Source organism: Roseovarius sp. MMSF_3359 (assembly GCF_030733385.1).
In the GTDB taxonomy this organism is placed as follows: Bacteria; Pseudomonadota; Alphaproteobacteria; order Rhodobacterales; family Rhodobacteraceae; genus Roseovarius.
On sequence record NZ_JASHJC010000001.1, the window covers coordinates 389,013 to 445,650 of the forward strand.

53 protein-coding genes and 1 tRNA gene (1 of these 54 running past the window's edge) are annotated in these 56,638 nt (G+C 61.0%); 32 read left to right on the forward strand and 22 right to left on the reverse strand.

The window, feature by feature from the left end:
- From RBB29_RS02005 to RBB29_RS02030, 6 genes are all read left to right on the forward strand, one after another.
- Positions 1-1,285: the 3' portion of a replication-associated recombination protein A gene (locus RBB29_RS02005; protein WP_306113475.1), read on the forward strand. 26 nt of this gene lie to the left of the window's left edge; 1,285 of the gene's 1,311 nt are visible here — the last part of the coding sequence; its start codon lies beyond the left edge, outside the window; its stop codon occupies positions 1,283-1,285.
- Between the two features lie 347 nt (positions 1,286-1,632).
- Positions 1,633-3,243 (forward strand): ABC transporter substrate-binding protein, encoded by a 1,611-nt coding sequence (locus RBB29_RS02010; RefSeq protein WP_306113476.1) that lies wholly within the window; start codon positions 1,633-1,635, stop codon positions 3,241-3,243.
- Positions 3,244-3,269: 26 nt separating this feature from the next.
- On the forward strand, positions 3,270-4,877 hold the full coding sequence (locus tag RBB29_RS02015) for an ABC transporter substrate-binding protein (protein WP_306113477.1): 1,608 nt from the start codon (positions 3,270-3,272) through the stop codon (positions 4,875-4,877).
- Positions 4,878-5,077: 200 nt separating this feature from the next.
- Entirely contained in the window at positions 5,078-6,034 is a 957-nt protein-coding gene (locus RBB29_RS02020; RefSeq protein WP_306113478.1) for an ABC transporter permease, read from the forward strand.
- 12 nt (positions 6,035-6,046) lie between these two features.
- On the forward strand, positions 6,047-7,270 hold the full coding sequence (locus tag RBB29_RS02025) for an ABC transporter permease (RefSeq protein ID WP_306113479.1): 1,224 nt from the start codon (positions 6,047-6,049) through the stop codon (positions 7,268-7,270).
- Between the two features lie 2 nt (positions 7,271-7,272).
- Positions 7,273-8,955 (forward strand): ABC transporter ATP-binding protein, encoded by a 1,683-nt coding sequence (locus RBB29_RS02030; RefSeq protein ID WP_306113480.1) that lies wholly within the window; start codon positions 7,273-7,275, stop codon positions 8,953-8,955.
- A gap of 546 nt (positions 8,956-9,501) precedes the next feature.
- On the opposite strand, the gene RBB29_RS02035 is transcribed toward RBB29_RS02030, so the two are convergent.
- Positions 9,502-9,777, reverse strand: a complete 276-nt coding sequence (locus RBB29_RS02035) for a hypothetical protein (RefSeq protein WP_306113481.1) — start codon at positions 9,775-9,777, stop codon at positions 9,502-9,504.
- A gap of 97 nt (positions 9,778-9,874) precedes the next feature.
- Between RBB29_RS02035 and RBB29_RS02040 the strand changes: the two genes are divergently transcribed.
- A complete protein-coding gene (locus RBB29_RS02040) occupies positions 9,875-10,351 on the forward strand; it encodes a hypothetical protein (RefSeq protein WP_306113482.1) in 477 nt (158 codons plus the stop codon).
- A 65-nt stretch (positions 10,352-10,416) separates the two neighbouring features.
- Here RBB29_RS02040 and RBB29_RS02045 read toward each other — a convergent pair.
- Both RBB29_RS02045 and carB read right to left on the reverse strand, forming a co-directional pair.
- Positions 10,417-10,490 (reverse strand) — tRNA-Gly (locus RBB29_RS02045).
- Positions 10,491-10,539: 49 nt separating this feature from the next.
- Positions 10,540-13,839, reverse strand: coding sequence for a carbamoyl-phosphate synthase large subunit (gene carB / locus RBB29_RS02050; protein ID WP_306113483.1), 3,300 nt, complete (start codon positions 13,837-13,839; stop codon positions 10,540-10,542).
- A 209-nt stretch (positions 13,840-14,048) separates the two neighbouring features.
- Between carB and RBB29_RS02055 the strand changes: the two genes are divergently transcribed.
- The 6 genes from RBB29_RS02055 (at position 14,049) to RBB29_RS02080 (ending at position 21,147) form a co-directional block, all read left to right on the forward strand.
- Positions 14,049-15,173, forward strand: a complete 1,125-nt coding sequence (locus RBB29_RS02055) for an aminodeoxychorismate synthase component I (protein ID WP_306113484.1) — start codon at positions 14,049-14,051, stop codon at positions 15,171-15,173.
- The gene (locus RBB29_RS02060; RefSeq protein WP_306113485.1) at positions 15,128-15,772 is read left to right on the forward strand and encodes an aminotransferase class IV family protein; all 645 of its coding nucleotides are present in this window, start codon (positions 15,128-15,130) and stop codon (positions 15,770-15,772) included. The genes RBB29_RS02055 and RBB29_RS02060 overlap by 46 nt, the downstream gene beginning before the upstream one ends.
- A 99-nt stretch (positions 15,773-15,871) precedes the next feature.
- Positions 15,872-17,647, forward strand: a complete 1,776-nt coding sequence (aspS, locus tag RBB29_RS02065) for an aspartate--tRNA ligase (RefSeq protein ID WP_306113535.1) — start codon at positions 15,872-15,874, stop codon at positions 17,645-17,647.
- A 94-nt stretch (positions 17,648-17,741) separates the two neighbouring features.
- A complete protein-coding gene (locus tag RBB29_RS02070; RefSeq protein WP_306113486.1) occupies positions 17,742-19,127 on the forward strand; it encodes a DUF1800 family protein in 1,386 nt (461 codons plus the stop codon).
- 13 nt (positions 19,128-19,140) lie between these two features.
- Positions 19,141-20,367, forward strand: a complete 1,227-nt coding sequence (locus tag RBB29_RS02075) for a DUF1501 domain-containing protein (protein WP_306113487.1) — start codon at positions 19,141-19,143, stop codon at positions 20,365-20,367.
- A 63-nt stretch (positions 20,368-20,430) separates the two neighbouring features.
- A complete protein-coding gene (locus RBB29_RS02080; RefSeq protein WP_306113488.1) occupies positions 20,431-21,147 on the forward strand; it encodes a GNAT family N-acetyltransferase in 717 nt (238 codons plus the stop codon).
- A 62-nt stretch (positions 21,148-21,209) separates the two neighbouring features.
- On the opposite strand, the gene RBB29_RS02085 is transcribed toward RBB29_RS02080, so the two are convergent.
- The gene (locus RBB29_RS02085) at positions 21,210-21,926 is read right to left on the reverse strand and encodes a response regulator (protein WP_306113489.1); all 717 of its coding nucleotides are present in this window, start codon (positions 21,924-21,926) and stop codon (positions 21,210-21,212) included.
- 151 nt (positions 21,927-22,077) lie between these two features.
- Between RBB29_RS02085 and mce the strand changes: the two genes are divergently transcribed.
- Together mce and RBB29_RS02095 are read left to right on the forward strand one after the other, a co-directional pair.
- Positions 22,078-22,482, forward strand: a complete 405-nt coding sequence (gene mce / locus RBB29_RS02090) for a methylmalonyl-CoA epimerase (protein ID WP_306113490.1) — start codon at positions 22,078-22,080, stop codon at positions 22,480-22,482.
- On the forward strand, positions 22,482-22,754 hold the full coding sequence (locus tag RBB29_RS02095; protein WP_306113491.1) for a DUF1467 family protein: 273 nt from the start codon (positions 22,482-22,484) through the stop codon (positions 22,752-22,754). The genes mce and RBB29_RS02095 overlap by 1 nt, the downstream gene beginning before the upstream one ends.
- Before the next feature lie 398 nt (positions 22,755-23,152).
- Here RBB29_RS02095 and RBB29_RS02100 read toward each other — a convergent pair whose 3' ends face one another.
- From RBB29_RS02100 to RBB29_RS02110, 3 genes are all read right to left on the reverse strand, one after another.
- Complete coding sequence (locus tag RBB29_RS02100; protein ID WP_306113492.1) at positions 23,153-23,863, reverse strand: EI24 domain-containing protein; 711 nt, start codon at positions 23,861-23,863, stop codon at positions 23,153-23,155.
- Positions 23,860-24,438 carry a nitroreductase gene (locus RBB29_RS02105; protein WP_306113493.1) on the reverse strand — a complete coding sequence of 193 codons (579 nt, stop codon included), beginning with the start codon at positions 24,436-24,438 and terminating at the stop codon, positions 23,860-23,862. The genes RBB29_RS02100 and RBB29_RS02105 overlap by 4 nt, the downstream gene beginning before the upstream one ends.
- Positions 24,439-24,628: 190 nt before the next feature.
- Positions 24,629-24,868: a hypothetical protein gene (locus tag RBB29_RS02110; RefSeq protein ID WP_306113494.1), complete on the reverse strand. Its 240-nt coding sequence runs from the start codon at positions 24,866-24,868 to the stop codon at positions 24,629-24,631.
- 120 nt (positions 24,869-24,988) lie between these two features.
- Between RBB29_RS02110 and RBB29_RS02115 the strand changes: the two genes are divergently transcribed.
- From RBB29_RS02115 to RBB29_RS02125, 3 genes are all read left to right on the forward strand, one after another.
- Complete coding sequence (locus tag RBB29_RS02115; protein WP_306113495.1) at positions 24,989-25,699, forward strand: M48 family metallopeptidase; 711 nt, start codon at positions 24,989-24,991, stop codon at positions 25,697-25,699.
- Positions 25,699-26,052 (forward strand): YigZ family protein, encoded by a 354-nt coding sequence (locus RBB29_RS02120; RefSeq protein ID WP_306113496.1) that lies wholly within the window; start codon positions 25,699-25,701, stop codon positions 26,050-26,052. The genes RBB29_RS02115 and RBB29_RS02120 overlap by 1 nt, the downstream gene beginning before the upstream one ends.
- A gap of 107 nt (positions 26,053-26,159) precedes the next feature.
- Complete coding sequence (locus RBB29_RS02125; RefSeq protein WP_306113497.1) at positions 26,160-26,426, forward strand: DUF6455 family protein; 267 nt, start codon at positions 26,160-26,162, stop codon at positions 26,424-26,426.
- 21 nt (positions 26,427-26,447) lie between these two features.
- Here RBB29_RS02125 and RBB29_RS02130 read toward each other — a convergent pair whose 3' ends face one another.
- From RBB29_RS02130 to rimO, 3 genes are all read right to left on the reverse strand, one after another.
- Positions 26,448-27,089, reverse strand: coding sequence for a hemolysin III family protein (locus RBB29_RS02130; RefSeq protein WP_306113498.1), 642 nt, complete (start codon positions 27,087-27,089; stop codon positions 26,448-26,450).
- A gap of 279 nt (positions 27,090-27,368) precedes the next feature.
- Positions 27,369-28,127, reverse strand: a complete 759-nt coding sequence (locus RBB29_RS02135) for a DUF1444 family protein (protein WP_306121096.1) — start codon at positions 28,125-28,127, stop codon at positions 27,369-27,371.
- A 98-nt stretch (positions 28,128-28,225) separates the two neighbouring features.
- Complete coding sequence (gene rimO, locus RBB29_RS02140; protein WP_306113500.1) at positions 28,226-29,596, reverse strand: 30S ribosomal protein S12 methylthiotransferase RimO; 1,371 nt, start codon at positions 29,594-29,596, stop codon at positions 28,226-28,228.
- Positions 29,597-29,701: 105 nt separating this feature from the next.
- Here rimO and RBB29_RS02145 point away from each other — a divergent pair, with 105 nt between their 5' ends.
- Both RBB29_RS02145 and RBB29_RS02150 read left to right on the forward strand, forming a co-directional pair.
- On the forward strand, positions 29,702-31,675 hold the full coding sequence (locus RBB29_RS02145; protein ID WP_306113501.1) for an AsmA family protein: 1,974 nt from the start codon (positions 29,702-29,704) through the stop codon (positions 31,673-31,675).
- A 105-nt stretch (positions 31,676-31,780) separates the two neighbouring features.
- Positions 31,781-32,557: an isocitrate lyase/phosphoenolpyruvate mutase family protein gene (locus RBB29_RS02150; protein WP_306113502.1), complete on the forward strand. Its 777-nt coding sequence runs from the start codon at positions 31,781-31,783 to the stop codon at positions 32,555-32,557.
- Positions 32,558-32,947: 390 nt separating this feature from the next.
- On the opposite strand, the gene RBB29_RS02155 is transcribed toward RBB29_RS02150, so the two are convergent.
- Positions 32,948-33,514 carry a GcrA family cell cycle regulator gene (locus RBB29_RS02155; RefSeq protein ID WP_306113503.1) on the reverse strand — a complete coding sequence of 189 codons (567 nt, stop codon included), beginning with the start codon at positions 33,512-33,514 and terminating at the stop codon, positions 32,948-32,950.
- A 128-nt stretch (positions 33,515-33,642) separates the two neighbouring features.
- On the opposite strand from RBB29_RS02155, the gene RBB29_RS02160 reads away from it, so the two are divergent.
- Complete coding sequence (locus RBB29_RS02160) at positions 33,643-34,446, forward strand: ABC transporter permease (RefSeq protein WP_306113504.1); 804 nt, start codon at positions 33,643-33,645, stop codon at positions 34,444-34,446.
- Here the strand turns inward: RBB29_RS02160 and RBB29_RS02165 are convergent.
- Both RBB29_RS02165 and RBB29_RS02170 read right to left on the reverse strand, forming a co-directional pair.
- On the reverse strand, positions 34,428-35,330 hold the full coding sequence (locus tag RBB29_RS02165; protein WP_306113505.1) for a DMT family transporter: 903 nt from the start codon (positions 35,328-35,330) through the stop codon (positions 34,428-34,430). The genes RBB29_RS02160 and RBB29_RS02165 overlap by 19 nt on opposite strands.
- Positions 35,331-35,412: 82 nt before the next feature.
- Positions 35,413-35,826: an NYN domain-containing protein gene (locus tag RBB29_RS02170; RefSeq protein WP_306113506.1), complete on the reverse strand. Its 414-nt coding sequence runs from the start codon at positions 35,824-35,826 to the stop codon at positions 35,413-35,415.
- 375 nt (positions 35,827-36,201) lie between these two features.
- Between RBB29_RS02170 and RBB29_RS02175 the strand changes: the two genes are divergently transcribed.
- Both RBB29_RS02175 and argF read left to right on the forward strand, forming a co-directional pair.
- Complete coding sequence (locus tag RBB29_RS02175; protein WP_306113507.1) at positions 36,202-37,392, forward strand: aspartate aminotransferase family protein; 1,191 nt, start codon at positions 36,202-36,204, stop codon at positions 37,390-37,392.
- A gap of 100 nt (positions 37,393-37,492) precedes the next feature.
- The gene (gene argF, locus RBB29_RS02180) at positions 37,493-38,419 is read left to right on the forward strand and encodes an ornithine carbamoyltransferase (RefSeq protein WP_306113508.1); all 927 of its coding nucleotides are present in this window, start codon (positions 37,493-37,495) and stop codon (positions 38,417-38,419) included.
- Positions 38,420-38,425: 6 nt separating this feature from the next.
- Here argF and RBB29_RS02185 read toward each other — a convergent pair whose 3' ends face one another.
- On the reverse strand, positions 38,426-39,358 hold the full coding sequence (locus RBB29_RS02185) for an EamA family transporter (RefSeq protein WP_306113509.1): 933 nt from the start codon (positions 39,356-39,358) through the stop codon (positions 38,426-38,428).
- Between the two features lie 247 nt (positions 39,359-39,605).
- On the opposite strand from RBB29_RS02185, the gene gndA reads away from it, so the two are divergent.
- Together gndA and rpmB are read left to right on the forward strand one after the other, a co-directional pair.
- Entirely contained in the window at positions 39,606-41,006 is a 1,401-nt protein-coding gene (gene gndA / locus RBB29_RS02190; protein ID WP_306113510.1) for an NADP-dependent phosphogluconate dehydrogenase, read from the forward strand.
- Positions 41,007-41,294: 288 nt separating this feature from the next.
- Positions 41,295-41,585 (forward strand): 50S ribosomal protein L28, encoded by a 291-nt coding sequence (rpmB, locus tag RBB29_RS02195; protein ID WP_306113511.1) that lies wholly within the window; start codon positions 41,295-41,297, stop codon positions 41,583-41,585.
- A 53-nt stretch (positions 41,586-41,638) separates the two neighbouring features.
- Here the strand turns inward: rpmB and RBB29_RS02200 are convergent, their stop codons facing one another.
- The gene (locus tag RBB29_RS02200) at positions 41,639-42,337 is read right to left on the reverse strand and encodes an NAD-dependent deacylase (RefSeq protein ID WP_306113512.1); all 699 of its coding nucleotides are present in this window, start codon (positions 42,335-42,337) and stop codon (positions 41,639-41,641) included.
- Positions 42,338-42,378: 41 nt separating this feature from the next.
- Here RBB29_RS02200 and RBB29_RS02205 point away from each other — a divergent pair, with 41 nt between their 5' ends.
- Together RBB29_RS02205 and hisD are read left to right on the forward strand one after the other, a co-directional pair.
- Positions 42,379-42,816 (forward strand): low molecular weight protein-tyrosine-phosphatase, encoded by a 438-nt coding sequence (locus RBB29_RS02205; protein WP_306113513.1) that lies wholly within the window; start codon positions 42,379-42,381, stop codon positions 42,814-42,816.
- Between the two features lie 121 nt (positions 42,817-42,937).
- A complete protein-coding gene (hisD, locus tag RBB29_RS02210) occupies positions 42,938-44,242 on the forward strand; it encodes a histidinol dehydrogenase (protein ID WP_306113514.1) in 1,305 nt (434 codons plus the stop codon).
- Positions 44,243-44,487: 245 nt separating this feature from the next.
- Here the strand turns inward: hisD and RBB29_RS02215 are convergent, their stop codons facing one another.
- Both RBB29_RS02215 and rpsU read right to left on the reverse strand, forming a co-directional pair.
- The gene (locus tag RBB29_RS02215; RefSeq protein ID WP_306113515.1) at positions 44,488-45,324 is read right to left on the reverse strand and encodes a hypothetical protein; all 837 of its coding nucleotides are present in this window, start codon (positions 45,322-45,324) and stop codon (positions 44,488-44,490) included.
- A gap of 427 nt (positions 45,325-45,751) precedes the next feature.
- On the reverse strand, positions 45,752-45,958 hold the full coding sequence (gene rpsU, locus RBB29_RS02220) for a 30S ribosomal protein S21 (protein ID WP_005614280.1): 207 nt from the start codon (positions 45,956-45,958) through the stop codon (positions 45,752-45,754).
- 108 nt (positions 45,959-46,066) lie between these two features.
- Here rpsU and RBB29_RS02225 point away from each other — a divergent pair, with 108 nt between their 5' ends.
- The 4 genes from RBB29_RS02225 to RBB29_RS02240 are packed head-to-tail and all read left to right on the forward strand — an operon-like array spanning position 46,067 to position 49,419.
- Complete coding sequence (locus RBB29_RS02225; RefSeq protein WP_306113516.1) at positions 46,067-46,756, forward strand: COQ9 family protein; 690 nt, start codon at positions 46,067-46,069, stop codon at positions 46,754-46,756.
- Positions 46,757-46,770: 14 nt separating this feature from the next.
- Entirely contained in the window at positions 46,771-47,754 is a 984-nt protein-coding gene (locus RBB29_RS02230; RefSeq protein ID WP_306113517.1) for an NAD(P)H-quinone oxidoreductase, read from the forward strand.
- Positions 47,755-47,758: 4 nt separating this feature from the next.
- Positions 47,759-48,871, forward strand: a complete 1,113-nt coding sequence (locus RBB29_RS02235; RefSeq protein ID WP_306113518.1) for an exo-alpha-sialidase — start codon at positions 47,759-47,761, stop codon at positions 48,869-48,871.
- Positions 48,868-49,419, forward strand: a complete 552-nt coding sequence (locus RBB29_RS02240; RefSeq protein WP_306113519.1) for a hypothetical protein — start codon at positions 48,868-48,870, stop codon at positions 49,417-49,419. The genes RBB29_RS02235 and RBB29_RS02240 overlap by 4 nt, the downstream gene beginning before the upstream one ends.
- Positions 49,420-49,421: 2 nt before the next feature.
- Here the strand turns inward: RBB29_RS02240 and RBB29_RS02245 are convergent, their stop codons facing one another.
- From RBB29_RS02245 to RBB29_RS02265, 5 genes are all read right to left on the reverse strand, one after another.
- The gene (locus tag RBB29_RS02245; RefSeq protein ID WP_306113520.1) at positions 49,422-49,871 is read right to left on the reverse strand and encodes an Lrp/AsnC family transcriptional regulator; all 450 of its coding nucleotides are present in this window, start codon (positions 49,869-49,871) and stop codon (positions 49,422-49,424) included.
- Between the two features lie 307 nt (positions 49,872-50,178).
- On the reverse strand, positions 50,179-51,372 hold the full coding sequence (locus RBB29_RS02250; RefSeq protein WP_306121097.1) for a diaminopropionate ammonia-lyase: 1,194 nt from the start codon (positions 51,370-51,372) through the stop codon (positions 50,179-50,181).
- A gap of 4 nt (positions 51,373-51,376) precedes the next feature.
- Entirely contained in the window at positions 51,377-52,522 is a 1,146-nt protein-coding gene (locus RBB29_RS02255) for an amidohydrolase (protein ID WP_306116112.1), read from the reverse strand.
- Between the two features lie 141 nt (positions 52,523-52,663).
- A complete protein-coding gene (locus RBB29_RS02260; protein ID WP_306116113.1) occupies positions 52,664-53,155 on the reverse strand; it encodes a type VI secretion system tube protein Hcp in 492 nt (163 codons plus the stop codon).
- Positions 53,156-53,472: 317 nt separating this feature from the next.
- Positions 53,473-54,624, reverse strand: a complete 1,152-nt coding sequence (locus RBB29_RS02265; RefSeq protein WP_306116114.1) for a hypothetical protein — start codon at positions 54,622-54,624, stop codon at positions 53,473-53,475.
- A 97-nt stretch (positions 54,625-54,721) separates the two neighbouring features.
- Between RBB29_RS02265 and lepA the strand changes: the two genes are divergently transcribed.
- Positions 54,722-56,521 carry a translation elongation factor 4 gene (gene lepA / locus RBB29_RS02270; protein WP_306116115.1) on the forward strand — a complete coding sequence of 600 codons (1,800 nt, stop codon included), beginning with the start codon at positions 54,722-54,724 and terminating at the stop codon, positions 56,519-56,521.
- The last annotated feature ends 117 nt before the right edge of the window (positions 56,522-56,638 follow it).

The window sequence follows — 56,638 nt, forward strand, 5'->3', positions numbered from 1 at the left end:
GGGGGCTGTCCCCGACACCGCGCCGCGTCCGTTGGCGGACCGGTTGCGTCCCCGCGCCCTTTCCGAGGTGATCGGGCAGGAGCAGGTGCTGGGTCCCGAGGCGCCGCTTGGCGTGATGCTGGCCTCCGGTTCGCTCACGTCGCTGGTGTTCTGGGGACCGCCCGGCGTCGGCAAGACCACGATCGCGCGGCTTCTGGCGGATGAAACCGACCTGCATTTCGTACAGATCAGCGCGATTTTCACCGGCGTGCCGGAATTGCGCAAAGTGTTCGAAGCCGCCAAGCATCGGCGCGCGAACGGGCAGGGGACGCTCCTCTTCGTCGACGAGATCCATCGCTTCAACAAGGCGCAGCAAGATGGGTTCCTGCCGCATATGGAGGATGGGACGATCCTTCTGGTGGGGGCCACGACCGAAAACCCCAGTTTCGAGTTGAACGCGGCGCTCTTGAGCCGGGCGCAGGTCCTGGTGCTGGAGCGGCTTGATCTTGCGGATCTCGAACGGCTGACACAACGCGCCGAAAGAGAACTCGACCGGGTCTTGCCGCTTGATGGGGCCGCGCGCGAGGCGCTCCTGGAGATGGCTGATGGCGACGGCCGCGCGCTTCTCAACCTGATCGAGCAGGTGGCGGCGTGGAAGACCGATACCAAGCTCGACACCGATGCCCTGACCACGCGGCTGATGAAACGCGCGGCCAAGTATGACAAGGGCGGGGATGAGCATTACAACCTCATTTCGGCGCTGCACAAATCGGTGCGCGGCTCGGACCCCGATGCGGCGCTTTACTGGTTTGCGCGGATGCTGACCGGGGGCGAAGACCCGCGATACCTGGCGCGGCGGATCACCCGGATGGCGGTGGAGGATATCGGTCTGGCCGATCCGCAGGCGCAGGGGATTTGCGTACAAGCCTGGGAGACTTATGAACGCCTGGGCAGCCCCGAGGGGGAACTGGCCCTGGCGCAGGCGGTGACCTACCTCGCGCTCGCCCCGAAATCCAACGCCGGCTATGTCGCCTACAAGGCCGCGATGAAGGAGGCCAAACGCACCGGGTCGGAGCCGCCACCCAAGCATATTCTCAACGCACCAACCGCGTTGATGAAGGATCAGGGGTATGGCGACGGATACGCCTATGACCACGATGCCGAGGACGGGTTCTCAGGTCAGAACTACTTCCCCGAAGGGATCAAACGGCCGGTTCTCTATCAGCCCGTTGAACGCGGTTTTGAGCGCGAATTGAAGCGGCGGCTGGACTATTTCGCGAAGCTGCGGGCGCGGCGGGCGGATTAGATCCGAAAGATGGTTTCTGAAGGTAGTCGAAAACCGACCGAAGATGGGGTTTGGCCGCGGGAAAGGAATGTCGTTTTTTGACCATTCGGTTAACCGCCCTGACCGCAGGCGCTGGACCCCACAATTTGGCCCAAGTCCATATATTACTTCAGGAATTCTGAATCACACATAAGATTTATGATAATTTGACCCTGCGGGGTAGATGCGTTTGAATTTTCGTGCTTTGGTGTGAAAATGTCGCAAACGGACTGCCGTTCGACGCTGGGGACCGAGAAAATCAAGGTATCTGGCCGGACCATCGGCAGTTCTAAACGACGATAAGACTGAAAAAGTCACAGGGAGAGACTATGACTAGTATTAAAGATCAGATGATGATTGACCGCCTGGCCGATGCGGCGCGCGAAGGGAAGATCTCGCGCCGTTCGTTCATGAACTACTCGGTGGCGGCCGGCATGACAGCAAGTGCGGCGACGGGGCTCTGGGGAACCTCGGCCAAAGCTGAACCCAAACGCGGTGGTAAATTCCGCGTCGCGCAACATGACGGTAACACCAGTGACAGCCACGACCCCGGTTCGTATCTGTCCTATGCGATGATTTCGCTGGCGCACACGCATCGCGCGTTCCTGACGATGATCAACACTGATCAGACGCTTGGGCCGGACGTTGCGACCGAATGGTCGGCGACACCGGATGCGAAAGAGTGGACCTTCAAACTGAACCCCAACGCAACATTCCATTCCGGGGCCAAGGTAACGGCCGCGGATGTGATTGCATCCATGAACCACCACCGTGGCGAAGATTCCGCCTCGGCGGCAAAAGCGCTCCTAGGCTCCGTCGCCGAGATCGTCGACAATGGCGATCATTCGGTCACGTTCAAGCTGAGCGCGCCGAATGCTGACCTGCCATGGATCATGCCGGACTATCACTTGCCGATTTGTCCTGCGAATGCGGATGGAACCCTGAACTGGCAGTCCGCCGATGGCTGTGGCCCCTACAAGCTGGTCGAACATGAATTCGGTGTTGGCTCGCGCCTGGTGCGTCATGACGAGTGGCACGGCGAAGGCGCGTATTTCGACGAGGTGGAGTATATCGTCATCAATGACCCGAACGCGCGTCAGACCGCGCTGGTCACGGGCGACGTGGACGCCGTTACGCTGCTTGAGAACAAGACCATGTCGCTTCTCGAGCGGGATCCCAATGTCGAGGTCGACAATGTGCCGTCTGCGCAATGCATCACAATGCCGATGCACTGCAATAAGGCACCTTTCGACAATGTCGATGTACGGATGGCGCTGAAACTGGCGATCAATCGCGAAGATATCGTCGACAAGATCACCTTCGGCGCTGCGACGATCGGCAACGACTTCCACCACTCGCCCGCGATGCCTTATTGGCCGGACGATATTCCGCAGCGCGAATATGACCCGGACAAGGCGGCCTCGCTCTGGAAGAAGGCGGGCATGGAAGGTCAGACGATCAACCTCAGCACGGCTGAATCGATCACGACCGGTGCGGTCGACCTCTGCGTCCTCTACGCGGCGCACGCCAAGGAAGCAGGCATCAACATCAACGTGGTGCGTGAACCCAATGACGGCTACTGGTCGGATGTGTGGCTGACCAAGCCTTGGTGTGTTGTGTCCTGGGGCGCGCGTCCGACACCTGACGTGATGTACACGTTGGGGTATAAGGATGATGCAGCCTGGAACGAATCCTATTGGCAGAACGCGCGGTTCAACGAATTGCTGCTGATGGCCAAGGCCGAGCTGGACGATACCAAACGTGCCGAAATGTACCGTGAGATGGGTATGATTTCGCGCGATGATGGTGGCTCGGTCATTCCGTACTTCCCGAACTTCGTGTTTGGACGACGCAAAAACGTCAAGCACACGGGACAACTTGCGGCCAGCTGGTCATTGGACGGTGCACGTGGTGCGCATCGCTGGTGGTTCGAAACCTAAGACCAAAACCCAACAGGGAGAGAAAGATGAAGAAAGTCAAAGATCAGATGATGATCGACCGACTTGCAGATGCGGCCCGCGAGGGCCGCATTTCGCGTAGGTCCTTCATGAATTATTCGGTGGCCGCGGGGATGACAGCGTCCGCCGCAACAGGGTTGTGGGGCACATCAGCCAAAGCTGCCCCGTCGAAGGGGGGAAATTTCCGGCTCGGTGCGCATGACGGCAACACGTCCGACACCCATGACCCCGGAACTTACGTAACCTTCTCGATGATCCAGGTTGCGCATACGTTCCGCGCCTACCTGACCCTCATCGAGCCCGACGGAACGCTTGGGCCGGATGTCGCCAGCGAATGGAGCGCGACGCCGGACGCCAAGGAATGGACCTTCAAGATCAACGAAAACGCGACATTCCACAGCGGCGCAAAAGTCACCGCGAATGACGTGATTGCGTCGATGAACCATCACCGCGGCGAAGAATCCACCTCGGCGGCCAAGGCGCTGCTGGCGGATGTGGTCGATCTTGTCGATAACGGCGACAACTCGGTCACTTTCAAACTGGGATCGGCCAATGCGGACCTGCCATGGCTGATGACCGACTATCACCTGCCGATCATTCCTGCCAATGACGATGGCACGGCAAACTGGCAGTCGGGCGACGGCTGCGGCCCCTACAAGCTGACCTCAGCCGAATTCGGCGTGAACTACACGTTCGAACGGCATGATGGCTGGCATCTGGAAGGGGCCTATTTCGATGCGGTTGAGGTGATCGTTCTGAACGACCCGAACGCCCGTCAGACCGCCCTTGTGACCGGCGACGTGGACGCGGTGACGCAGCTAGAGCTGAAAACGCTGGCGCTGCTGCAACGGGATCCGAACCTGCTGATCGACAATGTGCCCTCGGCCGCGGCGATCACGATGCCGATGCTGGTGGATACGGCACCCTTCGACAATGTTGATGTGCGTAACGCCCTGAAGCTGTCGGTGAACCGTGAAGAGTTGATCGAGAAGATCGCCTTTGGCGCGGCATCGGTGGGCAATGACTTCCATCATTCGCCGGCGATGCCTTATTGGCCCGATATCGAACAGCGCCAATATGATCCGGATCAGGCGAAGTCCTTGCTCAAGAAAGCAGGGGCCGAAGGTCTCGAAGTCAATCTCAGCGTTGCGGATTCGGTTTATTCCGGGGCGGTCGATATGTGTGTTCTCTACTCCGAACACGCCAAGGCCGCAGGGATCAAGATCAACGTCGTGCGCGAGCCGAACGATGGCTACTATTCCGATGTCTGGCTCAAGAAGCCGTGGTGTGCGGTCCAGTGGGGCGCGCGCCCCACGCCGGATGTCATGTATTCGCTCGCCTACAAGGACGATGCCGCCTGGAACGAAAGCCGCTGGAAGAACCCGCGCTTCAACGAGTTGCTGCGTCAGGCAAAGGCCGAACTCGACGATGCCAAGCGCGCCGAGATGTATCGCGAGATGGCGACGCTGGCCCGCGACGACGGTGGCACGGTCATTCCGTTCTTCCCGAACTTCGTCTATGCGCGCCGCAAAAACGTCGGCCATGGCGAAAATCTTGCGGCCAGTTGGCCGTGCGACGGCGCCCGCGCCGCGAGCCGCTGGTGGTTCGAGGGCTGACACCCAAAACGACGAACCCGGCGCCTTTTGCGCCGGGTTTTTACTTTTCGGAACCCGAAAAATGTGTAGGGTTTCTAAACAAACTGCCGAATGGCGATAATTCCTGACGAGTTTTCGGACATTTACGGCCAAAAAATATACGCCACGGCTTTGCATACGTCTTTTTGTGCAAGGCTTAGGTACCAACACAGGAGGGACAGATGGGAGACATTCTTGGGCTCGTTGGAAAACGGCTCGGTCTCGGATTGGTGATTCTACTCGTAATCTCAATCATAATTTTCTTCATGGTCGAACTTCTGCCGGGCGATATCGCCCAGGCGGTTCTGGGCCAGGGGGCGACCGAGGATAACCTTGCTGCTTTGCGCAAGGAAATGGGGTTGGATAAGCCTGCAATCGTCAGATATCTCGGATGGCTTTCGGGCGCCGTGACATTTGACTTCGGCGCATCCGTCGTGACCAAAGAGCCGGTGATCTCCCTGATTGGCGAGCGGTTCATGAACACGCTCTTCCTCGCGGCCTACGCCGCGGTCATCGCGGTTCCGGTTGCCATCATCCTGGGCATCCTAGTCGCACTTCTGCGCAACTCGATCTTCGACCGGGTGGCAAACGTGGCAACGCTGACCTCGATCTCCTCTCCCGAATTCTTCCTCGGCTACATCCTGATCCTCTACTTCTCGGTCAAATGGGGCATGTTCCCCGCGATTTCGAGCCTGAGTGAAGGCATGACGCTGGGTGAGTTGCTGCAACGCACCTTCCTGCCGGCGCTGACGCTGGTTCTGGTCGTCGTGGCCCACATGATGCGGATGACACGTGCCGCGATCATCAACCTGCTGGCCAGCCCCTATATCGAGATGGCGCGGCTCAAGGGCACACCGCCCTGGAAGGTGATCGTGAAGCACGCGCTGCCCAATGCCTGGGCGCCGATCATCAACGTGGTCGCGCTGAACCTCGCCTACCTCATCACCGGTGTTGTTCTGGTCGAGGTGGTGTTCGTTTATCCGGGCATCGGACAGGCGCTTGTGGACGCGGTGTCCAAACGCGACTTCCCCGTGGTGCAGGCCTGCTGCCTGATCTTCGCGGCGACCTTCATCCTGCTCAACCTTGCAGCGGACGTTGGCGCCATCCTGACAAACCCGCGTCTGCGGCATCCGAAGTAAGGGGGTAGAGAGATGAGTCTATTCGTAATCGGCTACTACACCCTGCTTCTGGTGGTGTCCTGCCTCGCGGCCTATTTCAACAAGCGGCAGGTCTTCCTGCTCGCCTTCTCGCTGACGCTGGTCTCCTTCATCCTGGGGATCGTCGGCGGCACGGGCGCGCTCAAGGCGGTGGCCATCTGCGCGGGTCTTCTGGGCCTCACGGCGATGGTGTCCTACGCCTTCCGCGAGTTCCTGATCCAGATGGCGGAAAGCAACGTGGGCATGTCCTTCTCGAACAACCCGCCGGTGATGTATGTCTGCCTGATCGCACCGATCATCTACTGCATCCTGGCCTGGCTGCTCGGGTGGCGCTTCGGTGAGTTTGCCTTCGCGCTCATCATCATCGTGATCCTCCTGATCGCGATGAAGACGGAAACCGCCAAGGAACTGCGCACTGCGCCTCTGACGGCGGCGTTCGGGATGTTTGTCATCTTCACCTACGCGATCGCGGGCATCTTCGCGCCCTACATCGCGCCTCATGGTGAGGCCGAGGTGATCTCCTCCGCCTTCGCACCCGCGGATGCGGAGATGCTTCTGGGCGCGGACCAGTTGGGTCGTGATATGTTCAGCCGGATCGTCTTCGGCGCACGTAACTCGGTCGGGCTCGCCTTGACCGCCACTGTCGCGGCCTTCGTGCTTGGTGCCGGTGCCGGTCTTCTGGCGGCCACCAAGGGCGGCTGGTTCGATCAGTTCATGGGCCGGGTGGCGGACGTCATCATGTCGATCCCGTCGCTGATCTTCGCGCTTCTGATGCTGTCGATCTTCGGCCCCTCGACGCCGGTCATCATCTGTGCCGTCGCGATCATCTACGCGCCGCGCGTCTTCCGCCTGACAAGGGCGGTCGCGGGCAACGTGGTGGTGATGGACTATATCGAAGCGGCCAAGCTGCGCGGTGAAGGTACAGGCTACCTGATCCGCCGCGAGATCCTGCCCAACTCGACCGCCCCGCTGGTGGCCGAATTCGGTCTGGAATTCTGCTTCGTGTTCCTGCTCGTCGCGGGTCTGTCGTTCCTGGGTCTGGGCATCCAGCCTCCGACGGCGGACTGGGGATCCATGGTGCGTGAAAACGCGACCCTGATCTCGTTCGGCGACATCACACCGCTTATCCCGGCGGCGGCCATTGCGCTGCTGACGGTTGCGGTCAACTTCGTGGTTGACTGGATGCTGTTCCGGTCCTCCGGTCTGAAGGAGCAATAATTATGTCGAAGAAAAAAGAAGTTCTTCTGAAGATCCGGGACCTGAAGATTCAGGGCTACTCGGATGAAACCTGGGTCGACATCATCAAGGGTGTCGACCTGACCCTCCACCGCGGCGAGGTGATGGGCCTGATCGGGGAATCCGGCGCGGGCAAATCCACCATCGGCGCGGCGGCGATGGGCTATGCACGGGACGGGACGCGCATCACCGAAGGCTCCAAGATCGAGTTCGACGGGATGGAGCTGACCACCGCCACCGAAGGTGAGAAACGCGCGTTGCGCGGCTCTCGTATCGCTTATGTGGCGCAATCGGCGGCGGCGTCCTTCAACCCGGCGCATAAGATCATCGACCAGCACACCGAGGCGCCGTTGCACTATCGCATCCAGAAGCGCATGGAAGCGCAGGAAGACGCGATGGACCTCTACGAGCGGCTGCGGCTGCCGAACCCGAAGGAAATCGGTTTCCGGTATCCGCACCAGGTCTCGGGGGGGCAGTTGCAGCGGGCGATGACCGCGATGGCCATGTCCTGCCGGCCGGACCTCATCATCTTTGATGAGCCGACAACCGCGCTTGACGTGACCACGCAGATCGAGGTTCTGGCCGCGATCCGTGATATCGTGGATCAGTTCAACACGGCGGCGCTCTACATCACTCATGACCTCGCGGTCGTGGCGCAGATGGCCGACACGATCAAGGTGCTGCTCAAGGGCAACGAGGTCGAAGAAGCCTCGACCGAGGAGATGCTGAACAACCCCAAGGAGGATTACACCAAATCCCTCTGGGCGGTGCGCAGCTTCGAAAGCCCGCAGCGGCAACGGCCCAAGGACACGGTGCCGCTCATCTCGGTCAAGAATGTGGATGCGGCCTATACCGGTGGCCCCAAGATCCTCGACGACGTCTCCTTCGACATCTACGAGGGGATGACCGTCGCGGTGGTGGGCGAATCCGGCTCGGGCAAATCGACGACTGCACGGGTCATCACCGGCCTCCTGCCGCCCTCCAAGGGGGAGGTGCTGTTCAAGGGCGAGCCATTCCCGCACGATTACCGAAATCGCGACCGCGATCAGCTCAGGCAATGTCAGATGATTTATCAGATGGCCGATACCGCGCTGAACCCCAAGGTCAAGATTTCCGAGATCATCGGACGACCGGCGCAGTTCTATTCCGGCCTGCACGGGGCGGACCTCAAGAACCGGGTGGACGAGCTACTGGACCTGATCGAACTTGATCCGTCCAAGTTCTACAACCGCTATCCGCCGGAGCTTTCCGGGGGGCAGAAACAGCGGATCGGGATTGCCCGGGCGCTGGCGGCGAACCCGACCTTCATCGTCTGTGACGAGGTCACATCGGCGCTGGACCAACTGGTCGCCGAAGGCATCCTGCGGCTTCTGGACAGGCTCCAGAACGAGCTGAACCTGGCCTACATGTTCATCACCCATGACCTTGCGACCGTGCGGTCGATTGCCGATGAGGTGATCGTGATGCAGCAGGGCAGGGTGGTCGAACAGGGGCCAAAGGACGATATGTTCACGCCGCCGCACCATCCCTATACCGACCTGTTGCTCAGCTCGGTTCCGGAGATGGATCCCAACTGGTTGACCACGCTGCTCGAAGAGCGCGGCATCGACAACCTCGGGGACGCCGCGGCTGCGCAGATCGACCCAAACGATCCCAAGGTCCAGTGAGCGCATAGCGCACCGGAGATCAGAAACGATGGAACGGCGGGTGGCAGGACCACTGGCCGTTTCTTTGTTCAGAGAATGGCCATCGCCGACAGGACCATCGTGCCCACGATCAGCGCGTAGACAACCACCACAGCCTGCCAAGTGGCACTGTGCATCCTGAGTTCGCGGATGAGTTCGTCACGGTTCATGGTGTACCTCCGTTTCATCGGAAGGGAACGCCCTGTCACGGTTCCTGTTGAGAAAAGCAAGCGCCGCATGGCATGTCCACCATCGGCGCTTTGTCGTTTATTGCTTGTCCTCTGGGCCTGTCGGCCCCAAGTGGATCAGACGATTGCCATCGCCGAGACAACGAATGTCCCAAAGAGCGTGGCATATACGATGAACACAGCCGGAAAAGTGGCGCTGTGCATGCGAAGTTCGCGGTTCAGTTCGTCGCGGGTCATGAAGGCCTCCTAAAGCTGACGTTATCGGTTTCACAGGACACCCTGTGTTCTCCTCCCAGATAGGCAAAAAATTCTGTTACGCAATACAAAAATGCTTAAAAACCTATGTTGATTTTGCATGGGAGCCGGTCGCATTGTGCATAACTTGTAAATGCTCTTTAAGGCATTGAAAGTAAATGAAAATAATTAGCGGAATTTTGCATATCACCTGTTCGTAAGAATTGTTTACAGGGTGGAAACAGCCGGTTCTGCCCGGATGTGGCCATTTTGCACCGTTTTCTACCCTGCCATGGCGGTCCGGGGGGCATGGTGGAGCAATCAGAGTCGCCTGGCAGACACCGGTGTAATCGCTGAATCCTGCAAGTTTTTCGGTTGACATGTTGATCCCCTGTCAACCTATGGGGGCTAGGACCTCACGGGGAAAAACCGCCTTCCTTGAAAGCGGCCTCTGACGGCAGAAAAGGAAATACCACGAAATGAAAACCTCCCTGATACTCTTCGCACCGGTGCTGCTCCTGCTTGCCGCCTGCGGGACAACCGCTACCCAAGACGCCAAGATACCGCGACTGCCCGAAGACGCTCCCAAGGCCGCCTTCACCTATCAGACGGAGAGCCTGCTGCGCGGTGTCCGCGGGTCCTACAACACCGTGCCAAGCGGGCGGGCGGCGGCCATCCTGCGTGTAACCTACACGCTGGAATGCCTGAAAGGTGGTAAACCGAGTGCCGCGCAACATTATGCTGCCGCCAAGAAAATCATCGACGATACGTTCAAGGTCGCCCCGATCTATTTTGACAACCCGCGGGAGCGCGGCGCCTGGAACCGGAGCGCCAAACGCGCGGTGATCGCCAAGACCGGCTGCCAGGTCACCGGCGTTCGGGACGAGGTGAAGACCAAGGATGCCCGTCAGGTCCTGCTCTTTATCCTGCAAAACAAGGTATTGCCACCAAAGTAACCGGCCATGTCGCCCGCCACGAGAGGTGTGGTCGTCGCGCAAATCCGCCGGAATGTGCGAGGCCGTGGAGCGGGTAGCGGGAATCGAACCCGCAATAACAGCTTGGGAAGCTGCTGTGATACCTTTTCACCATACCCGCCGCGTCGTTTGGGATATCACCGCGCGGCGCTGCAGTTCAAGCAGTTTCCTCAGGCAGCAGAGCCTTGCAGAGGCATGACTTTGATCTCCCCCTCCTGGCGCGCCTGCATGGCCTGGGCGGCGGCGTGGGCGGCGGCGGCGGTGGTGTAGTAGGGGATCTTGTCATAGAGCGCGACGGAGCGGATTTCGCGGCTGTCCTGCACGGCTTGCGCGCCCTCGGTCGTGTTCATCACGAGGCTGATCTGCCCGTCTTTGAGCATATCCACCACATCCGGGCGACCCTCGTAGACCTTGTTCACCACCTCGCAGGCGATCTCTTGCCCCTCAAGGAAGGCCGCAGTGCCCCGCGTGGCGACAATGGCAAAGCCGAGATCGACCAGCATCCGCGCGGTTTCGACCAGTTGCGGTGTCTTGTCGTCATCCTTGATCGAAAAGAACACCTTGCCACCCTCGGGAAGCTGCGTGCCCGCGCCAAGCTGCGCCTTGAGGAAGGCACGGGGGAAGCTGACATCCCAGCCCATCACCTCGCCGGTCGAGCGCATTTCGGGCCCGAGGATGGTATCGACGCCAGGGAAGCGGGCGAAGGGCATGACCGCCTCCTTGACGGAGAACCACGGCATGTTCGGGTCGGCCAGCGTCATCTGATCGGCCATTGGCAGGGTGCCGGGTTTGGCATCGGCAGGGTAGGCACCACGGAACTTGAAATCGCTCAGTTTTTCACCGGCCATGAGGCGTGCGGCGATGGAGGCGATGGCACTGTCAGTGGCCTTCGCCACGAAGGGCACGGTGCGCGAGGCGCGTGGGTTGACTTCGATCAGGTAGATTACATCGTCCTTGACCGCGAATTGGACATTCATCAGGCCGACCACGTTCAACGCCCGTGCGAGGGCTTCGGTCTGGCGGTTGATTTCGGCGATCACGTCTTTCGACAGCGAATAGGGCGGGATCGAGCAGGCGCTGTCGCCGGAATGCACACCCGCCTCTTCGATATGCTGCATGATGCCGGTGATGTGGACGTTTTCGCCGTCGCAGAGCGCATCCACATCGCATTCGATTGCGCCCGAGAGGTAGCCATCGAGCAGCACCGGGCTGTCGCCCGAGACCACCACGGCCTCGGCGATATAGCGTTCAAGCTGCGCCATGTCGCGGACGATTTCCATCGCGCGACCACCCAGCACGTAGGAGGGGCGGATGACCAGCGGGAAGCCAATTTCCTCGGCGATGGCCAGCGCCTGCGCATCGGTGGAAGCGATGCCGTTATTGGGCTGTTTCAGCTCCAGTTGGTTCACAAGCGCCTGGAATCGCTCGCGGTCTTCGGCTAGGTCGATCGCGTCAGGCGACGTGCCCAGGATCGGGATGCCTTCGCCTTCGAGCGCATTGGCGAGTTTCAGCGGCGTCTGCCCGCCGAATTGTACAATCACGCCGTGGAGCGTGCCGTTTTCCTGCTCGACCCGCAGGATTTCCATCACATGTTCAAAGCTGAGCGGTTCGAAGTAAAGCCGGTCGGAGGTGTCATAATCGGTGCTGACCGTTTCCGGGTTGCAGTTGATCATGATGGTCTCATAACCCGCCTTGGTCAGCGCATAGCAGGCGTGACAGCAGCAATAATCGAACTCGATCCCCTGGCCGATCCGGTTCGGACCACCGCCCAGGATGACAACCTTCTTGCGATCCGAAGGCCGCGCCTCGCATTCCACTTCGCCCATCATCGGGGCCTCATAAGTCGAATACATGTACGGCGTCTGCGCCTCGAACTCGGCGGCGCAGGTGTCGATGCGTTTGAAGACGGCGGTCACGCCCTGTGCGTGGCGGGCGCGGCGCACATCGGCCTCGGTAAACCCGGTGAGTTTCGCCAGACGCGCATCGGTAAAGCCCAGCATCTTGAGCGCGCGCAGGCCCGCCTCATCGGTAGGCAACCCGTTGGTGCGCACATCCTCCTCGGCGGTGACGATCTCGCGGATACGGGCCAGGAACCACGGGTCAAAAGCGGTGGCGGCCTGGATTTCATCGTCGGTAAGACCGTGGCGCATCGCCTGGGCAATCACCCGGATACGATCCGGGGTCTGACGGCTGAGCGCCTTGACAACGGCGGCCTTGTCCGGCGCGCCGTCAATCGTGATTTCGTCAAACCCGGTGAGGCCGGTTTCCATCGAGGCCAGCGCCTTTTGCAGCGACTCGTGGATCGTGCGGCCAATCGCCATCGCCTCGCCCACGGATTTCATCGCGGTGGTCAGATAGGGCTCGGAGCCCGGGAATTTCTCGAAGGCGAAACGCGGGATCTTGGTGACCACATAGTCAATCGTCGGCTCGAACGACGCGGGTGTCACCTTGGTGATGTCATTGTCGAGCTCATCGAGCGTATAGCCGACGGCCAGCTTGGCGGCGATCTTGGCAATCGGGAAACCCGTGGCCTTGGACGCGAGCGCCGAGGAACGCGAAACCCGCGGGTTCATCTCGATCACCACCATGCGGCCATCTTCGGGGTTGATCGCCCATTGCACGTTTGATCCGCCGGTCTCGACCCCGATCTCGCGCAGCACGGCAATCGAGCCGTTGCGCATGATCTGGTATTCCTTGTCGGTCAGCGTCAGGGCAGGGGCCACGGTGATCGAGTCGCCCGTATGCACGCCCATCGGATCGACGTTTTCGATGGCGCAGACGATGATCGCATTGTCCGCTTTGTCGCGGACAACCTCCATCTCGTATTCTTTCCAGCCCAAGAGGCTCTCGTCGATCAAGATCTGTGTGACGGGTGAGGCATCAAGGCCCGACTTGCAGAAATGCTCGTAATCGTCGCGGTTATAGGCCACGCCGCCACCGGTGCCACCGAGGGTAAACGCAGGCCGGATGATCGCGGGCAGGCCGATTTCATCGAGGGCCGCCATGCATTCTTCCATCGTGTTGGCGATGGTGGCCTTGGGATTTTCGATGTTGAGCCGATTCATCGCCTCGCGGAAAAGCTTGCGGTCTTCGGCCATTTCGATGGCCTCACGGTTGGCGCCGATAAGCTCCACGCCGAACTTCTCCAGCACGCCCATATCCGCCACCGCCAGCGCGGTGTTCAGTCCCGTCTGCCCGCCCATGGTCGGCAGAAGCGCATCGGGGCGTTCCTTTTCGATGATGCGGGCGACGACCTCGGGCGTGATCGGCTCGATATAGGTCGCATCGGCCAGTTCCGGGTCGGTCATGATCGTGGCCGGGTTGGAGTTGACCAGAATGACGCGGTAGCCCTCTTCGCGCAGCGCCTTGCAGGCCTGTGCGCCGGAGTAGTCGAACTCGCATGCCTGGCCGATAACAATGGGTCCCGCCCCGATTATCATGATGGACGAGATGTCAGTTCTTTTCGGCATGGTGATCCCCAGAGCAACGGCAGCTAGATCGGCGTATGCCAAGGCCCGCATACGCAAATTGTTGGGGGTTATAGCCATGATCCGGCGCGGCGCAAGGGGGGCTTCGGGGCCGATCGCAAATCCGGCCAAAAAGGACGCTTTTTAGGGTGTCATTCCGGGCGTTGGGGGCTAGATACGAAGGCCAGACCAGCGGCAGAGGACCCCGCCCCGTGCAGATTCGTTTCGATCATGGCCCCGATGGCGCCGCGTGCAGCTTCGCGCGGGCAGAGCGGTTGATCGTCGCTGAGACGCCGGAAGAGGTGCCCGCGGCATTGGCGGCACTGGATGAGGCGCGCGCCGACGGGCGGTGGGTTGCGGGGTATGCGACCTATGAGCTTGGCTACGTGCTGGAGCCGAAGCTGGCCCCGCTCCTGCCGCCGGATCGCCGGCTGCCGCTCTTGCAATTCGGGGTCTATGACTGGCCCTCGATTGCCGATGCGTTGCAGCCGGGGGATGTGGCATTGGACGGATTTGCGCCGGGATGGGACGCGGCGAGGTATGCTTCTGGGTTCCAGGCTGTGCACGATTACATCTGCGCCGGTGATATCTACCAGGCCAACCTCACCTTTCCGATTGCGCTTGAGGCGCGCGGGACGCCTGCCGCGCTCTATCATGCGCTTGACCGTATACAGCCCGTGCGTTTCGGCGCGATGATCGAACAGGACGGGCAGCCCGCGATCCTGTCGCGTTCGCCTGAATTGTTTTTCCGCACCGATACGCGGGGGCGGATCGAAACCCGCCCGATGAAGGGCACGATGCCGCGCAGCGAGGACACCGCCGAGGATGCCCGCCACCGGTTTTTCCTGCAAACCGACGAGAAGAACCGGGCCGAGAACCTGATGATCGTCGATCTTTTGCGCAACGACCTGTCGCGGATCAGCGAGCCGGGCAGTGTCGAGGTGCCGGAGCTGTTTTCCGTCGAAACCTACGAGACGGTGCACCAGATGACCTCGCTCATTACCGGGCAGATGGTCGACGGGACCGGGCTCGGCGACATCTTCCGCGCGCTCTTCCCCTGTGGATCGATCACCGGTGCGCCGAAAGTACGCGCCATGGAGATCTTGCGCGAGCTGGAACCCGATCCGCGTGAGATCTATTGCGGCACCATCGGCTGGGCCGCGCCCGACGGCCGGTCGGAATTCAACGTGGCCATTCGCACCCTGATGGTCGAGGATGGCCGCGCCACGCTCAACGTCGGTGGCGGACTGGTCTATGACAGCACGGCCGAAGCCGAATACGAGGAGGCCCTGTGGAAAGCCCGCTTCGCCCGCCGCCTGACCCCGGATTTCGCCTGATCGAAACCTTCCGGTGGGAGCCGGGCAAGGGGATCATCCGCCGGAACAAGCATCTGGCGCGGCTGACGCGCAGCGCAGCGGCATTTGGAATTGACCTCCAAGGGGTTAATGCGGCCCTGGACCGCCTGTCCGGGTCAACGCCTCTGCGGGTCCGCCTGACGGTCGATGCCGCGGGCAGGGCGGAGGTCACCACCGCAGCTTTTGCGCCGCTGCCGGAAGGCACGGTCTGGCGCATTGCCATCGCGCCGGAGCGGCTTGCCGCTGGCGACCCCTGGTTGCGGGTCAAGACCACGCAGAGGCATCTTTACGACACGGCGCGTGCCAGTTTGCCGGAAGGTGTGGACGAGTTCATCTTTCTCAACGAACGTGCGGAACTCTGCGATGGGACCATCACCAACCTCTTTGCCCGGATTGGTCCGGACCTCATGACGCCACCGGTGTCCTGCGGGCTTTTGCCGGGCGTGTTGCGTGAAGTGTTGCTGTCAGAGGGCCGTGCGATCGAACGCACGCTCACCACCGATGACCTGTCCAATGCCACCGCGCTTTATGTGGGCAATTCCCTGCGCGGGTTGATTCCGGCGCGACTTGTCCATCTCTGACCGGTTATCCGGCGCGCGGCCCCTTGACTTTGCCCCATAGGCAAGGTGTATCGGCGCAACCCAATGCCAGCGGTCCCCGAGGGGCCAGATGAGGACGTCATGCACAGCTATCGCAGCCATACCTGCGCCGAACTGAACAAATCCAATGTGGGCGAGACCGTGCGCCTGTCGGGCTGGGTGCACCGCATCCGCGACCATGGCGGCGTTCTCTTTGTCGATCTGCGCGACCATTACGGGATGACGCAGGTTCTGTGCGACCCCGATAGCCCGGTATTTGCCGAGGTCGAGAAGCTGCGCAGCGAATGGTGTGTGCGCATCGATGGTGAGGTCAAGGCGCGGGACGAAAGCCTTGTGAACGCCAAGATTCCCACCGGCGAGATCGAAGTCTTCATCCGCGATATGGAGGTGCTGGGCAGCGCCGGGGAATTGCCGTTGATCGTCTTTGGCGATCAGGAATACCCCGAGGAAACCCGCCTGCGCTATCGTTACCTCGACCTGCGCCGTGAGGCGATGCAGGAGAACATGAAACTGCGCTCCGACGTGGTGGCCTCGATCCGTCGCCGGATGTGGGATACCGGTTTCCGCGAGTACCAGACGCCGATCATCACCGCGTCCTCGCCCGAAGGCGCACGCGACTTCCTGGTGCCGTCGCGGCTCCATCCCGGCAAGTTCTATGCGCTGCCGCAGGCACCGCAGCTTTTCAAGCAGCTTATCATGGTCTCGGGCTTCGACCGCTATTTCCAGATCGCGCCCTGTTTCCGCGACGAGGACCCCCGCGCCGACCGGTCGCCCACGGATTTCTATCAGCTCGACATGGAGATGTCGTTCGTCGAGCAGCAGGACGTGTTCGACACGATCCAGCCGGTGATCTCGGGCATTTTCGAAGAGTTCGGCGGGGGCCGGAAAGTCGATGCCGAGTGGCCGCAGATCTCCTACGCCGATGCCGCCATGTGGTATGGCACCGACAAGCCCGACCTGCGCAACCCGATCAAGATGCAGGATGTCAGTGAGCATTTCCGCGGGTCCGGCTTCGCGATCTTCGCCAAACTGCTGGAGCAGGACGGCACGCAGATCCGCGCCATCCCTGCGCCGACGGGCGGCAGCCGCAAATTCTGCGACCGGATGAATGCGTTTGCGCAGAAAGAGGGCCTGCCGGGGATGGGGTATATCTTCTGGCGCGATCAGGGCGAGGGGATGGAGGCCGCAGGGCCGCTGGCCAAGAATATCGGGCCTGAGCGGACCGAGGCGATCCGCCAGCAATTGGGCCTCGACGTGGGCGACGCAGCGTTCTTCCTAGGCGGCAAACCCGCCGCGTTCGAGACCGTTGCGGGCAAGGCGCGGACCGTGATCGGCGAGGAGTTGAACCTGACCGACAAGGATCGCTTCGCCTTCGCCTGGATCGTCGATTTCCCGATGTACGAGGCGGACGAGGAAACAGGCAAAGTCGATTTCAGCCACAACCCGTTTTCCATGCCCCAAGGGGGTCTCGACGCGCTCAGTGGCGAGCCGCTGAACGTGCTGGGCTATCAATATGACCTCGCCTGCAACGGCTACGAACTGGTCTCGGGCGCGATCCGGAACCACAAGCTCGACATCATGATCAAGGCGTTCGAACTGGCGGGGTACGGCGAGGACGAGGTGCACAAGCGTTTCGGCGGGCTGGTCAATGCCTTCCAATACGGCGCCCCGCCCCACGGAGGGTGTGCCGCGGGGATCGACCGGATCGTGATGCTGCTGGCGGATGAGGCCAATATCCGCGAGGTCATCATGTTCCCGATGAACCAGCGCGCCGAAGACCTGATGATGAACGCGCCGAGCGACCCCACAAGCGATCAGTTGATGGAACTGAGCCTGCGCGTGATCCCGCAGGATTGACCCGAGGCGCCTTTTTGCCCGGCCAACCGACGGAATATGCACTTTGCTGCGTATGATGGTATGGTTGGCGGGTAGAAAGTGATGGTGCCTCAGGATGTTTGATCCCGAACATGCGGAAATCCGGTTTGGTTGTGGCCTGTCCCCGCGCATCGCCCCGGTGGCGTCGGTGCCGGATATGCTGGCGCGGCTCAAAGGGCCCGACACCGCCGCCCGGCGTTTCGACATTCCGAGCCTTGAGGCGTTCCGCCCCGAGGCCCTCAAATTCAAGGCATTGCAGGACGCTTTCTACTTTACCAAGAACCCGGCCGAAAAGGCCGAGGCCAAGAAGGCGTTCCAGGCCGGCTCGAAGGTAATGCGCCATCAGGCTTATCGCTGGTTCGGCCAGATGATCCTGCGCCGGGCGCTGGGCGAGGACGGGATGCGCGAGCGGCTGATGGCTTTCTGGGCCGATCACTTTACCGCGCAGGGGCGCGATATCATCTCGCGCACCGTGCAGATCATCTATGTCGAAGAGGCGATCCGCCCGCATGTGTCGGGCCGGTTTGCCGATATGCTGAAGGCGGCGATCACCCATCCCCTGATGCTGATCTATCTCGATCAGCACCGCTCCATCGGCCCCAACAGCCGGGCCGCCAAGCGAAAGCCCGAGAAGAAACGCGGGCTGAACGAGAATCTCGCGCGGGAGCTTCTGGAGCTGCACACGCTTGGCGTCGGCGGGCCGTATACGCAGGATGATGTCCGGCAACTGGCCGAATTGCTGACCGGCCTGCGGTTCACCGTCGAGGACGGGTTTGTCTTTGTCCCCGCCCGGGCGGAGCCGGGGGCCGAGACCATCCTGGGCAAGAGTTATGGCGGGGACACACCGGCGCTGTCGGACATTCATGCCGTGCTGGAGGATCTGGCGGCGCATCCGGCCACGGCCAGACACCTCGTGCAGAAACTTGCGGTGCATTTTGTCTCCGACACGCCCGATCCGGCCTTGGTTGATGCCATGACCGCGCGCTACCGCGACACCGGCGGCGATCTGCACGAGGTCTATGCCGAGATGCTCAACCACCCCGCCGCATGGGATTTTACGCGCCGAAATGTCAAGCAACCGATTGATTTCATGGGGTCATCCCTGCGCGCGCTGGATATCTCCCCGCGCCATGTTCAAAGGGTGCGGCCGGGCAAGATCCTGGTCAACCTGGTGACGCCGCTGACGCTGATGGGGCAGCAATGGGCGCGGGCGCCGGGGCCGGATGGCTGGCCCGAGGAAGACGCCCAATGGATCACGCCGCAACGTCTGGCAGCGCGTCTGCAATGGGCGATGGACGTCCCGTTCCGGCTGCGCCGGGTGTTGCCGGATCCACGGGATTTCGTGGGGACGGCGCTGGGCCGTGATGCACCCGAGGCGGTACGTTTTGCCGCCAGTGCCGCCGAGAACCGGGCCGAGGGGGTGGGGCTTGTCCTCGCCTCGCCCGCGTTTCAGCGGATGTGAGGAGGGTTTGAGCATGAAATCGCGATCCCGGCGCAACTTCCTATCCAACGGGCTGGCGCTTGGCTGTTCCCTCGCCGCAAGCCCGCTCTTCACCCCGATGACATTCGCCAGCGCCCCGTGGGAAAACCGGCTGGTGGTTATCATCCTGCGCGGCGGGATGGATGGGCTGGACGTGGTTCGCCCGGTCGGCGCGCCCGAGTTTGCTGACCTGCGCGCCCATGCCCTTGATGATGGCGGGCATGACCTTGACGGCTTCTTTGCCCTGCATCCGGCCTTGGGGGGGCTCATGCCGCTCTGGCAGGAGGGTGATCTGGGCTTTGTCCATGCGGTCTCGACCCCTTATCGCGACAAACGCAGCCATTTCGACGGGCAGGACATTCTTGAGGCCGGGTCCGGCGAAGCGTCCGCAGGCCGTATTCGCGATGGCTGGCTCAACCGCCTGCTGCAAAACGTGCCGGGCGCCCATGCCGAGACCGCCTATGCGATTGGCCGGGCCGACATGTTGCTGACCCGCGGCGCGGCGCGGATTGCCGATTGGTCGCCCGATGCCGCCCTGTCGCTCAGCCCGCAGGCAGAGCGACTACTTGAGACCGTCATGCATGACGATCCGCTGTTTCGCGATGCGGTCACCGAGGCACTGACGCTGTCCGCGGCCGATGTTGCGGAAGCCAATGGCCAGGATGAGAGTGACGATGGCGACACGATGGGCGGCATGCAGAACATGATGCAAAAGGCGCGGTCGGGCGCGCGGCCGGAAACCATTGCCAGTTTCGCGGCGAAGCGCCTGAGAGGGGATACCCGGATCGCGGCCTTCTCCCTCAACGGGTTTGATACCCATGCCCGGCAGCGGGCCGGGCTGCCTCGCGCCCTGGACCAACTCCAGAAGGCCATTCTGACGTTAAAACAAGAGCTTGGCCCGGTCTGGGGAAAAACCGCCGTGGTCGCGATGACGGAGTTTGGCCGAACGGCTCGGGTCAATGGATCCGGGGGGACAGACCATGGCACGGCGGGGGCCATGGTGCTTGCCGGCGGCGCCGTGCGTGGTGGCCGGGTGGTCAGCGATTGGCCGGGTCTGGACGAGGCCGCGCTCTATAACCGTCGTGACCTGCTGCCGACACGGGATCTGCGGGCGCATACAGGCTGGATGCTGCGCGGGCTTTTCGGCGTCGAGGCGCAGTTGTTGGAAAGCACCGTTTTCCCCGGTCTCGACCTTGGGGGGAACCCCGGCCTGATCCTCTGAAAACGCTTGGCGACGGGCGGAAACCCGGTCTAGGTTGCGGCGCGCAAACATGCCGGAGGCCGCATGACCGAAACAAGCCGACCCGTAGGCCCGATCGTCGAGAACTGGCAGGTGCCGCCCGTGCCTTCTGGCCTGACGCTCGAGGGACGATATGCCCGGCTGGAGCCGCTTTCCGCCGACATCCATGCCGCCCTTCTTTTCAAGGCCTTTGACGGCCATGATTGGGTTTGGGATTACATGCCGTCGGGGCCTTTTGCCTCCTCGGCTCAGTTCCATCGCTGGATGCGCGAGGCGACCGCCGGGGAGGATATCGTCTTTCACGCCATCTATGACCGGGAGCGGCAGGCCTATGGCGGGTTTGCCTCTTACCTCAGGATCAAGCCTGCGGCGGGGTCGATCGAGGTGGGCTTTATCGCCATGTCTCCGCAATTGCAGCGTACCCGTGCCGCGACGGAGGCGATGTTCCTGATGATGAAATGGGCTTTCGAGTCGGGTTACAGGCGTTATGAATGGAAATGTGACGCCTTGAACCGGCCGTCCCGGCGGGCGGCGCAGCGGTTGGGTTTCAGCTATGAGGGGATCTTCCGGCAGGCGACCATCGTCAAGGGACGAAACCGCGACACCGCCTGGTTCGGCATCATCGACAGCGAGTGGCGGGCTTTGGAAGAGGCGTTTCAGCTCTGGCTGGCGCCGTCGAATTTCGATGAGGAGGGCCAGCAACGCGAATCATTGAGCGATCTGACCCGGCTTGTTCGCAAGGCTGACGATCCGGCGCTCTGACCGGCACCCGGAACATTTCGACGTCAAAAAAGAACGGTCGCCCCGGTCTCAAACGCGAAAGGCTAGATGGCGATACGGTCGTTCAGGCGGTCTTGCACGAGCCCGGCCAGCCGGGCGATCTTGTCCGTCCGCGCGGTTTTGTCCGAGAGGCTGCCCTCCAGGTCACTGGTGGCTTCGACCAAGGGACGATCTTCGGCACTGCGTGCCACGCCGCTCAGGAACTGGACTACGTAATCCAGAACCGGCCCCTCCTGATGATCGTCGAGAAGGTTCGCCACATGGCTCATATCGTCGCGATAGGCCATCGGATCAGGGTCGATCACATCCTCGCTCAGAACGCGCGGACCTGACGGGCGCCGGTCAATCGGCAGCTTCTCCAAGATGGCCTGCTGGAATTCGCCCACCGAACTCAGCGGCTTGGAAAGAAATCCGTCCGCCCCTGCGGCCATGGCACTGTCCTTGAGGCTGTCGTCGCCGCTCGTCGCCATGATGACCCCAACCCGGGGATTCGCACTGTTGAGGTCTTCGATCAGATCGGTGCCGGACCCGTCCGGCAGGCCGAGATCGACAATGGCGATGGACGGGCGATAGACCCTGAGGTGTCGCCGCGCCGAGCGCAGGCAATCCGCACGCCGGATCCGTGCACCGCTGCGCAAACACATCAGGCGCAGCGCCTCGCAGGTGAAACGGCTGTCTTCAACGACCAGAACCGTCATCCCCAAAAGGGGGCGATTGCTGGTCGGCGTGCGCATCGGTGGCAGGTCGCTCAATTCATCCATCTTTCAGCTCCTCAGGCGGCTTCGGCCCCAAAAGAATTACGCAAACATGCCTAACGGATGGTTAATCGGCGGATTGCGTCCCTCTGTCGCTTGTCAGGCGCGCCCGGCACCCCCATAACGTCTGCCAAACGCTCTGCAGAAGGAAGTCATCATGATCGGACGCCTCAATCACGTTGCCATCGCCGTTCCGGATCTCGACGCGGCCGCGGCCCAGTATCGCAATGCCCTGGGCGCCAATGTCGGCGCGCCGCAGGACGAACCGGACCACGGCGTCACGGTCATTTTCATCGAATTGCCCAACACCAAGATCGAGCTTCTCTATCCTCTGGGTGATGACAGCCCGATCAATGGTTTCCTGGAAAAGAACCCTGCGGGCGGTATTCACCATGTCTGCTACGAGGTCGAAGACATCATCGCTGCGCGCGATCACCTGCAGGAAACCGGTGCCCGTGTTCTGGGCAGTGGTGAACCCAAGATCGGCGCGCATGGCAAGCCGGTTCTCTTTCTGCACCCGAAGGATTTCAACGGTTGCCTGGTTGAGTTGGAGCAGGTCTGATGGGTATCGCGTCGGGAATTGTCCTCTACCTGGTTTTTTGGTTCATGACCTTCCTTGTGGCGCTGCCGATCCGTATCCAAACCCAGGGCGAGGCCGGAGAGATTGTCCCCGGGACCCATGACGGATCACCGCAGAAACACCACCTGAAGAAAAAGGCGGTGATCACCACCATCGTGGCGGGCGTTTTCTGGGCGATTGCGGCTTACATCATCATCACCGGTACAATCACGGTCCGCGACATCGACATGTTTAACCGCATGGGCGGGTCGTAGGGCCGGTCGTCTAGTTGTGACCTGTGCCAGGACTGCTTTGTGGACTAACCGGACATCCGATAACGAGCCGTGCGATGGCCAGATCGCGGGACGGCGATCAACAGTTGTCAGATGCACCTTATCTTTGCCAAGTCCGAAAAACCAAAATTCGTTGCGCAACCACTCCAAATCGCCAGCCCTTGCGGGCGGTCTGGCGATCGCGCGGCGGCCTGCGGCCTCGATTCCGCGCGGGGATCGAACTCGAACGTCCACAATAGGCTGCAACGGACCCATCTAAAGTCTGCCCTCCACCTTCTTGCCCGAGATGCTTTGGCTGTCAGGGGCGGATCCCTCGACCGGCCAGCGTACGCAGCGCGGCGAACCATAGAAAGTATGCGCTCGAAGTAACCTTGGGCTTCTCAGATGCCCGGAGACCTTCGACCCTTCGCCGCGATCGCATGATAGATATGCGTGAAGGTCGCGGCGCCCAGAATGGGGATGATCAGGTTGACCAGCGGGAGAGAGAGCGGCATCGCCATCAGGATACCCGCCATCCAGATCGTGCCGCGGTTTTCCTTGCGCAGCGCGGTGGCTTTCGTCCGCCCCAAGCGCCGCATCGCGGCTAGTTGAAAATACTCCATGCCCAGCAGATAGCCGTTCAACCCCCAGAAAATGAAGATCGCGGCGGGCGGGATGAGCAGGTAGACAACGATTGCCAGGATGTTGGCCGCAATCAGGATACCAAGAAAGTTCACTGTATCGCGCAGCCCGTCCCAGAACGAGACCTTTGGGGCAGGGGGGAGTTGCGGATAGTGCTTGTCCTCGACCGCCTTTGCTACCTCGTCAAGGAAAAGCGAGGTGATTGCCGAGGCGACAGGTACCATCAGGAACACCGACAGGATCAGCATCAAAAAGAAACTGCTCCAGCCGAGGAGGTCATCGAGCCAGGTGACCGTCCCGATCAGCGGCAATTCGGCGCCGTCACCAACCGCCCATTGCAGGAAACCGAGAAAGGCGGCGTAGACGGCGACCAGCAATGCCAGCGTCAGGCCCACGCCCAGCAGCAGAACCTTGCGAAATCGCGGATCGCCGATCTGCGACAGCGCCTTGAAAAATGCACTGAATATCATGTGTTTATCCAGGAAATGACCTGATCGGCGTCGGGGCGCGGGCGCTCCGGTGGTGGCGAGGTCTCGGTCCCGATATGAATGAAACCTGCGATCCGCTCGTTGGCGGCAAGCGACAGGGCCTGCTTGGCAAAGGTCCGGTCATGACTGGCCCAACCGCTCAGCCAGTTCGCGCCCCAGCCACTGGCGAGTGCCGCGTTGAGCAGGGCGAGGCATACGGCCCCTGCCGAGTAGCTTTGTTCGATAGCGGGGATCTTGGGCGAGGGTTTTTGCACCTCGATCACCGCCACGGCAAGGTCTGCGTTTCCGAACTGGCCCTGCGCCTTGGTGATCTCTTCCGGGGCCCTTCCGAGCCGTGCGCCGGTCTCCGGGATCAGCGCGGCCAATCGTTGCAACGCGGCGCTTTCAAGCACGATGAGCCGCCAGGGTTCGAGCTTGCCGTGATCGGGGCTGCGCAGGGCGGCCTGCAGGATCGGTTTAAGCTCGTCGCGTGTTGGCACCGGGCCGGTCAGGGTCTTTGCCGGTCGCGAGCGGCGGGTCAGGAGAAAGTCCAGCGCGGCGGGGTTGGGATCGGGCATGGTGTCCTCGGGATGGTATGCGTTGCGCTACATGTCGGGGGTCGCACCGCGGACGTCAAGAGCGATTGGCGGCGGGGTCCGTGGCGCCCATGCCGGCGATCTCCCACCGTCGCCCTTCGTCGATAAGAAAGTGGCGGTGTGGTCTCGGGTCGGAACGTTCCATAAATCCGAGAAATGCCCGCTTGCAGGGCTATTTCTTGTTCTGTGCCAGAGAGTAAACCCCCTCCGGCAGGTTCAGCGCCGCCCCAAGATCGCGGAGCTGCGCCATCGACAGGGTGATCTTGTGGGTCTTGTCGTCGCGCGGGTCATATTGCTCGATTGTCACGCATTCCTCGAACGCATTGACGATCACATCCTCTTGCAACGGGGCCGCGCCGTCATCGACAAGCGTCACCACCGTGGCGTCAAATTCATGCTCGATTGAAAACATACCGACACCCTGCCGCGCTCGGCCAGTCTTTGCAAGCGTCGTGACTTTGCAGCAATCGGGGTGGCACCGGCGGCAATCCCTGCTAAACATAGGGGGTCAGTTTGTTGTGAGGATCTCCAGATGCGTTGGATCGCCCTAGCATGCGCCGTTGCCCTGTCGGGCTGTGTTGCAACCACCCAAGCACCGCAACCCACCAAACCCACGCCGACCCGGCAAGCGGCCAAGAAACCCACCGTGCCGAACAAGTCGCAAATGGCGTCCTTCTCGCGCGTTGTCCGCACGATGGAGCCCGTGGCCGAACGTGAATGCCGACGCCGCGCCCGTGGCATGAATTGCGATTTCAAAATTGTCGTGGATGACCGTCCCGGCCAGCCCGCCAACGCCTTCCAGACGCTGGACAAATCCGGCCGCCCGATTCTTGCTTTCAACCTTGCCTTCATTGCCCAGGCCCGTAACCAGCATGAACTGGCCTTCGTCATGGGGCACGAGGCCGCGCACCACATTTCGGGCCATATCGCGCGGCAGCGCCAGAACGCCACCGCCGGCGCCATCCTGCTCGGCGGGATAGCGGCCATCACCGGTGCCGGATCGGGGACGATCAGCTCGGCGCAGGATATCGGGGCGGCCGTGGGCGCGCGCACCTATTCCAAGGATTTCGAGCTTGAAGCCGATGCGCTTGGCACGGTCATTACCAAGCGCGCGGGCTATGACCCGGTCAAGGGCGCGCAATTCTTCACGCAGATCCCCGACCCGGGCAATCGCTTCCTCGGCACGCACCCGCCCAATGCAAAGCGGATGGAGACGGTCATTCGGGTGAACAACAGCCTCTGATGCGCCAACTGACCGGCGTTATCAGTGACCGCGGCTCGAAATATGCCGTCTCGGGCGGTGTTGCGGCTGACCGCGCCGATGTGGACAGATTTCTCAAGACGCTGAAAAAGGACAAGAAGTTCGCGCGGGCCACGCATAATAGTTGGGCCGTGCTGCTCGCCGATGGCACGCCCCTCAAGGGGGACGATGGTGAAGCCGGGGCGGGTATGGTGATCCTGCGGATGCTCGAACGCGAAGACCTTCGCGATCATGTGATCGTCGTGACCCGATGGTATGGCGGGAAGCACCTGGGCGGAGACCGTTTTCGCCATGTGCAGGATTGTGTGCACGCCTACCTCGCCGACGGAAGGTGACCCGCGCCGGTTGACATAGGTCAATGCCCGCTGCTTTCGCGGCGCGGTATCCTCATCTGTGCAACGCTCGTCGTCCCGGGCGTTCCCGGCAAGAGGAGACATGCCGAATGACCAATCAAAAGACACTCCGCCGCCATGCTGAGCTGGTGGACCGCATGGCCACGACGCTGGGCCTTGATCTGGAGGAGCTGGCGATGGCCGGGCAGATCAGGTTCGACACCTTAAGTGACGCTGTTCTGAAGTGCACCGGTTGCTCGAACGCCGAAGGGTGCGCACATTGGCTGTCGATGCAGAAGGGGATTGCCCCCGCGACACCTGACATGTGCTGCAACGCCGATCTGTTTCAGATGTTGAAGGATGGCAAGGCGGTCTGACCCGCAGGTATTTGGCGTGGTTTACCCCGCCACCGCCAGCGCGCTTGAAACCGCGAAAAAGAGGCATGTGGAGGCGATCAGCACAAACCCGTGCCAGATCGCGGTCGCGTAACGCAGCCCTTCCCAGCTATAGAAAATGACCCCGGCGGTGTAGATCAGCCCGCCCGCGACCACGAGGCTGGTGCTGTAGAAGGGGAGTTTTTCGACCAGTGGAATAAAGATCGCGATACCGATCCATCCCAGGGCGACATAGGGAAACCACCCGGTTGTCATCCGGCCCGGCGCAGCGCGCAGTTTGCTGGCGGCACCGGTGAGCGCCAAGGCCCAGACACAGGCCAGCACGACATAGCCGAAGGTCGTGTTCAGCACGACACTGAGCGGGGTAAATGTGCCGGCAATCTTGAAATAGATGGCCGCATGGTCAATCCGGCGCAGGATCGGACGGGCGGGCGTGTAGGCGGCAATATGGTAAACAGCCGAGGCCGTCAGCATCGAGACCAGTGCCGCAGAATAGACGCAGGTGGCCGCGAAAGTCACGCCCGTCATCTGTCCGGAGAAGTTCTTAAAAATGATGCAGACCCCGACCAGCGCCGCAACAACACCCAGCACGTGGATTGCCACATCGGCAATACGCTCTGAACGGGTGTACACTGGATACGACATTACGGGTTACACACTCCTGTTAACACTTTAACGTATAAGTCTCCGTCCAACCTAACAGAATTGTGTCAATATACTGTTTCCGTTACGTCACTCCAATATCGTGACGAAGGTGCAACATATGGTGGTCTTGGCCAGCTCAACATCTATACACGGGTGATCATTAACGAGCCGCGCGCACCCATTGCGCATTCGCGGATTTCATGCCCATTCGCCGTTGTGGTTAACCAATTCCCTTTGCGGATTGATGGACGTGTCCCACCCGCCGGATTGACCTTTGTCTCAGTCAATCACGTTCCAGGCACCATCGCGCCATTCATAAACCAGATCGGAAACCGGGTAGGACAGATCGGGGGAAATATCGGTCAAGAAATCCTTCAGGTACGCCGCGCTCCCTGATTGAGAACTGTCCACGAAAATCACCAGGTCGCGCGCGGGTACGGCCATCATCACCGTTCCGATTTGGTCATCAATCGCCTGCCAAAGCGGTGAGAACGTGACCAGGGAGGATTCGTAGAATCCATCAAGAACCAGGAAGTAAACACGGTCTCCTTCGATCTTGAGGTCCTGATACTTCCGTTCCAGGTTTTCCTGCGCTTTGTGCTGGAGTAAGGCAGCATCCTGACCAAGTTCGGCCGCGTTTTCCTTGGTCAGGTAAGAAACCGACGTTTCACTGTCGATCACATACAGGATGTAACTGTCGCCCAGCGTCCCTGCGACAAATGGATCAGGTGTTTCATCTTCCGGTCCCTGGTGCGCGAGGTAGTCGCGGTGCCGGATCACCGGCAGAAGGCGGTCGAGATCAGCAAGCTCAATGTCCTTGTCGGATTGAATCAGCCCGGACAGGGTTGCCTGAACATGAAAGTCAAAAATGTCCTGACGATCTGCGTCAGTGTCCGCGGTTATCAGTTTCTGGTGCAAGTTGTCAGGAAAGGCGAACACCTCCTCGCCATCCTCAAGCACGATGATCAGCTTGTTTTCCTCCGTGTCGATCGTCGCCGAAGCAACCTCCTCCATCGCGCGGTAGGCCTTCGCCATCATGCGCAGGGTTTCCGCCTGGCTGTCGGGCTTCGTGAGGTCTGCCAAAACAATCGCGGGCCAAAAGATGGCGTAGATCAGGAGGATTGCCAGGTCTTTCTTCACAAGAGACGTCCCCAAAGGTCATACTCCCCGGCCTCGTCCACTTCGACGGTGACAATCTCCCCGACGCGCAAACCTTCGGTGCTGTCGTCGATGAAAAGGTTGCCGTCGATTTCGGGGGCATCGGCCTTGGTGCGACAGGTGGCGATGCCGTCATCGTCGATCTCGTCCACGATCACTTCTTGGACGGAGCCGACCTTGGCGGCAAGTTTCTCCTCCGAAATGGCCTGCGCTTTTGTCATAAACCGATCCCAGCGGTCCTGTTTTACGTCGTCCGGCACATGATCGGGCAACGCGTTCGACCGCGCTCCTTCGACGTTTTCGTATTGAAAACAGCCGACGCGATCCAGTTGCGCCTCGTCCATCCAATCGAGCAGCGTTTGGAATTCAGCTTCAGTTTCCCCGGGATAGCCCACGATGAAGGTGCTGCGCAGGGTGATCTCCGGGCAGATTTCGCGCCAGGCGGCGATTTCGTCCAGTGTCTTGGCCGCCGCTGCGGGGCGGGCCATGCGCCGCAGCGTGTCCGGATGGGCGTGCTGGAACGGAATGTCCAGATAGGGCAGCACCAACCCCTCGGCCATCAAGGGGATAAGCTGCTGCACATGCGGGTAGGGGTAGACGTAGTGCAACCGCACCCAGGCCCCGAGTGAGCCCAGATCCCGCGCCAGATCGGTGATATGGGCGCGGTGGCCGCGGTCCTCGGCATGTTTGATGTCGACACCATAGGCCGAGGTGTCCTGCGAGATCACCAACAGTTCCTTCACGCCGTTTTCAATAAGCTTTTCCGCTTCCCGCATCACCGCATGGGCCGGACGGCTGGCCAATCGGCCGCGCATGTCGGGGATAATGCAGAACTTGCACTTGTGATTACAACCCTCTGAAATCTTGAGGTAACTGTAATGCCTGGGGGTCAGCTTGATCCCCGCTGCCGGCAGTAGGTCGACAAACGGATCCGGGTTGGGCGGGACCGCAGTATGGACCGCATCAAGCACCTGTTCATATTGATGCGGGCCGGTCACGGCGAGCACTTTGGGGTGCGTTCCGGTGATGTATTCGGGCTCGGCACCGAGGCAGCCCGTGACCACCACCCTGCCATTCTCGGCAAGCGCCTCGCCGATGGCTTCAAGGCTTTCGGCCTTCGCGCTGTCGAGAAATCCGCAGGTGTTCACGATCACGGCGTCCGCGCCCGCGTAGTCGGGCGAAATTCCGTAACCCTCGGCCCTGAGCCGCGTGAGGATGCGCTCGCTGTCCACGAGGGCCTTGGGGCAGCCCAGCGAGACCATGCCAATCGTCGGCTGACCCTGACGCGGGGCATCCGAGATACGGGCGCGCGCAAGGTCCGGGCGCAGATCGGGAGGGTTCGTGCTCATGGCACCGGCCTATACAGGGCTGAATTGGGCACGGGAAGGGGAAAGCGGTTGTTGCGCAGCCGGTCGCGGCCTACATTTCAATCATAAGAGGTGTGGGAGCGTCGCATGAAATGGATCATTCGCCTGATCGGCTTGCTGGTGGTTATCATCGCCGTCCTTTTGGGGGCGCTGTTTTTCCTGCCGGGTGATCGGATCGCCAAGATCGCCGCGGATCAGATCAATGCGATGACCGGTCGCCAGGTCGAGATGAGCGGCGAAACAACGCTGAGTTTCTATCCCGTTCTCGGCATAAGCACGGGCCGGGTTACGGTGGCCAATGCGGATTGGTCCGATGCGGGACCGATGTTTAGCGCCGACAGTTTCAAGGTGGGGGTTGATCCGTCGGTCATCTGGGGCGGCGATATCCGCATCACCGGGCTCGAGGCGGTGAACCCGACGATCCTGCTGGAACGGGCCGCCGATGGGCGGGTGAACTGGGAACTGGGTGTCGAAGGCGTGGCGCCTTCGGGAACCGCCGAACCCGGCAGCCCGGCGACATCGCGCGCCCTGGCGCTCACGCTCGACCGAGCTTTGATCACCGGCGCGACCCTGACCTATATCGACCACGCCAGCGGGCAGCGCACGACGCTGCCCAATTCCGACTTTGATCTGCGGTGGCCCGCCTATCAGGGCGAGGCGACATTCGAGGCGACGCTGCGTCCGGCGGGGCAGGATGTCGATATCTCCGGGCAATTGGGCACCGTTGCCAAGTTCATCGAGGGTGGAATTTCCGACATGTCCGCCTCGGTGACAGCGCCGGGCGGCACATTGGAGTTTCAAGGCCGCGGCGATACGAAACCGGAGCTGACCGGCAGGCTTGATGCGGATCTGAAGGATACAGCCAAGTTCCTGGCGTCCCTGGGCCTTGCAGGGGTGGAGATACCCAAGGGGCTGGGCCGTGCGCTGAAGGCCGGGGGCGACGTGACTTTCACGCAGGATTTGCGCGTGACCCTGCGCGACGGCACCGTGCAGCTCGATCACAACAACATGAGTGTGGCCGCCGATATCGCCATTGGCGGTGACAAGCCGAAGATCAATGCGCAACTCAGGGCCGGCGCGCTTGATTTCTCGGAACTGGCCAGTGGTAACAGTACGCCGGGCGGTGGCGGCAGCGGAGGCGGGCAGTCCACCGGTACGGCGGTTCAAAGCGGCTGGTCCAAGGACAGGATCGACGCCAGCGCCTTGGCCCTCGTCGATGGTGAGGTGGCACTGGTCGCAGACAAGCTCGATTTCGGGACGTTCAATTTTGGCACCACGCGGATCCTCGCCACGATCGACAATTCCCGCGCCGTTTTCGGCCTGCGCGAGTTGCAGGGCTATGGCGGCACCGTGACCGGCGAATTCGTGGCCAACAACCGCAATGGCCTGTCGGTGGGCGGGAACATGGCCGCCAAGGGGATCGACATGAAATCTCTGCTGACCGATGCGGCGGGGATCAATCGTTTTTCCACCACCGGGACAGCGCGGCTGAAATTCCTGGGCGTGGGGCAATCGGTGGATGCGATCATGAAAAGCCTCAGCGGCAATGCTTCGGTGCGCACCGGCAATGGCCATATCAGCGGCTTTGACCTCGACAAGCTCATGCGGTCGGGCAATGGCACCGGCGGCACAACGGTGTTCGACAGCCTCAGCGCCAGTTTCGCGATGGACAAGGGCCAGATGTTCAACAACGATTTGGCCATGTCCATGCCGCTGGCCAAGGCCACGGGGCAGGGGCGCATTGGTCTCGGCAATCAGGATATCGACTATACGTTCACGCCCTCGCTTCTGGCTGGCGAAAACACACGCGGGCTTGCCATTCCGGTGCGTATACATGGCCCCTGGTCCAGCCCGCGTTTCACGCCTGACCTGGAAAAGGCGATTGATCTCAACCTGAAGGAAGAGAAGAAGAAGTTGAAGAAGAAGGCCAAACAGGAGGCCAACAAACTTCTTCAGAAGGAGCTTGGTATTCAGGCCGAAGAAGGACAATCCGCCGAAGATGCGCTGCGCAAAAAGCTCGAAAAGGATGCCGCGCGCGAGCTGTTCAAACTCTTCGACTGAGGGCCGCGGTCAAACCCGTTTTCACGTTCGCTTGAATTGTCGCCTTGGCCCTTTTCGCGGTGACCGCGCGGGGATTAGGAATAGTCATCACAAAAGGAGATGCCGATGACGATTCTCGACAAAACAAAGGCTTTCGCCGCGCTGCACGTCAAATCCGATCCGGTGATCCTTTACAACATCTGGGATCCGGGGAGCGCCCGGGCCGTGGCCGCCGCCGGGGCCAAAGCCATCGCCACCGGAAGCGCACCCGTCGCGATGGCGCATGGGTTTGCCGACGGGCAGAAAATCCCCCGCGCGATGATGCTTGATAACCTGCGGCGCATTGTCGAGGCCGTTGACCTGCCCGTCACAGCCGATATCGAAGGTGGCTATGGTGTCGCTCCCGCCGAGGTGGCCGAAACCGCAGCCGAGACCATTCGTGCAGGCGCCGTTGGTTTCAACGTCGAGGATCAGATCGTGGGCGGCGAGGGGCTTTACGAGATTGCCGATCAGGCCGCCCGGATTTTGGCCATCCGCGAGGCGGTAGATGCGGTCACGTCGGACGTTTTCATCAATGCCCGGACGGATATCTTCCTCAAGACCAAGCCGGACACCCACACCGAGGCGAAGCTGGACGACGCACTTGCCCGCGCAGAGGCCTATGCCGCCGCCGGGGCCAGCGGGTTTTTCGCGCCGGGTCTGGCGGATGAGGCAATGATCGGGCGCCTATGCGCTGATTGCAGTTTGCCGGTGAACATTATCGCCTTGCCACATGTGCCGGGCCCGGCTCGACTGGCCGAACTCGGCGCGTCGCGGATCAGCTACGGGCCCGTCCCCTACAAGCAGATGGTCAATTGGCTGGAACAACAGGCGCGGGCTGCCATCGGCTACCGCAATGCATGACCGTCGAAGCAATCCGGATCGTGATTAACAGGAACGGTGCTGTCCGAGCCATGGCCGGTTTGCGGACGAAGCGGACATCCACGAACAAGCCGCGCGATGGCCAGACCGCGGGGTGGCGATCGACCGGACTCTGTGGCACTTTATCTTTGCCAAGTTCGGAATACCTCTGATCGGTGCACGACCCCGCCAAATCGCGAGCCCTTGCGGGCGGTCTGGCGATCGCGCGGCGGCCTGCGGCCTTAATTCCGGGCGGGGGCGATGTCCGCTTTATGATCAAACCTGCCATCGCGTTAATCTGGCCAGATCTCATAAAGAGGACTACGGGTGCGTCAAATCATGCGTATCCGTAACCTGTGGTCTAAGCGGACGACCCGAATGCAGCGCCGGGCCTTACCTGCGCCGGTCGCGGCGCGAGCTCATCGGCTGGAACGCGACGCCGACATGGGCTTCGCAATAGGGTTTACCGGCCTGTACCGGCAGACCACAGAACCAGAAATCCGGCGTCGCCGGATCACCCACCGGCCATTTGCAGGTGCGTTCGGTCAACTCCATCAGGGTCAGCTTCTTGGCCTTCTTCTCGACCTCGTTGACCTTGGCCAGCGCGGCCGGGTCGATTTCGTTGGTCGAGGGTTGCGGCGGCAGGGGCTGCCCGGCGGGGATGATCGGTTTGATCCGCGTGACCGGTTGTGGCGGCGGGGCGGCGGATTCGGTCTTGGGTTGCGGTTTGGGTGCGGGTTTGGGCGCGGCCTTGGGTTTCGCCGTCTTCGCCGCGGTCTTGGCCTTGGCGTCGGACTTGTCCGAGCCGCCACCATTGCGGTTCGACAGGCCCAACCGGTGGACCTTGCCGATCACCGCATTGCGGGTGACACCGCCCAGTTCCTTGGCGATCTGGCTGGCCGACTGGCCCTCGCCCCACATCTTTTTCAGCAGCTCTACGCGCTCATCGCTCCAGGACATGCCCTGTTCCTTATCTCAAAAGGCGGGCCTGATGCGGCACCGCCCTGTAAAAATCCATCGACGCCCTATTCTAGTCACTCACGGCTGAGTTACAAGGGACCGAATCGGCGAATGAACGGGCATTTCTGATGGCGAACGGGTTTGATATGGGCACGCGCCGCTTTGGGCGGGTCAATTGGCTGGGGCTGGCAACGCTGGCCAGCCGCGAGGTGCAGCGGTTCATGGCTGTCTGGACGCAGACCTTACTGGCGCCGCTGGTCACAGCGGGGCTTTTCCTGATGATCTTCACCATCGCCATCGGGCCACGGCGGGGCGACGTGATGGGCGTGGATTTCATGACCTTCCTGGCGCCGGGTATCTTGATGATGACGGTGATCCAGAATGCTTTTGCCAACACCTCGTCGTCGATCGTGATCGCCAAGGTGCAGGGCAATATCGTCGACACGCTGATGCCGCCGCTGTCGCCCGCGGAAATGGTGCTGGGCTACCTGGCGGGCGGCATCGGGCGCGGGCTGATGGTGGCCGTGGCCATTGCGGCGGGGCTCTACGTTTTTCTCGGCATCGGGGTGCAGTATCCGTTTTGGGCGCTCTGCTACGTGATCCTGGGGTCGGCTTTTCTCGGAGCGTTGGGCATGGTCGCCGGAATCTTTGCCAACAAGTTCGATCAGATGGCGGCGATCACCAACTTCATCGTGACCCCCCTGGCGTTTCTCTCTGGCACCTTCTACTCGGTAGAGGCCCTGCCACCAGTCCTGCGCCAGATCACCCATTTCAACCCGATCTTCTACCTGATTGACGGGATGCGCTATGGCATGATCGGTGTCTCGGACAGCGCGCCCCTGCTGGGGCTCGTCATTGTCGCGGGATCAACATTCGCGGTCGGACTGGCGGCCTGGGTGATGTTTGCGCGCGGTTATCGGCTCAAGGCCTGACCGTTCTGTGACAGCCGCGCCTCGCGCCAGGCAAGCAACCCGGCACCGCTCAGGATGATGGCGGAACCGATAAGCGAGATGTGGTCGGGCCAGACACCGAACACGGCCCAGTCATAAGCCGCCGAGAAGACCAGAACGGCATAGAAAAACGGTGCCACGAAACTGGCATCTGCGCGGGCCATCGCGTTTACGAAACAGGCCTGCGCCCCGGCCATCAGCACACCGATGCCAGCCAGCGTCGCCCATTGCACGGGCGAGGGCCAGACCCAGACAAAACTTGCTGCAAAAGCCGCGATACACAGGCCGATGGCGTTGTTGACCAGCAGGATCTGCACCGGCGCTTCACGCCCCGAGAGGCGCTTGATCAAGATCACTTCGCAGCCGAGCAAAACCGCCGAGCCAAGGGCCAGAAGCGCGCCGAACTCGACCGCGCCGCCGCCGGGTCGCGTCAGGATGGCCGCCCCCGCAAGGGCGATGAGCGCCGCACTCCAACGCACCGGGCCGACCTTTTCACCGAGGAGCGGAATGGCGAGGATCATTGCGAAAACCGGGTTGAGAAAGCTGATCGCGGTGGCATCGGCAAGCGGGATGAACGCGGCGGCGGCAAACATCAGCGTCACCCCGCCCCAACCCAGGGCGGATCGCGCCGCGTGCATCCGGTAATGCGGCCGAGAAAAACTCGGCCGGGTCAGGATCACGAAGGTACCGATGTTTATGAGCGCAAAGAGAAATCGGCCAAAGCTGACCTGTAATGCGGGCAGTTCGGGGCCAAGCACACCGGTTCCCAGAGCCTTGGCCAAAAGCATCGTGCCTGCCGCAAAGGCCGCTGCGAGAAGCGTCAGCGATGCCGCAAGGGCCGGGTTCTGATCCTGGGGTGTGAACATGCGGCCAGACTTGGCCGGGTTTCGAGGGCGCCGCAACCCTCAATCGACCGGAATGCGTCTGGCCTTTACGGCCACTGCCTGTTCAACCTGCCTGCGCAGGCAATTGTTTGAACACGGTACACATGTCGCGAAAGGCCGATGGCCCATCGGGCCCACCAAGGCCGACAACCTGCATCCCGTACCCGCGCAGGCGCCGTGCCAGATGTGACATGTCCCGCGCATCCGTGGCGAGGATGATCGTGTCAAATACGTCCGTGAGTGCGAATTCGACCGCGTCTATCGCGATGAGAAGCATGGCGGCGTCGGAATGCACCGCCTCGACCCCGTCGGCGTCCCGCCAGCCCGATTTGGCCGACATGTCGCCATAGGTCCGCGCCAAGGCAATCTGCCCAAGGCGTTGGCCCTCCTGCAGGATCCATGCAGAATGCTCGGGAACGATCGTGTCCCCGTCAACCATGATCGCCACGCGATGGTGTATGTTAGTCGTTTGGGTCATGAGGCAGCCAAACCTGGATAAATGATCAAATCGGCGAAAATTTGTCGATGAAATGGGGGCAGTGCCGCAATCGTTAACGCCACCCTTGTAGGGGCTTGAGGCGAAGAACCGGCAACAGGAGGCCGATTGCGGGCTTTCCCGTGCGCAGCAGGTGAGGCGACAAGATTTTGCTTCCCGTCGCGCAGATTTCACGTTAAGGGAGCGGCATGATCAAACGCCAGACATACGCACAGAGCCGACGCCGACGCATCCGCGCCTGACGTCCCGCCTTCGTTTGATCTCGCGCCAACTGGCGCCCCGACCCCCAGATATCATTGACTTGGCCGCAGCCCTCGGGCAACTCTTCGGCCTTCCTGAATCAAAAGGATTTGACCCATGATCCCGTCTATTTTGCCGACCTATAACCGTGCCGCTCTGACCTTTGTCAAAGGTGAGGGTAGCTGGCTGATCGAGCAGGACGGGCGACGTTTTCTGGATCTGGGCGCGGGGATCGCAGTGAATGCCCTGGGGCATGCGCATCCGGCACTGGTCAAGGCGCTGACCGAACAGGGCAACGCGCTTTGGCATACGTCGAACCTCTATCACATCCCGCAGCAGGAGGCGCTGGCCGACAAGCTGGTGGCGCATACCTTCGCTGATACGGTGTTTTTTACCAATTCCGGCACCGAAAGCTGCGAATTGGCGGTCAAGATGGCGCGCAAGCATTTCCACGACGCGGGGCAGCCTGAGCGGGTCGAGATCATCACCTTCGATGGTTCTTTCCATGGCCGTTCCGCCGCCGGGATCGCCGCCGCCGGGTCGGAGAAGATGACCAAGGGATTTGGGCCGCTGCTGCCGGGTTTCGTGCACCTGCCGTGGGACGATCACGATGCGGTTGCCGCGGCGATCACCGACAAGACCGCCGCAATCCTGGTCGAGCCGGTGCAGGGGGAGGGCGGCATTCGTCCGCTACCCGATCAGTGCCTCAAGGGTCTGCGCGATCTCTGCGACGAACACGGCCTTCTGCTGATCTTTGACGAGGTGCAATGTGGCGTGGGCCGCACCGGGCGCCTCTTTGCCCATGAATGGGCCGGTGTGGATCCGGACATCATGATGGTGGCCAAGGGCATCGGCGGGGGCTTCCCATTGGGCGCGGTCTTGGCCACCGAGCACGCGGCTAGCGGCATGATCGCGGGCACCCACGGATCGACCTATGGCGGCAATCCCCTGGCTTGCGCCATTGGCTGTGCGGTCATGGATATCGTGGCTGACCCGGCTTTCCTGGCCGAGGTGAACCGCAAAGCGGGCCTGCTGCGGCAGAAGCTCGAAGGGCTGGTGGCAGATCACCCGGAGGTATTCGAAGAGGTGCGCGGGGCCGGTCTGATGCTGGGCCTGAAATGTGTGGCTTCGAACCTCGACGTGGTCAATGCGGCATATGGAGAGGAGGTCATTACGGTGCCTGCGGCCGATAATGTCATCCGCCTGCTGCCGCCGCTTAACATCTCTGACGATGAGGTCGCGGAGGCCGTGCAACGCCTGGGCGCTGCGGCCCAGGTGGTCAGGAAGGCCGAGACGGAAACCGCCTGATTTCCATCGTTCCAAAAGTATTCAAAGACACGTACGGGGGCCGCCACCGGCGGCGGGACAAAAGGGCCCAAACCCGCACCAGACATAAAGCGACAGTGACATGAACCATTTTCTAGATATCCACAAAACCCCGCCCGAAGAGCTTCGGTCGATCATCGACAAGGCTCAGAGCATGAAAACCGCCCGTCTTGGCCGCCCGCATGGGGCGCCCGATGACGACCTGCCGCTCGCCGGGCATGTGGTTGCGCTGATTTTTGAAAAACCCTCCACCCGGACGCGGGTAAGTTTTGACGTGGGCGTGCGGCAGATGGGCGGTACGACCATGGTGTTGTCTGGGACCGATATGCAGTTGGGCCATGGTGAGACCATTGCCGATACGGCGCGGGTGCTCAGCCGTTATGTCGATCTCATCATGATCCGGACCTTCGATGAGACCGTGTTGATGGAAATGTCGGAATATGCCGATGTGCCTGTCATCAACGGCCTGACCGACCGCACCCATCCCTGCCAGATCATGGCGGATGTCATGACCTACGAGGAACATCGTGGCCCGATTGCGGGCAAAAAGGTCGTCTGGTCCGGCGATGGCAACAATGTCTGCGCGTCGTTTCTGCATGCGGCGGGGCAATTCGGGTTTGATCTGACCTTCACCGGCCCGGCGCAGCTTGACCCCGAGGATGAGTTCGTGGGCCTGGCCCGCAAATCCGGCAGCACCGTGACCATTGAGCGTGACCCGTTCAAAGCGGTTGAGGGGGCGGACCTGGTGGTGACCGACACCTGGGTCAGCATGCATGACAGCCAGTCCGCCAAGGAGCGCCGCCATAACATGCTGCGTCCTTATCAGGTCAATGATGAGCTTATGGCCCATGCCAAACCCGACGCTCTTTTCATGCACTGCCTGCCCGCGCACCGGGAGGAAGAGGCGACCTCGTCGGTCATGGACGGGCCGAACTCGGTCATCTTTGACGAGGCCGAAAACCGGCTGCATGCGCAAAAGGCCGTGATGCGCTGGTGCCTGGGGGTCTGACCGCCCTCAGATGGTTGAGTAGAGCACGATACTGCCCACGAAGATCACGGCGATGCCGCAGGATTTCTGCATGAGCGCCGTGGTTGAGACCTCTTCGTGGAAGTATCTTGGCCACAGCCGCATGAGCAGCAGGCAGAGCAGGAAGATCAGCATGGGTTCATACGCGCCCAGTGACTGCACCAGTGCCACGGGTCCCAGCACGACCGCCGCGAGCGTGACCAGATCGCCGATATTGTCGAAGATCTCGTTGGCGATGCTGACCCCCACGATGTGGGAGCGCCGCCTGCCGAAGAGGTAGAGGAATTGCTGCCTGTATCCGGCTGAAAACGCATAGAGGCCAATGCCGAAGCCCGTGTACCCGATGCTTTGCCAGAAGGCGGCGGTCCAGTAGTTGGCGTCGATCGCGACCACTTTGAAAACGACCTGGGTGATCGCGACAAAGCACGACGCCCCCAGCATCAGCCCCAGTGTCACCATGTCGAGGCCCATTCGGCCATTTGCGCGCTGATACATCAGAATGATCGCGCCGGTGATGATGATCGCACCGGCAAGCATCTGTTTTGGTGTCAGAAATTCGCCAAGGATGATCGCTCCGAAGACAAGGCCGAAAATCGGCACCGTCTGGAAAAGGGGTGCCACCTTGGAAACATCTGCGCGCGTCATGGCATGCAGGTACATCAGCAGCCACACGCCATAAAGCGCCCCGGCCAGCAGGCCCACCACTGCCGCGTTCCGGCCAAAGTCGATGGCGTCATACCTGAAGGCGATCACCAGAATCGCGATCACGATCGAGAAAAGCGATGAAAAAATAATGAGCGCGCCGGGGCCGCTGTGGTCATCGCTGTTAAAGTACCGTTCCAGCAGGAACTTGTCGATCAGGGTTCCGAAAACCGAAAATAAGACGCCGCCGATACCGAGGATCACCCATAGCGGCAACATACCTGCCCTTTGAGGTTTGAAAGAAAATACATACTGAAAGCATCCTGAATAAATCGAGGTGCAGTTTACCTGAAATCGGGATCCCCTCCAAACCGCGGCCGGGATTTGCGCGTAACTCCGCTGGCGATGGCGTGCTCTGGCAGGACCTGTTTGGGCAAATGCCTTCGCGGGTTTTGGATTTCTTGGCCTTGCAAATCCTACGACACACCCTAGCCTGACCAAAGCAGAACAGGCGGCAGGAACTTCCATGACAAAGGCGCAGATCGGGGTGTACGGGCTGGGGACCATGGGCAGTGCCCTGGCGCTCAACATGGCGGAAAAGGGCTTCCGGGTTGCTGTGACAAACCGTGAAACAGCCTGGATTGATGATTTCATGGCCGAGGCCGGAGAGCTGGCCGGAAACCTGCACCCCCATGAGACGCTTGAGGATTTCGTGGCCGGATTGGTCACGCCGCGGGTGATCCTGTTCATGATCCCGTCCGGAAGGCCGATGGATCTGATGATCGAGGCCATCGCGCCCCTCTTGGCGCCGGGGGATACGATCATCGACGGGGGCAATGCGGATTTCCACCAGACCCGCGCACGCTCCGCCGCATTGGCCGAGAAGGATATACATTTCGTGGGCATGGGTGTGTCGGGCGGGGAAGCAGGTGCGCGTCATGGCCCGTCGATGATGGTGGGCGGCACCGGGCATAGCTGGACCCAGCTTCGGGACGTGCTGACGGCCATTGCCGCGCGTTTCGAGGGGGCGCCCTGCGTCGACCACCTGGGGCCGGACGGGGCCGGGCATTTCGTCAAGACCGTGCATAACGGCATCGAATATGCCGAGATGCAGGTGATCGCCGAAATCTATGGTTTGCTGCGCAATGGCGTGGCACGAACCCCGGTAGAGATCGGTCAGATGTTTGCCCGCTGGGATCAGGGGCGGCTCAAATCTTATCTGGTCGAGATCACCGGGAAGGTCCTGCAATACGACGATCCGGCAACCGGGCATCCGATGGTGGACGTGATCAAGGATGCGGCGGGTCAGAAGGGGACGGGCCGGTGGACGGTGGTTGAAGCTGTTCGGCTGGGTCAATCTGCCAACATGATCGAAGCCGCGGTCGGGGCGCGTAGTTGGTCGTCGGAAAAGGCGGCACGTGTGGCGTCGGAGGCTGTTCTGGGCGGTGACCGGCTGGCGCTGGATCTCGATGAGGCGCTTCTTGCGGACGCGTTTCTGGCGGTGCGAATCCTGGGATATGCGCAGGGGTTTCGCCTGCTGTCGGCGGCGTCGGATGAGTATGACTGGGGATTGGATTATGGGCGTATCGCCGAGATCTGGCGGGCGGGGTGCATCATCCGCTCGGCGCTGCTTGACGATATCTCCGAGGCATTTTCCGGGGACCTGCCGGAGGGGCAGCTCATTCTTGCGCCGCAATTCGCGGGCGTCCTGGCGGCGTGCGTTCCGGCGCTGCGTCAGGTCGTGGGCGCGGCGGTGTCTGGGGGGCATGCGGTACCGGCGATGGCGGCGGCGTTGAGCTGGTATGATACCATGCGGCAGGGCTATGGCACGGCCAATATCATTCAGGCACAGCGGGATTTCTTTGGCCACCACGGGTTTGAGCGATTGGGTGAAGAAGGTAAACATCACGGTCCCTGGTGGGACTAAGGGCTGTTTAAAGGAGTGCGCTGGCGCGCACGCCGGATATCTCGTCGACGGCCCTCCGGCCCGTCTCCTCGGGTAGGGCGCGGTGGCTGATGTCGCCTAGGAATAGCGGCGTTCGGGGATGGTGGTTCTGGTGGCCTCAAGTTCCGCCAAAATCGGGACGAATCCCTTGACGGCCCGGGGCTTTGGGCCTAAAGACCGCAAACGGAATTCGGGGCGCTGCTTTTTGCACGCGCCCGTTTGTATTGAAAAGGGCCGTATGGGCCCCGGACCCTGGAAGAGGATGACCCCATGTCGCGCCGCTGCGAACTGACCGGAAAAGGCCCGATGGTTGGCAACAACTCCAGCCACGCCAACAACAAAACACGTCGTCGGTATCTGCCGAACCTGAATGATGTGACCCTGCAATCGGAAACCCTGAAGCGCGGTATCAAGCTGCGGATTTCGGCAGCGGCACTGCGCAGTGTGGACCATCGCGGTGGTCTGGACGCTTATCTTGCCAAGGCGAAAGACACCGAGCTTTCGGCGAATGCGCTGAAGGTCAAGAAAGAGATCGCGAAGGCCCAGGCGGCAAGCGCCTAAGCCATTTGCCTTTATCAGATTTGATGCAGCCCTGCCTTTTTGGCGGGGCTGTTTCACGTTTGGGGGGTAAGCAACTCCTCGACCCAGGCCGGGACGATTTCGCTGGCGCGGCCATGGCGGAGTTCGGCGAAGTCGCGGACGTTGACCGAGGGTTCCAGGTTCAACTCGACCGTATGGGCGCCCGCGCGCCCGGCATGCTGGCCGAAGGCCGCCGCCGGGTAGACATTGCCCGATGTGCCGATGGCGGCAAAGATGTCTGCCTCTTCGAGATGCTGCCAGATCGCCTCCATCTCGTAGGGCATTTCACCGAACCAGACGATATCGGGGCGCGTTGACGGCGCGGCACAGGCGGGGCAGGGATCTTCGGTCTGCATTTGGTCGGGTGCAGGCCAGCGATGGCCGCAGGCAGAGCAGAGTGCCCCGTTCAGAGCGCCATGCATATGGATGACGTTTTGCGAGCCTGCGGCCTCATGCAGCCCGTCGACATTTTGCGTGACGAGCACCACCTCGCCGGCATGTTCACGCTCCAGTCGGGCAAGCGCCCTGTGCGCGGGATTGGGTGACACACCGGCGGCTTTTTCCCGTCGCGCGTTGTAGAAGGCATGCACTAGGCCAGGATTGCGCTCGAATGCCTCCGGCGTTGCTACATCCTCGACCGCATGCTCTGCCCAGATGCCGCCCGCATCGCGAAACGTGCTCAACCCGCTTTCGGCGGAAATCCCGGCGCCGGTGAGGATAACGATCTTTTCCATGCTGCCTCCTTGTCCTACTCTTCTGCCCAAAGGAGCACCGCATGACCAGTCGAATTCTCTTTGTCTGCCTTGGCAATATCTGCCGTTCACCCGCGGCGGAGGGCGTGTTTCACGCGCTTGGGACCGGGGCCGAAACCGATAGTGCGGGGACGGCGGGATGGCATGTGGGCAAACCGCCCTATGGCCCGATGCAGGCGGCGGCGTTGGCGCGGGGCTACGACCTTTCGGATCTCAGGGCGCGACAGTTCGAGGCTGGGGATTTCGACCGGTTCGATATGATCCTGGGCATGGACGATACCAACATCGCGGATATCGAGACCCTCCGCCCGGCGGGGAACACGACGTCGGTGCGCCTGTTCACTGATTTTGCCCCGGAATGCGGCATGGATCATGTGCCAGATCCCTATTACACGCGCGATTTCGACGGGGCGCTTGACCTGATCGAGGTGGCGGCCCGGGGCCTGGCGGCGACGACATAGGGCAGGTTTTCGGGATTCCCGAAGCCCGGTTTCAGCGGCTGAAAAAACACGACGACCCAGGCGGGATTTTCTTGCCGGAGCGTGGCAATGGGCGCATCTGTGGCGTGAAGGAGAGCTCCAGATGCCCGTCACATTTCTGAAGACCGCCCCCGGCCAGGAGCCGCAAACCGCCGCGGATATCGTCGATACCGTGCAGATGATGTTGGCGCGTCTGCGTACGGGCGGTGGGCAGGTGGCGCTAGAATATGCCCGGCAACTCGATGGTTGGGAGGACGAGATCACGGTGACCCGTGACCAGATCGACGCGGCCGTGGCCGCTGTTCCGCAATCGCTCAAGGACGATATCCGCTGGGCGCATGACAACATCTCGCGCTTTGCCGCCGCGCAGCGCGCCACCGCGCAGGACATGCAGGTCGAACTGCGCCCGGGCTTGATCGCCGGGCAACGTCAGATCCCGCTTTCCGCCGCCGGATGTTATGTTCCGGGCGGGCGCTACACCCATATCGCGTCGGCCTTGATGTCGATCGGCACGGCGCGCGAGGCAGGTGTTGGCGATATCACCGCCTGCTCGCCGCCCAATGGGGCCGAGGGTATCCCGGCAGCGATGCTCTATGCGATGGATTTGGCGGGGGCGACGCGGATCCTGACCATTGGCGGGGTGCAGGGTGTTGCGGCAATGGCCTTTGGCATGTTCGGGGCGCCCGCGGCGGATATCCTGGTGGGGCCGGGCAACGCCTATGTGGCCGAAGCCAAGCGGCAGCTATTTGGCCCCATCGGCATCGACATGTTCGCCGGTCCGACCGACAGCCTTGTTTTGGCCGATCATACGGCGGATGTTGAAACCGTTGCGATCGACCTGGTGGGGCAGGCCGAGCATGGCGCAAATTCACCGGTTTGGCTTGCCACCACTCACAGACCTCTGGCCGATCAGGTGATGGCGCGTATCCCCTCGATGATCGCCGAACTGCCCGAGCCAAACCGGAGCGCCGCCACAACCGCATGGGCCGACCTTGGGGAGGTCGTCCTTTGCGATACGGCCGAGGACATGGCGAAATTCGCCGATGAAAAGGCGCCCGAACATCTGCATGTTCAGGCGGCGGACCTGCCATGGTGGCGGGAGCGTCTGCGGGCCTATGGGTCGCTCTTCCTGGGTGAAAAGACCACCGTTGCTTTTGGCGACAAGGCCGCGGGTCCGAACCATGTGCTGCCCACGTCCGGGGCGGCGCGATACACCGGGGGGCTTAGCGTCCACAAGTTCCTCAAAACGGTCACATGGCAGGAGGTCGATGACCGGACGCTGCCAGACCTCGCGCGCGTCACCGCCAGCCTCAGCAGGGCTGAGAGAATGGAGGGACACGCCCGTTCGGCTGATATCCGGTTGGACCGGTTCGCCAACCCGCCGAAACAGGCGGCAAACCGGGTTTAGAGCGTCCTAAGTGCGAGGAGTAGGCGCAGCGTCTTTCTACGAGTGAATCGCGTGACCGCTCAGGGTACGTAATGCATTTTATGAGCGCATCGAAAGTTGGCAGCGAAATATCCAGATTTCTGCTCTGCGGACTTAGTTAGCTTTCGCTGCGGCTGCGCCAATGTCCGCTGAGCTTGGCGCTCAACCAAGGGCCAAGCCTTCAAAATTGCTTGGGTTGAGTATCGAAGGTCAATATCTGAGCCGTTTCAAAAAATCGAAGCAACTAGTACGCCAACTAGAAACGCCGGAATCGTCGATAGATATCCAATAAAGAAAAACGGTCGTTTCTTATAGTTGTGGAATTTGTAGAATTTCTTGGAGAGATGCAGAATTAGCAACCCTAACGCTATAGCAAGAAACCAAAAGGTTGTACTGAACGTGGAAAGAAGAAGTTCCGGAGCAGCATCGGCGTCTCTCAGAAGCAAAACTCCCACAATCTCGTCGAAACCCCAAATAGTTCTCAACCCATAGGCCGCCGTAACGCTGTTAAAGCTTGCCAAGTAGATCAATAAGCTGGCAAAAACATCAACGAGCAGAAGTAAAAATAAAGTAAGCGCACCAGTGATATAAGATAGAAGTGTGCGAGTAAAAATAATCGAAATCAGGTCCCCGAAGTAATTAACCACCAGAATGGGTACAAGCACCCAGTACTGTGCTCCGGCATTGAGAGTGACAATATCTCTGACTACAAAGAGAAGGGTCTCGGTTTCATTCAATTCGCCGATCGAATGCCAGTAGGCGGCGACGAAAAGGCTGATGATCCCCAACCAAGCGGTTGTGAGTATAACTGATGACGAAATAAATCGAATTGAGAGAGATCGTGACCCAAATATGGCGTCGAATGCCGATGAAACAATATCTCTAACATCAGATACACTGGAAAACTTGACAAACTCCTCAATGCGGTCGATTAGACGCGACTTGATCTCATCATTCGCCTCTTTTTCGGCCCATGCCGAAATCGATAGCAAAAATGCACCACATGCCAAGCCGATGGTGATCGAAGATGCGTTGGAAACTGTTTCAACAAGATAATCTATCATACCGATGGAAACCGAGTATTCACGCCAAAGTCAGATGCAACAAGGGAAACGTTAGCCCGAATTCCGATCGCCTTCAAATGGGTTTGGAGCTGAACGCAACGACGGATCGCGACCGTTGAACCCTACGGCAATCACAAGTCGTCCGACTGCGTGGGCTCATGTTAACAATTATTGGTTTGCCCTAAAATGACTGCTGACCGAATAGTCGATAAAGTCTCTTGCCGTTAATCATTTTCAAAACCAAGTTTGTTTTGTCACACCGTCGGACAGAATCAAAAAAGCCGACATTCACGCAATCCGCAGCATCTGTAGAGATGGGCTCAATGCAGGTATTTCCTGAAAGCGCGGCCGTCTAAAACGACAAACCCCCGTGGCAAGGCCTCGGGGGTCATCTCGTTTTCAGTGCTGAAAAGCTACGATCGAGGTCTTAAAGCAGACCTTCACGCTGGGCTTTCTTGCGTGCCAGTTTACGGGCACGGCGGATCGCTTCAGCTTTCTCGCGCGCTTTTTTCTCGGACGGTTTCTCGAAATGTTGCTTGAGCTTCATTTCACGAAAAACGCCTTCGCGCTGCAGCTTTTTCTTCAGGGCACGAAGCGCCTGATCGACATTGTTGTCGCGAACACTAACCTGCATGTGGTGTCACCACCTTCCTAAGTTAAAGTTGCAAGAGTTTGCAGGAAGTGGCCGTATAGCAAAGCGCATTTGTTTTGTCTAGGGTGGCGCCAAGCGATGGAGAACATGATGTCAGACCCTGAAATCAAGGCCAAACTGCTCGAAGCCGCAAGGAATCATGTGCCTTTTGACGGCTGGAGCGAGGCGATGTTTCGCGCCGCCATAGACGATGCCGGAATCGAGCCGGGCCTCGCCCGGGCGGTCTGTCCGCGCGGGGCAGTCGATTTGGCACTGGCCTATCACGAGGCGGGCGATGCGGCGATGCTGGAAGCCATCGAAGCGGCCGATCTTGATGAAATGAAGTTCCGTGACCGGGTGGCCTTTGCCGTGCGCGCACGACTTGAGGCGGTTGATGATAAGGAGTTGGTGCGCCGGGGCATGGCGCTCTTTTCGCTTCCGATCTATGCACCGGAGGGTGCGCAGGCGGTCTGGGCCACCTGCGACCGGATTTGGGTGGCGTTGGGGGACACGTCGAATGACATCAACTGGTACACCAAGCGCATGACGCTGTCGGGGGTCTACAGTACCACGGTGCTCTATTGGCTGGGCGATGACAGCCCGGACCACCAGGCGACATGGGAATTCCTCGACCGCCGGATCGGGGACGTGATGCAGATCGAGAAAGTCAAAGCGCAGTTTCGCGAGAACAAGCTGGCCAGCACGTTGATGGCCGGGCCGCTGGCGTTTCTGGGCAAGATACGGGCGCCGCAACCGGGGCAGCAGACCGGAATGCCGGGCCGCTGGAACGGACCGCAATAGTCAAGGAGCAGGGCATGAGCCAAACCATGAATGCCGTCGAAATCACCCAAGCCGGCGGGCCGGAGGTGTTGCAGATGACCCAGCGCCCGGTGCCGGCCCCGAATGTCGGAGAGGTCGTGATCCGGCTGGCCTATGCGGGTGTGAACCGCCCCGATGCGCTGCAACGCGCCGGGCTTTATGCGCCGCCGCCGACGGCCAGCGATCTGCCGGGGCTGGAGGGCGCGGGAGAGATCGTCGCCGTCGGCGAGGGGGCGAATGGATGGCGCGTCGGCGACCAGGTTTGCGCGCTGTTGCCCGGTGGCGGTTATGCGGAATACGTGGCCACCCCCGCGGCCCATTGCCTGCCGATCCCCGCGGGCATGCCGCTCGATCAGGCGGCCTGCCTGCCGGAGACCTTCTTTACCGTCTGGTCCAATGTCTTCATGCGCGGCGGCCTGAAAGCCGGGGAGCGGTTTCTCGTGCATGGCGGCTCAAGCGGCATCGGCACCACCGCGATCCAACTGGCCCATGCCTTCGGCGCGCGGGTTTTCACCACCGCCGGGTCGGACGAAAAATGCGCGGTGTGCCGTGATCTGGGTGCGGAACAGGCGATCAACTACCGCGAAGGCGATTTCGTCGAGGTGATGCGTGCCGAGGGAGGTGCCAACCTGATCCTCGACATGGTCGGCGGCGACTACCTGCCGCGCAACGTGAAGAGCCTCGCGGACGAAGGCCGGCTGGTGCAGATCGCTTTCCTGCAAGGCCCCAAGGTCGCGTTGAACTTCGCGCAGGTGATGATGCGTCGCCTCATCATCACCGGCAGTACCTTGCGCCCGCAAAGCGATCTGGCCAAGGCGGCCATTGCCGAGGCGCTACGGTCCGAGGTCTGGCCCCTGCTGGAGGCGGGCCGTGTGAAACCGGTGATGGACAGCGAGTTTGCCATGGCCGATGCCGCCGATGCCCATACCCGGATGGAAAGCAGCGGTCATATCGGCAAGATCGTCCTCAAGGTTGCCTGACGCGATGCAACTCGTCATCCTTGCCCTCGCCCTTCTGAGCCTCGGCCTCAGCGCCGTTGCGATCACCCGGCAGCAGCCCTTGAACTGGCGGTTTGCGGTGGCAGAGGTCGCAACAACGAACGCCGCCCCGCGGTTCGAGACGATTTTCGACTATACCGCGCCCGAGGGACAGGCGCATTCGCCGGGCATCGTGCAGGAAGAGGGGCGATTTTCCATCGTCTGGTTCGAGGGTTCCGAAGAGGCGCAGGCCGATGTGGATATCCATGCGGCGCATTTCTCCCGGGCCGGAGAGACATGGCAGGCCACCGAGCCCGCACCGTACGCGACGCGCGCCTCATTGGGGTCCGCCTTCGAGCCGCAGCAACTGGTCGTGACCCTGGGCAACACGATCCAGAACGAGGCGGCAGAGAATGCGCTTTACGCCACCGTGGTCTCGGTTGGCGGTTGGGCGATGGCCTCGGTCGCCGGTGTGCGCATGGGGCCGGATGGACCCGCCTCGGCGCGCAAGCTGAACCTCTCGCCGCTTCTTAACCGGTCACACCTGGTGAAGTCGCCGATGGTTGAATACGAGGATGGCAGTCATGGCTTGCCCGCCTATTTCGAGATGGGCAGCGCCTATGCCTTGCTGGCACGGATGGACGCGCAGGGGCGTGTCATTGACACCCGCCGGATGCCCGCGAAAGGCGTCAAGGCGATCCAGCCGATGATCGTGCCGCTGGACACCACCCGCGCCGTCGCCTTCCTGCGGGATTTCGACCCCAGTTGGAAACTCTGGATCAGTCGAACCAATGATGGCGGCCAGACCTGGTCCGAGGTCACCCCCACGGACGTCGCGAATTCGAGCGCCCCGGTCGCGGCGCTATCGCTCGGGGGCGACCGTATCCTGGCGGTGATGAATGACGATGCGGAAAGGCGCCACGAATTGCGCATGTCCTTGTCGGAGGATGGCGGCAATAGCTGGCGGATGATCCACCGGCTCCGCGATGACGCAGGCGACGCGCGTTATCCCATGCTGCGCCGCTTGCCGTCGGGCGATATCCTTCTGACCTATTCGCACAGCACGAAGCGCGGCATTCGCGCGCATCTCTTCAATGAGCCTTGGGTGGCGGCGCAATGATCGGGGCGCTGACATATGCCTCGGTCGCCGTATTGCTGGGCTGGGTGGTCTATGCGTTGACAGGGCTTTTCGCGTCGGTGCCGGTGGCGCTGGTGGCGGGCGCTCTGGTCGGGGCGCTGACGGTTCTGGTCTTCCGCGATACCATTGCGATCCGGGGTTTCGTTGCTTTGCTTGGCCCCATCGGCATCGTGCTGCCCCTTCTGGCGCTGCGCCACGCCGCAGCAGGCGCAGGTGTCCCGATCGTCCCGTTCGGCACGGTCGAACTCCTGATCTTCGTCACGCTCTACATGGGCTTCATCGCGACCTCCATGGGCGTGATCCCCGTCGATCTTTACCGATACGGATATGCGCCGATCCCGGTGGCGGTGATGGTTCTGGTCCTTTGCGCCTATGGCGCGATAACCGGTAATCTATTCATCCCCGTTGTGGCCGTCGCTGGGCAGGCTTTGTGGGTGACGGGCTGGGGCAGCAGCAACTGGTTTGACCATGTGACGCACGCGCTGCTGGTGCCCATCATTTTTGTGGTGCTGATCCTGCGCCTGCTCTGATCCTACAAGATGTCGAGCGAGACCTTCACCCTGTCCATGACCACGTTGGAGGTAAACCGGCTGACATTTGACTGGTCAAAGAAATAGGCCTGGGTGAATTCCTCGTATTCCTTGATGTTCTTGACCACGACCACGAGGATGAAATCCGCCTCACCTGTGGTGTAGTAACACTGCTGCACCGCCGGCGCGTCCCGCATCTTGCGTTTGAACGCGTCCAGGTACATCCGGTTTTCGCGCTCCAGAACCACCTGCACGATGACGGTCATGTCCCGGCCGATCTTGTCGGGAGACAGCACCGCGATTTCGCTTTCGATGACACCGGTGTCACGCAGTTTCTTGAGCCGTTTCTGAACCGCGGGCGGAGACAGGCCCACCTCGGCGCTGAGGGCATCCGCGGTCAGGCGGGCATTGCCCTGGACCAGTTTCAATATCTGAAGGTCTTTATCGTCCATGTTCCGATTTCTGTCGTTCTCGGCCGCTTTAGCTATCAAATTTATCACAATTCGGCTTGGGCCGAAAGTAACCCATGCGAAGTACCGGACCATGACGGCGCAGCGGGACACGGGCTTGCCGCAGCTTCCGGCCTCTGATGGCGACCAGGTCTAGATATCTTAATTGATTGCGACCAAATGAATTCACGCCCTAAACCAACCGTCCAAGCAGTGATCTGTGACCGGCACGGTCAAATGCCCACCCCGCGCCGAATTCGTGTCCGATGGGGTGGGCAGTATAGCGGCCTGTCTGGAAGGGGAGGAGGTGTCAGGCTGCGTCGCGACCTTCCATGATCATCTCGAATATCTCGGGATCGGTCACACCTTCGGAGCCGATCAGAAGCACCCGGGACCGGTTGTCGATGCCCAGATCGGCGGAGAGATCGGCACTCTCCCGCAGGGCTATGAGCGCGGCCAACCCGGCGACGGCGCTTTCCCCGGCTTCAATGTCAGGGTCGCCCTCCAGCGGGCGCGCCAACAGGCGCACGGTTGGCCCGACAAGCGTGTCGGGGATGGTCAGGAAATCGCCGGCCTCTTCGGCAAGGATTTCCCAGGCCAGTTCTGACGGCTCGCCGCAGGAAAGCCCCGCCATGATGGTTTCTTCGGCGATGGCAACATTCGTGGCCTGCCCGGATTTGGCGCTCTCAAAGAGGCAGGCGGCGAGCTCGGGCTCCACGATGATGACGCGCGGCGCGGTATCGCCCCAATACTGCCGAAGCGCGGCTGCGACGCCTGCGGCCAGCCCGCCAACGCCGCCCTGAAGGAACACATGGGTGGGAGCCTCAGGCATCGCATCGCAGATCTCCTGCACCATCACGCCGTACCCTGCCATCACGTCGCGCGGTGGCAGTGAATAGCCCGGCCACGACGTGTCGGAAACCACGAACCAGCCATTGGCTTCGGCCTCGTCCTTGGCCAGCCTGACAGACTCGTCGTAATCGCCGTCGATGCGGATCACATCTGCGCCAAGCTCACGCATCGCTGCGGCGCGGCCCTCGCTCACCTCGGCGTGGATATAGATGCGGCAGGGCACCCCATACCGCTGACAGCCCCAGGCAAGCGATCGGCCGTGATTGCCATCGGTGGCCGAGACCAGCGTGATCTCTGCCACCGTATCCGCATAGGTGCCGTCGCGGATATCTGACAGGCTCACCTCATGGCCAAGGCGGTGCGACACCTCGCGCTGCAGCACCCGCTGTGCCGAATAGGAGCCGCCAAGCGCCTTGAAACTGCCCAGGCCAAAGCGCGGCCCCTCGTGCTTGTAGTGGATCTCTCCCACGCCAATCCGGGAAGCCAGGGCGCCGAGAGAGATCAACGGGGTTGGCGCATAGCCGTCCCATTGCGTGATCTCCGCACGGGCCGTGGCAAAATCCTCGGGGCTCAACACGCGCAGGGCGGCATCGCCGGTCTTGCGGGCGGCGGCGACATGGGCAGGGCGGGCAGGGGGGAGAAGGGTTGTCATGTCTCTATCCGTTTTTGAGGGGCAGGCGGTCCCGCACCAGTGCGGCCCAGAAGGCGGCCCCGATGGGGAGCAGGTCGTCATTGAAATCGTAGTCGGCGGCGTGCAGGGGCTGCCCGTGCGGGCCGTCCGTTCCATTGCCAAGCAGCAGGAAACACCCCGGCACGGCGGCGCTGAAATGCGCGAAGTCTTCGGAAAAGCTCATCGGGGGGCGGTCCGGGATCGTCTCGCACCCCTGCGATTGTGCAACCCGGATGACGGCTTCGGTCGGCGCTTCGGCATTGATGGCTTCGATGAACTCGGTGTTGAACGTCATCTCGACACCAACACCGTGTGCGGCGGCGATGCCCTCGGTGATCTGGCGCATGAAACCGGCCACGGCTTCGCGATCTTCCGGCACCCGCGCCCGCACGTCGCCCTTCAGGACCGCATGCCCGGGCAGGACATTACGCTGCCCGTCGGTGATGAACTCGGTGACCGAGACCACGGCGCCGCAGCTTGGCGCCATCTTGCGCGCAACGATGGTCTGCAACGCGGTGACCATCTCGGCGCCCACGGTGATCGCATCCACGCCCACATGGGGCATCGACGCATGGCCGCCCTTGCCGGTGATCTCTATCTCGAAAAGGCTCTCGCTGGCGCAGATCTGTCCGACACGGGTAGAAACCTGGCCCACCGGCGCACCGGGCAGGTTGTGAATGCCGTAGACCTCGTCGATGGGAAACCGTTCCAGCACCCCCTCGTCAATCATTGCCCTCGCGCCCAGCCCATGTTCTTCGTTGGGTTGAAAGAGAAACACGACCGTGCCGTCGTAATCATGCGACTGGCTTAAGAGTTCCGCCGCGCCAAGAAGCATCGTGGTATGCCCGTCATGGCCGCAGGCATGCATGACACCGGGGTTTTCCGAGGCGTAATCATGGGTGCTCGTCTCAAGGATCGGCAGCGCATCCATGTCCGCGCGCAACCCGATGGCCCGGTTACCGCCGCCCGCGCGCAGGATACCGACCACGCCCGCACCCTCGTGGACCTCAAGGCCAAGCCCGCGCAGGGTTTCGGCCACTTTCGCCTTGGTGCGCACCTCGTCAAACCCCAACTCGGGGTCGCGGTGAAATTCGCGGCGCATCGCCGTCAACCTGTCGTGAAACCCATCCATAGCGGGATCCTTGCTCCTGTTTCTCGCAGGATACGTAAACTCGACCATGGATTTGCGTCAAAGATTGACCAAAGCACGAGAAATCAGAGATAAATCTGACGTTTACGCGATTATTTTCGGACGACGGCCCGTTGGCGTGTGTCAGGCCCCGGCGGCCACGTCATACTCGATCTCGTGTTCATCGCCTGCGGAATGATCCTCCGCCTGCACCGTGTATTTGACCGCGACCTGCTCAAAGGTGATCGATACCCGTTCGCTGATCGTGGTCAGCGGATCATCCACGCCGTCATTGAAGAGACCATAGGCTGAGATCGCGCAATTGGTCAGGGTGATGACCAGATAGTCGAGATGCACGTCGCCACTGTCTTTCCGGACGCTGAGGACGATTTCGTCAAAGCTCTTGCCCTGCATGGCGGCCAGCGCGAGATAGGGCGAACTGGCATCATAGAACTTGTGCACCTCCAGCGGCGAAACAATCGCCCGCTGCCGCGTCCGCCCGCTCCCGGGGCGCGCCGCCTTGGCCTTCTGCGCCACGCCCCACTCGATGCCGTGAATGTCGATCTCATCCTCATGCCCCGCCCGCTTGCTCTCTCCCGCAATGTCCGGAACTTTCAAAAAACCAGTGATCGGCATAACCGTCCCTCCAAATGAATTTCAACTATGGGAGGAGTGTAGCACAGCCCATTGCCCCCGCGAAGCCGCGACTTCCCTGAACGAAATGCCTGACACGCAAGCCGAATGTCCAACCCGCGCGGTGTCAAGGCCGCAGGCCGCCGCGCGATCGCCAGACCGCCCGCAAGGGCTGGCGATTTCTGAGGTTAGCATTTTCATTTGAGGCCAAAATGACTTGGCAAAGATAAAATGCCACGAACTGATGTTGGCCCGCCATCCCGCGGTCTGGCAATCGCGCGGCTCTCGCAATCGTCGTAGGATGGGGTTCAATTCATTCTTCACCCCGGCGGCAATGTCTTGACGAAATTCCAGATCGCCCTGGCGACCGACTGAATGCTTTCGTTCTGGGCGGCGGTCGTGGCAGCAAGTGCCGCTACTGTAACTTTCGTGCCGGTCTTGCCGAGTTCCTTTGCGGACTCCTTGATCACGATATCCGCCACCGACCCGCAATATTTCCCGATGCGCACGGAGACATCCCACAATGCCTGCGCAATCTGCCTGAGCTTGCCCGGCGACGGTTCCGGTTTGGCAATCTCGGCCTCAAGCTCGACGAGCTCATCCCAGATCAGCTTAATCTCGTTGCCAGCGGCCTTTGCTTCATCTTCGATTGCCACAGGCGGCTGATTGTGGAGCCGATCGGCATTCGCCTCGAGTGTCGCGGAGGACCTTAGCTGCTTCTTGAGCCTCGCAATCTCCCGCTCAAGTGTATAATGCGCTCTGATCCTTTCAATCTCTTCGGATACCGCCTCCGGTCCGACCTCCCAGATCGGATCAGCGATCAGCGCAACACGCCGCTGGAGCTCCCAATCCATTGGATTACCATCAACAAAACCCTGATACCATTCACGCCAGAATGGCCAGTTGGATCCGCTTTCAAGCAATCTGATGCTGGATTTCAGATAGGTGGCTAGCCAATCCGGTTCTTCCGGTTCATGCCAAACCGGGATTTTAAGCAGTGATGTGAACGGAATTTCTGCATCTGAATATGCGGCTGTGCGAGTCACCTGGGCAGATTTTTCTCTGGTGGCATTATTCTCAAGTCGGGTAACGTTAAGGGTGGCATCAATCGAGTATTCTACAGCAAAATTGGCTTCTGCAATGCGGCTACTAGAAGTAGAAGAGGCAGCAGTCACAGCGGATATGGTCGCCATGCCCGCTTCGTGTGAAGCATCTGCACCCTGATCCGCAGCGTTCTCAGCAGCCTTGGAGGCGAGGGAAATCGCACGAGATTTCAAAACTGAAGCTACGCCAGCGGTAAGCAACGCCCTGGCGATCAATAATGCAACGCGTTCGTTCTCTGCCCCTACTTTGTACGTGTGAATGGCAATCGGAAAGACTCGCAATGCAGCGCGAACAGCGATCAATAAGCAGGTCTCATGTGGCTGCTCCTCTAGCCACTCACTAAACTCTTCCGGCGTTTCAATTGGCAAAACTTTTCTTTCATAAGCCTAGGGCTAGGGTATCCACTGCGCCCACCAGTTCAACCCACCTTGACCAACCCGCATTTCCCCTACATATCCCCAATCCATGACAGACCTCTCTCACATCCGCAATTTCTCCATCGTCGCCCATATCGACCACGGGAAATCCACGCTGGCCGACCGCCTGATCCAATCCACCAATACGGTGGCGGATCGGGACATGAAAGAGCAGTTGCTCGATAGTATGGATATCGAGCGGGAACGGGGCATCACGATCAAGGCCAACACCGTGCGGATCGACTACCAGGCCGAGGATGGTGAGACCTACGTGCTCAACCTCATCGACACGCCCGGCCATGTGGACTTCGCCTACGAGGTCAGCCGGTCGATGCGCGCGGTCGAGGGCTCGCTGCTCGTCGTGGACAGCACGCAAGGGGTCGAGGCGCAGACGCTGGCGAACGTGTATCAGGCCATCGACGCCGACCACGAAATCGTGCCGGTGCTGAACAAGATCGACCTGCCCGCCTCCGATTGCGACCGGGTGGCCGAACAGATCGAGGACGTGATCGGCATCGATGCCACCGGCGCCATCCAGGTCAGCGCCAAGACCGGCGTCGGCATCCGCGAAACGCTCGAGGCCATCGTACGCGATTTGCCCGCGCCTAAGGGCGACCGCGATGCGCCCTTGAAAGCCATGCTGGTCGATAGCTGGTACGACGCCTATCTCGGCGTGATCGTCCTGGTCCGCATCATGGACGGCGTGTTGAAAAAGGGCGACCGGGTCAAGATGATGTCGAACGGGTCGGTCCACCATGTCGACCGTATCGGCGTCTTCAAACCGGAACGCGCGGATATTGCCGAGCTTGGCCCCGGTGAAATCGGCTTTCTAACCGCCTCGATCAAACAAGTCCGCGACACCCGCGTCGGCGACACGATCACCCATGAGAAAAAGGGTACGACCGAGGCGCTGCCGGGCTTCAAACCTTCGCAGCCCGTCGTCTTCTGCGGCCTCTTCCCCGTGGACAGCGCCGAATTCGAAGACCTCCGCGATGCGATCGACAAACTGGCGCTGAACGACGCGAGCTTTTCCTTTGAAATGGAAACCTCCGCCGCGCTTGGCTTCGGCTTCCGCTGTGGCTTCCTCGGGCTTTTGCACCTTGAGGTCATCCGCGACCGGATCGAGCGCGAATACGATATCGAGCTCATCACTACCGCGCCGTCGGTCGTCTATCACGTCTACATGCGCGACGGCTCGCAGATCGAACTGCACAACCCCGCCGACATGCCCGACCTGACACATGTGGACCATTTGGAGGAGCCGCGCATCAAGGCCACGATCCTGGTCCCCGACGAGTACCTGGGCGATGTGCTGAAACTCTGCCAGGAACGCCGCGGGATACAGCTCGACCTGACCTATGCCGGCAGCCGCGCGATGACGGTTTATGACCTGCCGCTGAACGAGGTCGTGTTCGACTTCTACGACCGCCTGAAATCGGTCACCAAGGGGTACGCCAGCTTTGACTACCAGATGACCGGGTATCGCGAGGATAACCTCGTGAAGATGTCGGTGCTGGTGAACGAAGAGCCCGTCGATGCGCTGAGCATGATGGTCCACCGCGACCGGGCCGAAACCCGTGGGCGCGCGATGGTCGAAAAGCTCAAAGACCTCATCCCCCGCCACATGTTCAAAATCCCGATCCAGGCGGCCATCGGCGGCAAGGTCATCGCCCGCGAGACCCTATCGGCCATGCGCAAGGACGTAACCGCGAAATGCTACGGCGGCGACGCCACCCGGAAGAAGAAACTGCTCGAGAAGCAGAAGGCGGGGAAAAAGAAGATGCGCCAGTTCGGGAAGGTCGACATCCCGCAAGAGGCGTTTATCTCCGCCCTAAAAATGGACAGCTAAGCTGGCCATTTTTAGGGTGCGTGCGGGAAAGCGATTGGCGAAGCCAATTGCGGCCGCTCCCGGTTGCGTTGATACTGCATGCTATCGAAGATGGATGAGCGATGGCTAAGTCGTCTA

Excerpts from the sequence above, each read along its gene's own strand:
- RBB29_RS02010 (WP_306113476.1), top strand. The coding sequence starts at position 1,633 with ATGACTAGTATTAAAGATCAGATGATGATTGACCGCCTGGCCGATGCG.
- RBB29_RS02015 (WP_306113477.1), top strand. The coding sequence starts at position 3,270 with ATGAAGAAAGTCAAAGATCAGATGATGATCGACCGACTTGCAGATGCG.
- RBB29_RS02020 (WP_306113478.1), top strand. The coding sequence starts at position 5,078 with ATGGGAGACATTCTTGGGCTCGTTGGAAAACGGCTCGGTCTCGGATTG.
- RBB29_RS02025 (WP_306113479.1), top strand. The coding sequence starts at position 6,047 with ATGAGTCTATTCGTAATCGGCTACTACACCCTGCTTCTGGTGGTGTCC.
- RBB29_RS02030 (WP_306113480.1), top strand. The coding sequence starts at position 7,273 with ATGTCGAAGAAAAAAGAAGTTCTTCTGAAGATCCGGGACCTGAAGATT.
- RBB29_RS02035 (WP_306113481.1), bottom strand. The coding sequence starts at position 9,777 with ATGTCAACCGAAAAACTTGCAGGATTCAGCGATTACACCGGTGTCTGC.
- RBB29_RS02040 (WP_306113482.1), top strand. The coding sequence starts at position 9,875 with ATGAAAACCTCCCTGATACTCTTCGCACCGGTGCTGCTCCTGCTTGCC.
- carB (WP_306113483.1), bottom strand. The coding sequence starts at position 13,839 with ATGCCGAAAAGAACTGACATCTCGTCCATCATGATAATCGGGGCGGGA.
- aspS (WP_306113535.1), top strand. The coding sequence starts at position 15,872 with ATGCACAGCTATCGCAGCCATACCTGCGCCGAACTGAACAAATCCAAT.
- RBB29_RS02070 (WP_306113486.1), top strand. The coding sequence starts at position 17,742 with ATGTTTGATCCCGAACATGCGGAAATCCGGTTTGGTTGTGGCCTGTCC.
- RBB29_RS02075 (WP_306113487.1), top strand. The coding sequence starts at position 19,141 with ATGAAATCGCGATCCCGGCGCAACTTCCTATCCAACGGGCTGGCGCTT.
- RBB29_RS02080 (WP_306113488.1), top strand. The coding sequence starts at position 20,431 with ATGACCGAAACAAGCCGACCCGTAGGCCCGATCGTCGAGAACTGGCAG.
- RBB29_RS02085 (WP_306113489.1), bottom strand. The coding sequence starts at position 21,926 with ATGGATGAATTGAGCGACCTGCCACCGATGCGCACGCCGACCAGCAAT.
- mce (WP_306113490.1), top strand. The coding sequence starts at position 22,078 with ATGATCGGACGCCTCAATCACGTTGCCATCGCCGTTCCGGATCTCGAC.
- RBB29_RS02095 (WP_306113491.1), top strand. The coding sequence starts at position 22,482 with ATGGGTATCGCGTCGGGAATTGTCCTCTACCTGGTTTTTTGGTTCATG.
- RBB29_RS02100 (WP_306113492.1), bottom strand. The coding sequence starts at position 23,863 with ATGATATTCAGTGCATTTTTCAAGGCGCTGTCGCAGATCGGCGATCCG.
- RBB29_RS02105 (WP_306113493.1), bottom strand. The coding sequence starts at position 24,438 with ATGCCCGATCCCAACCCCGCCGCGCTGGACTTTCTCCTGACCCGCCGC.
- RBB29_RS02110 (WP_306113494.1), bottom strand. The coding sequence starts at position 24,868 with ATGTTTTCAATCGAGCATGAATTTGACGCCACGGTGGTGACGCTTGTC.
- RBB29_RS02115 (WP_306113495.1), top strand. The coding sequence starts at position 24,989 with ATGCGTTGGATCGCCCTAGCATGCGCCGTTGCCCTGTCGGGCTGTGTT.
- RBB29_RS02120 (WP_306113496.1), top strand. The coding sequence starts at position 25,699 with ATGCGCCAACTGACCGGCGTTATCAGTGACCGCGGCTCGAAATATGCC.
- RBB29_RS02125 (WP_306113497.1), top strand. The coding sequence starts at position 26,160 with ATGACCAATCAAAAGACACTCCGCCGCCATGCTGAGCTGGTGGACCGC.
- RBB29_RS02130 (WP_306113498.1), bottom strand. The coding sequence starts at position 27,089 with ATGTCGTATCCAGTGTACACCCGTTCAGAGCGTATTGCCGATGTGGCA.
- RBB29_RS02135 (WP_306121096.1), bottom strand. The coding sequence starts at position 28,127 with ATGATGGCGAAGGCCTACCGCGCGATGGAGGAGGTTGCTTCGGCGACG.
- rimO (WP_306113500.1), bottom strand. The coding sequence starts at position 29,596 with ATGAGCACGAACCCTCCCGATCTGCGCCCGGACCTTGCGCGCGCCCGT.
- RBB29_RS02145 (WP_306113501.1), top strand. The coding sequence starts at position 29,702 with ATGAAATGGATCATTCGCCTGATCGGCTTGCTGGTGGTTATCATCGCC.
- RBB29_RS02150 (WP_306113502.1), top strand. The coding sequence starts at position 31,781 with ATGACGATTCTCGACAAAACAAAGGCTTTCGCCGCGCTGCACGTCAAA.
- RBB29_RS02155 (WP_306113503.1), bottom strand. The coding sequence starts at position 33,514 with ATGTCCTGGAGCGATGAGCGCGTAGAGCTGCTGAAAAAGATGTGGGGC.
- RBB29_RS02160 (WP_306113504.1), top strand. The coding sequence starts at position 33,643 with ATGGCGAACGGGTTTGATATGGGCACGCGCCGCTTTGGGCGGGTCAAT.
- RBB29_RS02165 (WP_306113505.1), bottom strand. The coding sequence starts at position 35,330 with ATGTTCACACCCCAGGATCAGAACCCGGCCCTTGCGGCATCGCTGACG.
- RBB29_RS02170 (WP_306113506.1), bottom strand. The coding sequence starts at position 35,826 with ATGACCCAAACGACTAACATACACCATCGCGTGGCGATCATGGTTGAC.
- RBB29_RS02175 (WP_306113507.1), top strand. The coding sequence starts at position 36,202 with ATGATCCCGTCTATTTTGCCGACCTATAACCGTGCCGCTCTGACCTTT.
- argF (WP_306113508.1), top strand. The coding sequence starts at position 37,493 with ATGAACCATTTTCTAGATATCCACAAAACCCCGCCCGAAGAGCTTCGG.
- RBB29_RS02185 (WP_306113509.1), bottom strand. The coding sequence starts at position 39,358 with ATGTTGCCGCTATGGGTGATCCTCGGTATCGGCGGCGTCTTATTTTCG.
- gndA (WP_306113510.1), top strand. The coding sequence starts at position 39,606 with ATGACAAAGGCGCAGATCGGGGTGTACGGGCTGGGGACCATGGGCAGT.
- rpmB (WP_306113511.1), top strand. The coding sequence starts at position 41,295 with ATGTCGCGCCGCTGCGAACTGACCGGAAAAGGCCCGATGGTTGGCAAC.
- RBB29_RS02200 (WP_306113512.1), bottom strand. The coding sequence starts at position 42,337 with ATGGAAAAGATCGTTATCCTCACCGGCGCCGGGATTTCCGCCGAAAGC.
- RBB29_RS02205 (WP_306113513.1), top strand. The coding sequence starts at position 42,379 with ATGACCAGTCGAATTCTCTTTGTCTGCCTTGGCAATATCTGCCGTTCA.
- hisD (WP_306113514.1), top strand. The coding sequence starts at position 42,938 with ATGCCCGTCACATTTCTGAAGACCGCCCCCGGCCAGGAGCCGCAAACC.
- RBB29_RS02215 (WP_306113515.1), bottom strand. The coding sequence starts at position 45,324 with ATGATAGATTATCTTGTTGAAACAGTTTCCAACGCATCTTCGATCACC.
- rpsU (WP_005614280.1), bottom strand. The coding sequence starts at position 45,958 with ATGCAGGTTAGTGTTCGCGACAACAATGTCGATCAGGCGCTTCGTGCC.
- RBB29_RS02225 (WP_306113516.1), top strand. The coding sequence starts at position 46,067 with ATGTCAGACCCTGAAATCAAGGCCAAACTGCTCGAAGCCGCAAGGAAT.
- RBB29_RS02230 (WP_306113517.1), top strand. The coding sequence starts at position 46,771 with ATGAGCCAAACCATGAATGCCGTCGAAATCACCCAAGCCGGCGGGCCG.
- RBB29_RS02235 (WP_306113518.1), top strand. The coding sequence starts at position 47,759 with ATGCAACTCGTCATCCTTGCCCTCGCCCTTCTGAGCCTCGGCCTCAGC.
- RBB29_RS02240 (WP_306113519.1), top strand. The coding sequence starts at position 48,868 with ATGATCGGGGCGCTGACATATGCCTCGGTCGCCGTATTGCTGGGCTGG.
- RBB29_RS02245 (WP_306113520.1), bottom strand. The coding sequence starts at position 49,871 with ATGGACGATAAAGACCTTCAGATATTGAAACTGGTCCAGGGCAATGCC.
- RBB29_RS02250 (WP_306121097.1), bottom strand. The coding sequence starts at position 51,372 with ATGACAACCCTTCTCCCCCCTGCCCGCCCTGCCCATGTCGCCGCCGCC.
- RBB29_RS02255 (WP_306116112.1), bottom strand. The coding sequence starts at position 52,522 with ATGGATGGGTTTCACGACAGGTTGACGGCGATGCGCCGCGAATTTCAC.
- RBB29_RS02260 (WP_306116113.1), bottom strand. The coding sequence starts at position 53,155 with ATGCCGATCACTGGTTTTTTGAAAGTTCCGGACATTGCGGGAGAGAGC.
- lepA (WP_306116115.1), top strand. The coding sequence starts at position 54,722 with ATGACAGACCTCTCTCACATCCGCAATTTCTCCATCGTCGCCCATATC.